Below are 57671 nucleotides of genomic sequence, written 5' to 3' on the forward strand. Positions count from 1 at the left end.
GCCAGCATCGCCACCGGTTCCAACAAGCCCTTCCCCCACCACGCTCCTGCCAGGGACAGCAGGATCAGGGCCGCCCAAGCCAGCCATTTCCCCCGCTGCTCACGGCCCAATGCCCGCCCCACGCTGCCGATCACCCGCCAGCCATCTTCCCCCATCCCTTTCCCGGCACCCAGCCGCATCATCACTTCCCGCGCCGTCAGCTCCCCCGTCGGGTCCGTCAGCGCCGGAGCCAGCAGGCGGTCGATGCCCACCATGCCCACCGTGGCCTCCAGCACCTCCTCCGACTCCTGGCACATCGCCAGCAACGTCTCCCGCTCCCGCGCCGTGAGCGTTCCCTCCAGCAATCCCGCCACCAGCCTGTTCCATTCCGTATTCATGCCGTTTCCGATGGATGATCCAGAATTCCGAGTTTCCCCTTCACACAATCCCCCAAAACCATCCGCAAGCGGTGCAACTGCATCGAAACCGCCGATGCTTTCCTTCCCAATCTGCTGGAAAGCTCATCCAGCGACTCCCCTTCCTCATAACGCGCGCGCAGCAGGTTCCGCGCGGGATTTTCCAGCCGGTCCAGACACTCCACCAAGGCCTCCAGTGCTCCCCCCTCCCTCTCATCTTCACCCAATCTGGCCTCCAGCCCGGCGTCCAACAGCGCCTGGAGTTCCTCATGTGAGCCGATCAGTTCCGGTCGGTTCTTCCGCCGGAAGTTCGCCAGCAACTTCATTGCGATACCCCGGAGCCAAGGCTTGATCGGGCGTTCCGGATCACAATCCCCGATCCGCCGGAACGCGGTCATGAACACCTCCTGTGCCAAGTCTTCCGCATCATGGGAGTTCCGCAACCTCACCGCGAGGCACGCCCGCACATCCGCATGATGCCGCTGCACCAATATGGCGAACGCCCCCAGGTCGCACTTCTGCGCGGCCCGGATCAACTGAGGTTCATCGTTCGGCTCCATCGGTTCTGTGAGGGCGGAGGGATCACCGCCCCATGGGTACTGTTTCCAACCCCGATGATCAGCACAAAAAAACACCGCTCCTCCGGAATACCGGAAATCCCCCCCTTTCTCCACATTTCATGTGCTGAAAAAGGTTCACGTAACAGTACCACCTTGAAAGGCGGTCTTCCGCTCCCCCGCCGCCATCCCCAAAACTCCCATGAAACCCGTTCCCATCCCCTTCAAAGCCCACCTGCTCCCGCTCTTCTTCACGCTGTTCGCCCTCCCGACAGCCTCCGCCGCCGTGATCTACCAGCACAACTTCAGTGGCAGCCCGGGCAACACCCTCAACGGAGTGGCTCTCGACACCGCGAACGGCACCTTGGGAGGAACCGCCGGGGCCACATGGCTCGCCAATTCCGATCGCTACTTTGCCGACGGAACGATCACCTCGACTGCCTCTTCAGCATCCACCTACGTCCCGTTTGCACCCGTCAGCGGCTACGAATACACCATCACCCTCAACGTCGATATCACCAGCGCCAGTTCCACCAACTGGGTCGCACTCAGCCTGTTCAACGGCACCCCGAACACCAACGGAGCATTCAATACCGTCTCCACCACCTACGCCTCCATCGGACGGAGACACAGCACCGGCGGCGGCAGCAGCGGCACCGACCTCCTCCGCTGGCAGGGTCCCAGCAATGGAGGAACCAACCTGCACATCGACGAACCCAAAACGGGTATCTGGAACATCTCCATCCTCCTGAACACCACGAACCCCGCCAACTGGACCTTCCAATGGCTCATGCAGGCCGATGATACCGAGCACCTCACCGGCTCCTACAATCTGGGCACCACCACCATCAGCCACATCATGATCAGCAACACCGTCAATGTCAGCGCGGATCTGTCCGGCTTCTCCGTCACCGCCGTCCCGGAACCCGGCCTCACCCTGCTGTCGTCCCTCGGCACCGGCCTGCTGGCGTTCCGCCGCGCCCGCCGGGGGTGAAATTCCCCGGAGAAAATCCCTGCCTTTCCCGATCGTCCGGATAACCTGACCAGAACCGCATGCCTTTCCGAATCCATTTGCTGGTGATCGCCTCTCTGGTGGCCGCCATGCCGGCGTCGGCGGAGAAGTTCCGCTTCGAACGCCCGCTGATGGGCACGCGTTTCATGGTGGTCTGCCATGCCAATGACCGGGACACCGCCACGAAAGCCACAGCCGCCGCTTTCCAAACCGCGGAGGAACTGAACGCCACCGCCTCCGACTACCTGCCGGAAAGCGAGCTCTCGATGCTTGCCACAAAACCCATCGGCAAACCCATTCCCCTCTCACCATTGCTCTACGGATTGCTGGAGCATTCGCACCGCATGGCCGAAGCGACCGACGGTGCCTTCGACCCGACGCTGGGACCACTCACCAGGCTCTGGCGTGAAACACGCGACGCCCGCCGCCTTCCCAATCCTGAAAAGTTGCAGTCCGCCCGCGACCGCACCGGCTGGCGGAACTTCACACTCGATCCGGAATCACGGACCATCACGCTGCACCGGGAAAACATGGCCTTCGACCTGGGCGCTGTGGCCAAAGGCTACGTCGCTGACCTGATGCTGGAGGCTCTCGTGAAAAGAGGCATCCCCCAGGCGATGATTGTCGCAGGAGGAGAGGTCCGGCTGGGTGATCCCCCTCCGGGAAAGGAGGGCTGGCGGGTGGCCGTACAAACCTTCGACCCCGCCCGTCCGGATGAAGTCGTCGTCCTCTCCAACGCCGCCGTTTCCACCTCCGGAGATCTGTATCAATCGGTGGAAATCGAAGGCATCCGTTACTCCCACATCCTGTCACCGGTCACCGGCCTGGGTCTGACGCGTCGCGTCGCGGCCATGGTGATCGCTGATGAGGCGAAACTCAGCGATCCGCTTTCCACCGCAGCCTGCGTGCTCGGCCAGGACGCATCCGGGAAGCTCCGACAGTTTCCCGGCCTCCGTGAACTGAGCGTGAAGACTCCGCAGGAAACCCTCGCCCGCATCCACGGCAACAACCCTTCCACCCACTGAACCCATTTATGAAAAACAATCGCAGAGCCTTCATCCAAAACACGCTTCTCGGTGCCACCGGCCTGGGATTCGCCATCGCCTCCACCACCGAAGTCCGCGCGGCGGAGGTCGCCAATGCCGCCGCAGCCGATGTGACCGATGAGGTCGATGTGCTGGTCGTCGGCGGCGGCACGGGCGGAGTCATCGCCGCCATCCAGGCCGCACGGGCCGGTGCCAGCGTCCTGCTGGTGGAGCGGCACAGCCAACTCGGCGGGACCATGACCACGGGCGGCGTCGCCTTTCCGGGGCTGTTCGACGCCTGGGGCAAGCAGATCATCGCCGGCATCGGCTGGGAACTGGTGAAAGAAAGCGTCGAACTCGACCAAGGCACGTTCCCTGATTTCGCCAAGGTGCCACAGCGCCATTGGCAGAACCAGATCCAGATCAACCAGTTCCTCTACGCCATCCTGGCGGAGGAGAAGTGCGAACAAGCGGGCGTGAAGATCGCCTACTACGAATCCCCGCAGACGGTGACCAAGACGGATGGCGGCTGGGAAGTCGCCTGCGCGGGATTCGGCACCCGGCGGAAGGTGACGTGCAAGCAGATCATCGACTGCACGGGCGGAGCCGAGGTGGTGGGGCTGGCCGGATTCCCCCGCCAGCGGGAGGAGGAACGCCAGCCGGGATCCTATCTCTTCATGCTGGGCGCGCCCAATGAGCCGGGGCGCAAACAGACCCACCAGCTCTACGTCCACGGCGCGGACTCGACCAACTCCCGCACCGTGACGGAAGCGAACCTGACCGGACGCAAGTCCATCCTCGCCAAAGTGCGGAAGGACAGCAGCAAGCGCCTGATGCACATGCAGCCTGAAACCGGCTTCCGCGAAAGCTACCGCATCGAGGGCGAAACGGTGATCACCGTGAACGACTACCGCTCCGGCAAGAAGTTCGACGACGCGGTCAGCAATGCCTTTTACCCGGTCGATCTCCACACGAAGAAAGGCGTGAAGCCGGAACCGCTGAAGCCCGGCACGGTACCCACCGTCCCGCTGCGCGCCCTGATCCCCAAGGGCAGCCGCAACATCATCGTCGCGGGACGTTGCGTGAGCAGCGACCGCCTCGCCAACTCCGGCCTGCGGGTGCAGGCGACGTGCATGGGCATGGCGCAGGCCGCCGGTGCCGCCGCCGCGCTGGCCTCGAAGGCGGGAACCACCCCGCTGGAAGTACCGCTCAAGGAGATCCACGACTTGCTCCGCACCCACGGTGCCATTATCCCGGGGGATGTCTGAAAGACGGCAACCAAAGCTGGGCACACTCCCGCGCCGGACGGTATCCCTGCTCACCGCGCTGACATTCCTTGTCCTTGCGGTGACGGGGATTGTCGCCTTCATCCAGCCGTTCTCGATCGGCATCATCGGCCTGCATTCGCTGATGGGCTTCGTCTTCATCGGCCTGATCGTCCTCCACATCGCGAACAACAGCCGCCCGCTCGCCAGTTACCTGCGCAGCAAGGCGCTGTGGGGAACGGTCACCGTCACCGCCATCCTCACCTTCCTTTTCTGGTGGCAACCCGCCCCCGTAAGGGCGGTGCTCGGACTCAGCGGCAATCTCGGTCCGGCCATGGAACGCTTCGAGATGGACGCCGAAGGCATGATCTTCGACTACAGCCCGTCACCCGCCTACAAGATGCGGCTCAATGTGAAACCGGGTCCCACCTACAAGGCGGACAGCCCTCCACAGGTGGCGATCTGGCTGGAGAACCAGGGAGGCTTCCACATCAAGACCCTGCTCGCTCCCGGCTCCAAGGAAGAGACACCTTATTGGTCCTTCAAGCACGCGGGATGGGAGAAGGCACGGCGCGAGGCGGAAGCACTGGGCGAAGTCGATGCCGTATCCTCTCCCACTCCGAACGGATCGTTCGATCCCGCCGACTACATCCTCCCCGACTCCACGAAGGATTCCACGCCCTACAGCCTGGTCCTCGAAATCAACCAGCCCGGTGACGACCAGGCGTCGCTGGTCTATTCCGTCGAGATCGACAACAGCCTGCCCCGCACCTTCCAACTGCTGGAACTGCGCGGCTATCCCAAGCGCGAGGAAGATGATGAAAACGGCAAAGAAAAGTGGGGGCTGTATTACGTCGATGACTCCTTCACTTCCGCCCTCGATCTCATCGACAGCGCCCTGCTGACCCTCCAGCGCGAAGCACCGCAGACCGGAACTACCAAGGACTGAAAGGTGTCACTCCGTGACCGGGATCATCAGATCCTCGATCACCGCCGCCAGCTCCACGGCGGCCATCTTTTCCACCAACCGGCTGTGGCGGCCATCCGCAGCGACTTCCCAGTGGTTGGTGCCGTCCGCGTCGATGCGCAGGACTCCCCGTTCGACCGAGAAATATTTGTCACCCGGCCGGACCGCGGCCAGCACGGTCGTCTGGTCATAACTCGCCCTACCGCCCGGTTCGTAGCGGCTGGTCTTCCCCATCTCCTCCTTGTCCTGGGGGATGGACATCGCATAGGCATCCACCACCGGATTCCCTTTGATCTCCATCCGGATCATCCGATCGCCCGTCCTCACGTGGCGGCCCACCTCATATCCGGCGATGAGGATCTCCACCGGCCATTCGTTGAAGACCTCCCGCGCGCTCTCCGGATCGACGATGATGTTCGTCTCCTTTCCGGAGGGGAATTTCCCGGCCATCGAAACGAGGCGCTTCACTTTCTTCCGCACCAGTTCCTTTCCGTCCAGGGGGCTTGCGGCATCCGCCGGTGAGCGCAGCAGGTTCCTCAGGTTCGGGAAAAATCCGACGCTGACGATCACAACGGATTCATCTTCGGCGGAAGCGAGGGCCTTGCGATAGACCGCCACGGCATCCGGTGCGTTCTCCGACAAGGGAAGATTGATCGGGTAACGCTCCGGCAGCACATCGGTCCACTTCTCGCCCTTGTGCCAGGTGTCGATCCCCGGTCCCTTCCCTTTCAACGCGCCAATGGGGATGCCCTCGCGCTTGTAGGAACGGTTGATGATGCCGATGAGCCTCACTGCGTTCGGCAGGTGGTTGGATGCTCCGGCGGCGAGGATCTCGGCCTCTCCCAGATCCGCCAGACGGTTGAGGACCGCCAGCGCCCCCACATCATCGTAGTCCGGTCCCATGTCGGTATCGAAGATCACCGGCACCTTGGCGGCACAGGGCAGCAAACCGGCACCCGCGAACGCCAACAGAAAAAGCATCATCCTCATCCCGCTTATCTACCCTCCGGATAGGGATCTTCTCTCATCATCCCCACCAAACGGAAAAACCGGCCGGGACATTCATCCCGGCCGGCCTTGTCAAAGCATGGAAGCTCTCAATAGCGGTAGTGGTCCGCCTTGTACGGGCCTTCCACCGGCACGCTGATGTAGTCGGCCTGGGCCTGGGTCAGCTTGGTCAGCTTGGCACCGACCTTCTCCAGGTGGAGACGGGCGACTTCCTCGTCGAGGTGCTTGGAAAGCACCTTCACCTCGCCGGCCTTGTAGCTGTCCTTGTTCTTCCAGAGGTCGATCTGGGCGAGCGTCTGGTTGGTGAAGCTGTTGGACATCACGAAGCTCGGGTGGCCGGTGGCGCAGCCGAGGTTCACCAGGCGGCCTTCGGCCAGCATGTAGATGCTGTTGCCCGTCGGGAAGGTGTACTTGTCCACCTGTGGCTTGATGTTGTTGCGGACCACGCCGGCGGCGTTGTTGAGCTTGTCGATCTGGATCTCGTTGTCGAAGTGACCGATGTTACAGACGATGGCCTGGTCCTTCATCTTCTCCATGTGCTCCAGGCGGATGATGTCGAAGTTGCCGGTGGTGGTGACGTAGATGTCGCCCCAGCCGAGGGTGTCCTCGACGGTCAGGACGCGGAAGCCTTCCATGGCCGCCTGCAGCGCGCAGATCGGGTCCACTTCGGTCACGACGACCTGGGCACCCTGGCCGCGGAGGGCCTGGGCGCAGCCCTTGCCGACATCGCCATAGCCGCAGACCACGCCGACCTTGCCGGAGATCATCACGTCGGTGGCACGCTTGATGCCGTCCACCAGGGACTCACGGCAGCCGTAAAGGTTGTCGAACTTGGACTTGGTGACGGAGTCGTTCACGTTGATGGCAGGAACGAGCAGGGTGCCGGCCTTCGCCATCTGATAGAGGCGGTGGACGCCGGTGGTGGTCTCTTCGGAGACACCCTTCCAGTCCTTCACGATCGTCGCGAAGATACCCGGTTGCTCGGCGTGGATCTTCTTGAGCAGGTCCTTGATGACGGACTCCTCGTGGGAGCCGGACGGGGTGTTGACCCAGTCGGAGCCGTTCTCGAGTTCGTAACCCTTGTGGATGAGGAGGGTCGCGTCACCACCGTCATCGACGATGAGTTGCGGTCCGAGTCCGCCCGGGAACTGGAGGGCTTCCCAGGTACACCACCAGTATTCCTCCAGCGTCTCGCCCTTCCAGGCGTAGACCGGGATCTCGGCGGCGGCGATGGCCGCAGCGGCGTGGTCCTGGGTGGAGAAGATGTTGCAGGAAACCCAGCGCACATCGGCACCCAGCTCCACCAGCGTCTCGATGAGGACGGCGGTCTGGATGGTCATGTGCAGGGAGCCCATGACGCGGACGCCTTGCAGCGGCTTCTCAGGGCCGTACTTGGCGCGGGTGGCCATCAGGCCCGGCATTTCGTGCTCGGCGATTTCGATTTCCTTGCGGCCGAAGGCGGCGAGGGAGATGTCGGCGACCTTGTAGTCGGTGAAACTCATATTAAAGGGGTGGTTGTCAGTGTTCAGTTTTCAGAAAGGCATGGATGCGGTCCGGGTTCCGGCTGGAAACCGGAGACCCGAACCTAGCAAGCTTCTTCAGCCGATGGCCTTCTTGAGCGCGGCGACCTTGTCGGTCTGCTCCCAGGTGAGGTCGGCGTCGTCCTTGCCGAAGTGACCATAGTTGGTGGTCTTCGAGTAGATCGGACGGAGGAGCTTGAGCTGCTTCACGATGTCGGCAGGCTTGAAGGAGAAGACTTTCAGGATGCCAGCGAGGATCTTCGCGTCATCGGTGGTGCCGGTGCCGAAGGTGTCCACGTGGACGCTCACCGGCTCATGGTGGCCGATGGCATAGGCGAACTGGACCTCGCACTTGGTGGCGTAGCCTGCGGCCACGACGTTCTTGGCGACCCAGCGGCCCATGTAGGCGGCGGAGCGGTCCACCTTGGACGGATCCTTGCCGGAGAAAGCACCACCACCGTGGCGGCCCATGCCACCGTAGGTGTCCACGATGATCTTGCGGCCGGTGAGGCCACTGTCACCCTGGGGACCACCGACGACGAACTTGCCGGTCGGGTTGATGAGGTAGCTGGTGTCCTTGGTCAGCATACCCTTTGGCAGGACCTTCTTGATGATCTGCTCGATGCAGAATTTCTCGATCTCCGCATGGGAGGTGCCTTCCGCGTGCTGGGTGGAGATGACGACGTTGACGATGCGGGTCGGCTTGCCATCGACATACTCGACGGAGACCTGGCTCTTCGCGTCCGGGCGCAGCCACTTCACCTTGCCGGTCTTGCGGATGCGGGTCAGCTCGCGGCCCAGGCGGTGGGCATACATGATGGGGGCGGGCATCAGCTCCGGGGTCTCCGCGCTGGCGTAGCCGAACATGATGCCCTGGTCACCGGCACCCTGTTCCGCGTGCTTCTTGCCTTCGGCCTTCTTCGCGTCCACGCCCTGGGCGATGTCCGGGGACTGGGTGGTCAGGTAGTTGTTGATGAAAATCTGGTCGGCGTGGAACACGTCGTCACCGTTGACGTAACCGATCCCGCGCACGGCGTCGCGGATGATCTTCTCCACGTTGATCACGGAGCCGATGGGCTTCTGGCCGATCTTGGGGATGGTGATCTCACCACCCACGACAACGACATTGCTCTTCACGAAGGTCTCGCAAGCGACGCGGCTCTTCGGGTCCACCGCGAGGCAGGCGTCGAGGATGGCGTCCGAGATGGTGTCCGCAACTTTGTCTGGATGGCCTTCGCCGACGGATTCCGAGGAAAAGATATAGGTGCTCATTCGGTTCGGTATTTCTTGGATCGATTTTCGTATCGTCAAATCGTGATTCGTTGATATATAGCTTCACCCATGCCGTCAACGCTGAAATCCCTGAAGCTCCTGGCCGATCCCACACGCCTGCGGATTCTGATGTTGCTGGAACAGGAAGCCCTCTCCGTGGCGGAACTCCAGGAGTTGCTGGGCATGGGGCAGAGCCGGATCTCCACCCAGCTTTCGCAAATGAAAACCGGCAGGCTGGTGAGCGACGAGCGCAGCGGGAAGAACAACATCTACTCCTGCACCGCCGGAGAGGATCTGATGAAAGTGGCGCGTGTCGCCGCCAGTGAGATCCCGGAGGTTTTCTCGGACCAGTCCGCCCTCCGCCACCTCCTGCGGAAGCGGAAGGACAAATCCCGCGCCTATTTCGATGAACTGGCCGGGCGCTTCGGGAAGGACTACGTGCCGGGCCGCTCATGGAAGGCGCTTGCGGAGGCATTCATCAAGATCCTCAACTACAAGGTGGTGGCCGATCTGGGGGCGGGTGAAGGCACGCTCGCCCAGCTACTCGCCCAGCGGGCGGAAAAGGTCATCGCCGTGGATCTTTCGCCGAAAATGGTGGAGTTCGGCCAGCAACTCGCCGTCCAGCACGGACTTTCCAACCTGGAGTTCCGCGTCGGGGACATCGAGAACCCACCCATTGATGACGCGTCGCTCGACCTGGCCATCCTCAGCCAGGCCCTGCACCACGCCGAGCATCCGCAGACGGCGGTGAACGCCGCGTTCCGCATCCTGAAGCCCGGCGGCAGCCTCATCATCCTCGACCTGCTGCAACACAACTTCGACGAAGCGCGGGAGCTGTATGCCGACCGCTGGCTCGGCTTCGCCGAAAGTGACCTCGCTTCCATGATGGAGAAAGCCGGCTTCACCCGGATCGAGACGGTGGTAGCTGACCGGGAAACGATGGCCCCGAAGTTCCAGACCCTGCTGGGCATCGGGGTCCGCGCCGATTGAAGCGGACGATTGCAAAACCGCGGCAAGGATGCACCTTCCCGCCATGCGTGCGGATGTCCTGGGAGTCCTTTCCTTCTGTTTGATCGCGGTTGGCTGCACGCAGGCACCACCGCTCCCTGCCACCGGACCTGCCGGGGCCGCCCGGACAGAGACAGTCCGCCCCCCTGCCAAGGCGGAGGAAGCCGCCGCCCCGACCGTTCCGGAACCCACCCGTTCTCCGGACCAGCCCACCAAGGTGACCCGTGCCACTCTCTCCGGGATCAGCTTTGAAGGCGTGGCATTCGACAGCCGTAACCACCGGCTTGTGGTGGTGGACCAGCCCTCCGGCCCGGGCAGCCGCTATCCGGACGCGCGGACGGCGGCGGCATCCCGGAATGGATTGGCGGGGTTCAACGCGGGCTTTTTCACTCCGGAGGGCACTCCCCTCGGGAAGCTGGTCGCAGCAGGAACTCCCGCGGGCGCATGGAACCGCTCCTCGCTCGGGAGCGGGGTGTTCCAGGAAGATTCATCCGGTATCATGAGCCTGACCCGGCGCAAGGGTGAGGCGACGGCTGGCCGGAGGGAACTTCTGCAGGCCGGGCCTTTGCTGGTGGAAAATGGCAGCACCGTATCCGGGCTGGATGCTTCGAAACCCGCCGTGCGCATGTTCATCGCCTGGGATGGCGGCAGCCGCTGGTGGATCGGCCGGAGTTCATCCTGCACGTTGGCCGGACTCGGCGCGGCCTTGCGTGGTGGCTCTCCTGCTTCCTGGCCGGTCCGCGTGGCGCTGAACCTCGATGGAGGCCGTTCCACCGACCTATGGGTTTCCGGCTCGGTTCCCGGAGGTCCCGCCAGCTTCCGCCCCTTGTGGAATCGGCCGGTGCGCAACTTCCTCGTCCTGGTGCCGCGCTGATGCCGGAAAATTTCTGCCAGTTCCGTTACAAAACGCAGGTATGGACAGCATGAGGCCATGTGTTATGGTCCCCTCCCTCTATGAAAGCCATGTCCCCGGCGATCCTTGTGGCGGTGATCCTGCCGATCACGCTCACTTCCTGCGGCACGATGAAAGTCGTCAATGCCGCCAAGGAAAAGACATCCAGCGGTGTCACCGCCCTCGCGGATGCTTCCTGGGGCCGCCTGACCAAGCCAAAGGTGCAGGTCGTCGAGGTCCGGGAAAAGGATCTCAAGGATCTGCCCACCGGCCAGGAACAGGCGCTGGCTTTCGACAACCGCAGGAAGCGCAGCTTCTGGGGGCTTTTCAGCGGACCAGTCGATTTCAAGGAACCAACCGGCCCGGTCAATGCCGGAGAACTGGACGGCAGCCTCCTGCCGCCCCTTGAATAACCGCCATCCGGTGGTATTCGCGGCTTGAAGGCCCGGCCCTGATGGGAATCATCCCGGCATGTCACGTTCGCTCTGCGTCCGCTTTTCCGCTCTGGCCTGCTTCGCGGCCTTCGTCACCTCCTGTGGAGGCAACCCGCCCCCGCCACTCAAACATCGGGAATTGGCTGGCGGCCCCGCCGTCCGCCAGAACGCTCCCGCCCCTGCACCCGGTCCGGTTCGGGTCGGTGCAATCCCCCTCACGCCACCACCGGCAGTCGTGGGGGAAAGTGCCATCGTCGTGGATGTCGAAAGCGGCCGCGTGCTCTACGCGAAGAACGCCGACCAGCGCCGCGCGGTGGCCAGCACCCAGAAAATCATCACCGCCCTTTGCGTCCTGGACGCGGGCAATCTCGACAAGCCGATCACCATCGTCGCCTCCGATGGTGCGTGTGAACCCACCAAGCTGGGCCTCAAGGCGGGCGAAACCTACACCCGCCGGGAATTGTTGAAGGTCCTGATGGTGAAGAGCGCCAATGACGTCGGCCGCGCCCTCGCCCGTGACGTGGCTGGAGGCCAGGAGGAATTCGCCGCGATGATGAACCGGAAGTGCGCCGCGCTGGGCATGCGGAATTCCCGTTTCAGGAATCCGCACGGCCTCACCGAGCCCGACCAGTTCTCGACTGCCCGCGACATGGCCATCGCCGCCAGTGTCGCCTACCGCAGCCCCATCATCCGCTCCTTCGCCGCGACCAAGGCCTACACCTTCCGTTTCAATGACGGCAGAACCCGCCTGCTGGAGAACACGAACAAGGTTCTCAAGACCCTGCCCTACTGCGATGGCATGAAAACAGGAACCACGAATGCTTCCGGGCGTTGCCTGATTTCATCCGGTTCGCTCAATGGACGCTCCGTCATCGCCGTGGTGCTGAAGTCGAACACGCCCAACATCTGGTCGGACTCCAGCAAGCTCCTCCGCTGGTCACTGGAACGCCCGGAGTCCTGAGGACAGGATCACCCGCGGCCCATCGACATGCGCCAGCCCGAACAAGCCCTCCGCGAGCTTGAGGCCGATGGACTTCTCCGCGGCCTGCGTCCGCTGGATTCAGCCCCGGGACCATCAGTCGTCAGGAACGGAAGGGAACTTTGGAACTTCGCGTCCAACGACTATCTGGGACTGTCCGGACATGAACGGATCAAGGATGCCTTTTGCGAGGGCATCGGCAGGTTCGGAGCGGGATCGACCGCATCCAGGCTGGTCTGCGGCACCCAGCCCCCGCACCTTTTGCTGGAGGAATCCCTGGCGGAGAAGAAGCGGACGGAGGCGGCGCTGACCTTTTCCTCCGGCTATGCGACCGCGCTCGGGACGATCCCGGTGATCGCCGGAAAGGATGACTTCATCCTCCTCGACAAGCTTTCCCACGCCTCCCTCGTCGATGCCTCACGGCTGTCCGGAGCCACCCTGCGGGTATTCCCCCACAATGACACAGGCAAGCTCTCACGGCTGCTGAACACCATCCGCGCCAAGTCCCCGGACGCCACCATCCTGGTGGTCACGGAATCCGTCTTCAGCATGGACGGGGATCTGTGTCCGCTGCGTGAAATCGTCGATCTCACGGAGGCCCACGGTGCGCTGCTTTTCCTCGATGAAGCCCATGCCATCGGCGTGCTGGGCAACCATGGGATGGGACTGGCGGAGGAACTGGATCTGCAGGAGCGGATCGCCTTCCAGATGGGCACGCTGAGCAAGGCGGTGGGTCTCTCCGGAGGATACATCGCGGCGTCGCGGGCGTGGATCGACCTGTTCATCAACCGCGCACGTGCTTTCATTTTCTCCACCGCTCCCCCACCCGCCGTGGCACATGCGGCGAGGATGTCGCTTGAACTGATCGACTCTGCGGAAGGCACCGTGCTGAGGGAACGGTTGTTCTCGAACATCCGTCTGCTGGCCGACCATCCCTCCCCGGTGATCCCGCACATTTTCGGGGGAAACCATGAGACACTGGATGCCGCCGCTTCCCTGGAATCTTCCGGCTTCCTCGTCCCGGCGATCCGCTTCCCCACCGTCCCGCGTGGCACCGCCCGGCTGCGGGTCAGCATCTCCGCCAGCCACCCCCCGGCTGCCGTGACCGCGCTGGCCGCCGCCATTTCCGCACTTGCAAATCCCTCAACCCGTTCCTAACTCCCCTCCGCCATGCTGAAGAAACTCCTGCTCCTCGCCTGTCTCGTTCTGCCGCTCACCGCGGCGGAAGAAGGCTTCACCCCGCTCACCAACGGCAAGGACCTGACCGGCTGGAAAATCGTCGGCGGAACCGGCGAATACAAGGCCGCGGGCGACGAGATCATCGGCAGCGGGGAGAACGTGAAGGCGAACACCTTCCTCATCACGGAAAAGACCTACAAGAACTTCGACCTCCGCTTTGACATGAAGTTCGACAGCATCGCGGGCAACTCCGGCGTCATGATCCGCGGACTGCAGAAAGAGGGCGAAAACGGCCGCGTCTATGGCTACCAGTGCGAGCACGACAATGGCAAGGCCCGCTCCTGGACCGCCGGCCTGTTCGACGAGGCGCGCCGCGGCTGGCTGTTCCCCTACCGCAAGGGCAACGGCAAGAACGACACCGAGGAAGCGAAGGCCGCCCAGAAGGCCTTCACCGAACAGGGTCAGAAGCTTTTCAAGTGGGATGACTGGAACAGCATCCGCGTCCTCGCGGAAGGCAACCACATCCAGATCTGGCTCAACGGCGAACTCCGCGTGGACTTCAAGGATGAGGCTCCGGAATTCACCCCGGAAGGCTTCTTCGGCCTGCAGGTCCACTCCGGCAAGGCGACCAATGTCCGCTGGCGGAATCTCCGCGTGAAGGAACTGTGAGGTTCGTTTCCTGTTTCTGATTTCCTGCTCCCCACGTCCCTCGCATGGCTGGCTTTTTCAAATCACTTCTCGGCAAGATCACCAACCGCGCCGAGATCGACTGGGATGATCTTGAGGCGGATCTCATCGCATCCGACCTCGGCATCCATCTAACGACCTTCATCATCGACGATCTCAAGGATCTCGGGCGGAAGGTTTCCGCGGAGGATGTGATCGAAGTGACCCGCCGCCATCTGGCGGACCGACTGCCACAGGATGTCGCGCCACCGGCACCACGCCCGGACGGAAAGCCCTACGTCATCCTCGTTGTCGGGGTGAACGGCACCGGCAAGACCACCTCATCCGCGAAGCTGGGCCATTGGCTGACGAAACGCGGCCACTCCGTGGTGATGGCCGCCGCGGATACCTTCCGCGCCGCCGCCGTGGAGCAGCTCCAACGCTGGGGTGACCGGCTTCACATTCCCGTCATCAAGGGCAACCCGAACGCGGACCCATCGTCCGTCTGTTTCCACGCCCACCAGAAGGCCATCGCGGACAAGTCGGACTTCCTCATCTGCGATACCGCCGGACGGCTCCACACCCGCCACAACCTGATGGAGGAGCTGACGAAAATCCGCCGCACCATCGCCAAGCAGGATGAAACCGCGCCGCACCTGACCCTGCTGGTCGTGGATGCGACCACCGGCTCGAATGCGATGCAGCAGGCCAAGGAGTTCCACAAGGCATCCCCTCTCGACGGGCTGATCGTCACGAAACTGGACGGTTCCGGCAAAGGCGGCATCGCCATCACCATCTACGACCAACTCGATATTCCGCCCTGCTTTCTGGGAACCGGCGAGGAACCGGATGCGTTCGCCATTTTCGAGAGGGAGAAATTCGTGAAGGAAGTGCTCTGATTCCCCCCGTCAATCCGGCAGGTGGTCGCCGCAATACTCGTGGCCGTCGGTTCCGACGCGGAACTCCAGCTTGGGGTCGGAGATTTCCGTCCGTCCACAGGTGGTGCAGGCATGGAAGGCCTCTTCCTTCGGGAGTTTCTTCTCATTGAACGACCGGCGGCGCTGGACGGACTGCATGACCCTCGCCTGCCCCCGCAGGGCAGGAATGCCGGTCCACAGCAGGTAGTTGAGGTGTCCCAGCAGGAAAAGCGGGAACAACCGGTAGTCCGCCAGCAGGGTCAGCACCAGGAATCCTACCTGGATCATCGCCAGGAACCGGACCTGCACCGGCAGGATGAAGAACATCAGGAACTCCACCTTCGGGAACAGGGTGGCAAATGCGAGGAACGCTGTTCCGTAAAGAAGGAAGCCGCTGCCGGAAAACGCGACCGGTGAGATGAAATTCCCCAGCAGGAGGAACAGCCAGCCTGCATACATGAACATGGAAGTCCGGAACACGCCCCATGCCCCCTCAAGCGCATCGCTCAGCATGAAGGCGATCCTGACCATGAAGAAGAAAAACAGCAGGCCGATCGGGCCGATCCCGGACATTCCGGAAGAGGAGAACAGGAAAGTCAGCACCCGCCATACCTCACCCGCCAGGATCTTTTCCCGGTCGAACTCGAGCAACATGCCGATATCCTTGCGGAAAAGCTGCAAACCGAAGACCAGGGCATGGAACAAGGCATAAAACCGGAACAACCCCGGGAAAGCCAGCCACCCCATTTTCCGCTCCATCTGATCGAGAAATCGCATCGCAGGAGATCATCCACCCTCCCGCCCGGTTGACAAGCCCTCCGGTCCTGACCATCCTTCCGCGCGTGACCGAAGAAGACCTGAAACGCACGCCGCTGGAAGCCAACCACGAAGCTCTCGGCGCCCGCATGGTCCCATTCGGCGGGTGGTATATGCCGGTGCAATACACCTCCATCCTCAGCGAACACGCCGCCGTGCGTGAAAAGGCCGGCATTTTCGACATCTCCCACATGGGCCAGTTCATCGTCGGTGGCCCGGGAGCCTCCGCCTGGCTCCAGAAGATGCTGACGAACAACATCAGCGCACTGGAGATCGGCCAGGGACAATACACCCTCATGCTGAACGAACAGGGCGGCGTGATCGACGACCTCATCGTCTATCGCACGGGTGAGAATGAATTCTTCCTGGTGGTGAACGCCTCGATGATCGACGAGGACTACGAATGGTTCATCCGCTTCCAACCGGCGGATGCCGCCATCCGCAACGAAAGCGGCTTCTGGGCCGGTCTGGCGATCCAAGGCCCGCTGTCCCAGGAGGCCTATGCGAAGGTGCTGCCGGGTGAACCGCTGCCAGGCCGGAATGGCATCCACCGCACGGACAACAATCTGGTCATCTGCCGGACCGGCTACACCGGTGAGGATGGCTTCGAGTTTTTCTGCCCTGCCGCGGAGGCGGGCGAATGGTGGGACAAGTTCATCGCCGCCGGGGTGGTGCCATGTGGCCTCGGCTCGCGTGACACGCTGCGCCTGGAGATGGGCTATCCCCTCAACGGCAACGATCTTTCCCCCACCCGCACGCCCTTAGAGGCCGGCCTGGGATTTTTCGTGGACCTGACGAAGGACTTCACCGGCCGGGACGTCCTCGCCGCGCAGAAGGAAGCCGGTCCGGCGCACAAGCTGGTGGGCATCCGTTATCTGGAAAAGGGCGCCCCGCCCCGCGCACACTACCCGGTCACCGCGCAGGATGGCATCGTCATCGGCGAACTGGCGAGCGGCGCGCTTTCCCCGAGCCTGATGACCGGGATCGGCATGGCCTACCTGCCCGTGGAACACACCAAGCCTGGCACGCTCCTCAACATCGACATCCGTGGCCGCCTCACTCCTGCGAAGGTGGTGAAGAAACCGTTCTACAAGCCCGTAAAGTCCTCTTCCTGATTTCCTGAAATTCCATCATCCATACCTAACTCCATGAGCATCCCAGCCGATCTCCGTTTCAGCACTTCCCACGAGTGGGTCCGCCTCGAAGGTGACATCGCCACCGTAGGCATCTCCGACCACGCCCAGGAGGAACTCACCGACGTCGTCTTCGTCGAACTGCCCATCATCGGCCGCAATGTGGATGGCGGGGACCCTACCGCCGTTGTGGAATCCGTGAAAGCGGCCAGCGACATCTACGCTCCCGTGGCCGGTGAGATCATCGAGGCCAACGGCGACGTCGAGTCCGACCCGTCCCTGGTGAACACCGACCCGTATGGCAAGGGCTGGATCTTCAAGCTGAAGGTGAAAAACCCGGCTGAAGTCGAGTCCATGCTGACTCCCGAGGCCTACGCCTCCCATATTTCCTGATCTCCATTCCCACCGTCTCCGCAAGGGACCGCGAGCCTCCGGGCTCGCTCTTTTCTTTTCCGCCTCATCCGCCCATCCCCATTCCATGCGCTCCGACTTCCGCTCCCGTCACCTCGGCCCCATCGGTCCCGACCGTGAGGAAATGCTCCGCGATACCGGCTTCACCACGCTCAACGCGCTGATCGATGCAGCCGTACCGGCTGGCATCCGCATGGACGATTCGCTGAACCTGCCCGCTGCGAAGTCCGAACAGGAAGCGCTGGCGTGGCTGAAGTCGATCATGGGCCGCAACAAGGTACTGAAGTCCTACATCGGCCAAGGCTACCACAACACCCACGTTCCCGGCGTCATCCAGCGGAACATTCTGGAAAACCCAGGCTGGTACACCGCCTACACCCCCTATCAGGCGGAGATCGCGCAGGGCCGCCTGGAGGCGCTGCTGAATTTCCAGACGATGATCACGGACCTGACCGGTCTGGATGTGGCGAATGCCTCGCTGCTGGATGAAGGCACTGCCGTCGCGGAGGCGATGACGCTCGCACTGGCCCACAAACCGAAGGGCACCGCGATCTGGATTTCCGACCGGGTCCATCCGCAGACGCTGGACGTCGTCATCACCCGCGCCGAGCCGCTGGGCATCAAGGTCATCACCGGCGACTGGCAGTCGGCCCAGATGGAGGAAGGGGTCTTCGCCGCCGTGGTGCAGTATCCGGACACCCGTGGCCGCATCGATGACTTCGCCACATTCTGTGAAAAGAACACCAAGGCGGGCATCTACAACATCGTCGCCGCGGATCTGCTGGCCCTCACCCTCCTCAAGGCTCCCGGCGAATTCGGCGCGGACATCTGCGTCGGCTCCTCCCAGCGCTTCGGCGTGCCGCTCGGCTTCGGCGGTCCGCACGCCGGTTTCATGGCCTGCAAGGACGCGCTGAAACGCAAGATGCCCGGCCGCCTGATCGGTGTTTCCGTGGACTCCCGCGGCAAGCCGGGCTTCCGCCTTTCCCTCCAGACACGCGAGCAACACATCCGCCGCGACAAGGCCACCTCCAACATCTGCACCGCCCAGGTGCTGCTGGCCGTGATGGCATCCATGTATGCCGTCTATCACGGTCCGGAAGGTCTGAAGCACATCGCCCGCTCCGTCCATTCCCGCACCGCAACGCTGAAAGCCACCCTCGCCGCGGCGGGCGTGGCCGTGGAGGATGGTGCCTTCTTTGACACCGTGGTCGCCAAGGTCGCCGACGCGAAAACCGTTGCTTCCGCGCTGGTGGAAAAAGGCATCAACCTGCGTGTCATCGACAGCCAGCACCTTGGCATTTCCTTCGATGAAACGACCACCGCCGAAGAGGTGACCACCATCGCCGGAGCATTCGGCGCGAAGAGTTCCGCCAGCTCCGACAGCAGTTCCGCATGGCCCGCCGCCCTCAGCCGCGGCAGCGCGTTCCTCACCCAGAAGGCGTTCAACAGCTACCACTCCGAAACGGAGATGCTGCGCTACCTGAAGCGCCTGGAGTCGAAGGACCTCGCGCTGAACGAGTCCATGATCGCGCTCGGCTCCTGCACGATGAAGCTCAACGCCACCTCCGAGATGATGCCGCTGAGCTGGCCGGAGGTTTCCTCGATCCACCCCTTCGTCCCCGCCGACCAGAGCCAAGGTTACCGCGAGATGCTTTCCCTGCTGGAGAAATGGCTGGCCGAGGTTACCGGCTTCGCCGCCGTCTCCCTCCAGCCGAACGCCGGCTCCCAGGGCGAATATGCCGGCCTGCTGGCGATCCGCAACTACCACCTCTCCCGTGGTGACACCCACCGCAACATCTGCCTGATCCCCGTCTCCGCGCACGGCACCAACCCGGCCTCCGCCGTGATGGCGGGCATGAAGGTCATCGGCGTGAAATGCGACGAGAAGGGCAACATCGACGTGGACGACCTGATCGCCCGGACCGAGGAGCACCGGGAAAACCTTTCCTGCCTGATGGTGACCTATCCATCCACCCACGGGGTGTTCGAGGAAACCATCCGCACCATCTGTGATGTGATCCATGACGCGGGCGGCCAGGTCTATATGGACGGCGCGAACATGAACGCGCAGGTGGGCCTCACCTCCCCCGGCCTGATCGGTGCGGATGTCTGCCACCTGAACCTGCACAAGACCTTCTGCATCCCCCACGGTGGCGGCGGTCCCGGCGTCGGCCCCATCGGGGTGGCGGAGCAACTCGTTCCCTTCCTGCCCGGCCACGCCGAACTGGAGAACAAGGCCGGTGCCGTGTGTTCCGCACCATGGGGCAGCGCTTCCATCAACACCATCTCCTGGATGTATGTCGCCATGATGGGACCCGCCGGTCTGCGCGAAGCCACCGAGGTCGCCATCCTCAACGCGAACTACGTTGCCAAGAAGCTGGCCCCCTTCTACCCGGTCCTCTACACCGGCAACCAGGGACTGGTCGCCCATGAATGCATCATCGACGTGCGCCAGCTCTCCGACCAGAGCGGCGTGACCGTGGAGGATGTGGCGAAGCGTCTGATGGACTACGGTTTTCACGCCCCCACGATGAGCTGGCCGGTGACCGGCACGCTGATGATCGAACCGACGGAATCCGAGGCGAAGACCGAACTGGACCGCTTCTGCGACGCGATGATCTCCATCCACGGTGAAATCAGCGCGATCATCCGCGGCGAGGCGGATGCGAACGACAACCCGCTGAAACGCGCACCGCACACCGCGGATGTGGTCTGTGGCGACGATTGGGGGCGTACCTATCCCCGTGAGCAGGCAGCCTTCCCACTGCCCTATCTGCGCCAGCACAAGTTCTGGCCGAGCGTCGGACGCATCGACAACGTCCACGGCGACCGGAACCTGGTCTGCACGTGCGACTCGGTGGAGGCCTACGCGGAATGATCCGGTCATCCGACCGGCTTTCTTGCCCCATGAGCGAATCCCCACCCATCGACTGGAGCCAATGGGTTCCGGGTATCCACGCGACCCTGATGTTCATCGTCAGGGATGGGCGGATCCTTCTGATCGAAAAGAAGCGCGGACATGGAGCCGGGAAGATCAACGGGCCGGGAGGCAAGATCGATCCCGGTGAAACGCCGCTGGAATCCGTGATCCGGGAGACGCAGGAAGAACTGCTCATCACGCCATCGGATCCGGTGGAGCTGGGTGAGCTGCATTTCCACATGTCGGACATGCCGCACATCATCTGCCACGTCTATCGTGCGGAGGATTTCACCGGCACGCCTACGGAAACGGACGAGGCGGTGCCGGTCTGGTTCCCGTTCGCGGACATCCCCTATGACCGGATGTGGGAGGATGACCGCCACTGGCTCCCGCTTCTGCTGGAGAACAAGCGCTTCGAGGGGAAATTCTCCTTCGACGGCGACCGGATGCTGTCGCGCCAGGTCGTGGCGAAGGGCTGACAGGGCTCAACCCGCGCCGGAGACGATCTTTTTCCCGCCCGAAGTCAGAATCTAACAATCTGTAAAATAAACACTTACAGTATTCTCGAAAAAATCTCCCAAAAATCGAAAGAAGAATTCCGGAGTGTGGGTATATTCCCATGTCGCAAGACAAGGCGGCCCGTGTGAGATACTTTCTGGTTAAGGGTTTTTCCAGATTGGTGATCAGGCGGGCCGCTTTCCTTTTGCCCGGAGGGGTCGTTTTACCTCCGCACGATGCGGCCGTGCATTCCGAAGGGGACTAAATTTTAGATTGCGGTCCCCGCTCCGGAATCTAACATGAATTTTGTTCATGACTCCAACGCAGTCCGCAATCAAACCCAGCAAGGCCCGTCAGGCGACGGTGCCGGTGCAAGGTTGGTGCGGTCACCGGATGGCGGCATTCCGGGGGTAACGGACAGCCTCTCTAATGGGAAACACTTCCCGAGGCTGTTCCGAAAACCCCAACTCCTGACGGAATCCAACCGCAGTTCCTTCCACGTACCGGAAGGGACCCATCCAATCTATTACCATGAACCCTACGATTGTTCTGGCCGGGCGCGACCGCTCGACCCTCTCCGCACTTTTCCACCATCAACTCCCCGGCCTCATCCCTCATCCAGAGGCGTATGACGCGCTTTCGGGATTCATCGGCTCTTCCAGGATCTGCGATGACGAACCAACCCTCGATGTCCACGTGGGTCTGGGTGATCTGGTCATCCTGAGTTCCCCGAAACGATCCCGCAGCATCCGCATCGTGCTCCCGAAGGAGGCCCGCGATGACACGGAGCGGGTATCGGTGCTCTCCCCCTGCGGACTTTCGATCCTAGGCCGCAAGGTCGGCACCAACGTCACCTGGACCTCCCCTGCCGGGCCGCAGCGCGCGGTCATCCGGGAGGTGCTCAAGGATTCCCTCGCCCAGCCCTGCCCGCAATAAGCGGCCACCAGGCCCGGCAACTCCATCTTATGTCAACTGATACCCGAAACAGCCGCTACGAATCCCTCGATTCATTCCTGACCTACATCCGCCGGAGAGATCCCCTGCAACCCGAGTTCCACCAGGCGGTGGAAGAGGTGCTGCAGAGCCTCTGGTCCTTCGTGCAGGCAAATCCAAAATATCTCCGGCACGGTCTCCTCGAGCGGATCGTCGAGCCGGAGCGGGTGATCCTTTTCCGGGTGCCGTGGGTGGATGACAGCGGAACCACCCATGTGAACCGCGGCTACCGGGTGCAGATGAACAGCGCGATCGGGCCCTACAAGGGCGGCCTCCGCTTCCATCCGTCCGTGAACCTGAGCATCCTGAAATTCCTCGCCTTCGAGCAGGTTTTCAAAAACTCCCTGACCACCCTGCCGATGGGCGGAGGCAAGGGAGGATCCGACTTTGATCCGAAAGGGCGCACCGACGGCGAGGTGATGCGCTTCTGCCAGTCCTTCATGAGCGAACTGTTCCGCCATGTGGGCGCGGACGTGGACGTGCCTGCCGGAGACATCGGCGTGGGGGCGCGGGAAATCGGTTACATGTTCGGCCAATACAAGCGCCTGACCAACGAGTTCACCTCCGTGCTGACCGGCAAGGGACTCTCTTACGGCGGCAGCCTCATCCGTCCGGAAGCGACCGGCTATGGTTGCGTCTATTTCGCCCAGGAGATGCTCCACCTCCACAAGGATGGCTTCGAGGGCAAAAAGGTGGCCATCTCCGGCTCCGGCAACGTCGCCCAGTTCGCGTCCGAAAAGTGCATTGAACTCGGCGCATCCGTCATCTCCCTCTCCGACTCCGCGGGAACGGTGCACATCCCGGATGGCCTGACTTCCGAGCAACTGGCGTGGTGCATGGAGCTGAAGAACGAGCGGCGAGGCCGCATCTCCGAGTTCGCGGATCACTTCAAGCTCCCCTATCTCGACGGCAAGCGTCCGTGGGAGATCCCCTGTGACATCGCCCTGCCCTGTGCGACGCAGAACGAGATCGACGGAGACGATGCCGCCCTCCTGATCCGCAATGGCTGCCAGTGCGTGGCGGAAGGGGCGAACATGCCTTCCGACCTGGAGGCGGTGAAGGTCTTCCTCGACGCCAGGATCGCCTACGGTCCCGGAAAGGCGGCCAACGCCGGTGGGGTTTCCACCAGCGGTCTCGAAATGTCCCAGAACGCGATCCGGATGCCATGGAGCCGGGCGGATGTGGACAACCGCCTGCACGCCATCATGCAGAACATCCACCATTCCTGCGTCGAGTATGGTACCGGCAAGGACGGATTCGTGAATTACGTGGACGGGGCCAACATCGCCGGATTCGTGAAAGTCGCGGACGCTATGCTCGCCCAAGGGGTGGTGTGACTTCCCCGCCCCTTTTGTCGGTGAACGGTTGCCTGACAAGAAGCATGCCCGGTTCCGCAACGGAGCCGGGCATGTGATTTTCCACGGTGGACATTCTCCAAAAAATTTGGATTTCAATCACTTGCAAAAACCCAACACAACCCATCAGGCGAGCGTGCGAAATTTTTCGCGATCTTTGTAAGATGGAGTCGCTCCGACAGGTATCTCTCCATGTCGCAAGACAAGGCGGCCCGCGTGAGATACTTCCTGGTTTTGGGTTTTTCCAGGATGGTGATCAGGCGGGCCGCTTTTTTTGTTTTGGTAGCGAAGCTTGTGAAAGCTTCGGTTGTGGCGATGCCGGATGAAGGAAACGGCCCGGGATCTTTACGGACATCCTCCGCCGAAGGTCTCACGACCTTCGCTACGCGAACAAAAACGCCCGGTCCCTTTCGGAAACCGGACGTTTTTGGAAAACAACTGTTCCTTGCGGAGATCAGCGGGAGTAAAGCTCGACGATGAGCTGCTCGTTGACGAGCGGATCGATGTCGGAGCGCTCCGGGACGCGGGCGATCACAGCTTCAAGCTTGTCCTTGTCAACCGTGAGCCAGTCAGCGATCGGGGCAGCTTGGGTGAGATCGACCATGCGGGTCGCGAGTTGCTGGGAGGATGGCTTGGCAGCCACCTTCACCACGTCGCCCGGCTTCACCTGATAGCTCGGGATGTCAACGCTGCGGCCGTTCACGAGGACGTGGCCGTGGTTGACGAGCTGGCGGGCTGCCTGGCGGGTGTTCGCGAAACCGGAACGGTAGATGACGTTGTCGAGACGGAGCTCGAGGAGCTGCAAGAGGATGACACCCGTAACGCCGCGGCGGCGGGCTGCTTCCTCATAGTAACCACGGAATTGCTTCTCGAGGACACCGTATTGGAAACGGAGCTTCTGCTTCTCGCCGAGTGCGACGGAGTATTCGCTCTTCTTTTTCCGGCCGGCGCGGACGCCGTGTTGACCCGGTGGGAAATTGCGGCGCTCGACTGCTTTGGACGGGCCGAAGAGGGAGACGCCGAAACGGCGGCTGATCTTCGCGCGTGGACCTGTGTAACGTGCCATGTTCTGGAATTTCTAAAGTTGGGGATTAGACGCGGCGCGCTTTCTTCGGACGGCAGCCGTTGTGCGGGATCGGGGTGACGTCGCGGATGGAGAGGATCTCAAGACCCAGACCCTGGACGGCACGGACGGCGGACTCACGGCCGGAACCCGGACCTTTGACACGCACATCCACTTCCTTGAGGCCGTGGCCCATCGCCTGGCGGCAGGCGTCCTGCGACACGACCTGCGCTGCATAAGCGGTGGATTTACGGGAACCCTTGAAGCCCATCTTGCCGGCGCTCGACCAACCGATCGAGTTGCCGTTCACGTCGGTGACGCTGACGATGGTGTTGTTGAAGGTGGCAGTCACGTGGACGATGCCGCGAAGAACGTTCTTCGAGCCCTTGGCCTTGTGAATTTTGATTTCTTCCTCACCTCCGCCGATCTCGGCGAAGATGTCGCGTTTCGCTTCCTTTTTGGGAGCGCCTTCGACCGCGGGTGCCGCAGCCTCAGGGGCGGGGGTAGGGGCGGGTGCTGGAGCTGCTGTCGGCTCAACCGCTGGCTTCACAGCGGCTTCTGGTTTCGTTTCTTCGGACATGAGTCTATGATCAAAAAATTACTTCTTAACGCCGACCGTCTTCTTCTTGCCCTTGCGGGTGCGGGCGTTGGTGCGGGTGCGCTGGCCACGGACCGGAAGGCCGCGCTTGTGGCGGATGCCGCGGTAGCAGTTGATGGAGGTCAGGCGCTTGAGCTGCGACTGGCGCTCACGGCGCAGGTCACCTTCGACGAGGACTTGCTCCGCCTGGATCACCTGGGCGATGCGGACAAGCTGGTCCTCGGTCAGTTGGCCGGTCCGGATGTTCGGATCGATGCCAGCGTGATCAAGAATCTTCGCAGCGGTCGGGCGACCAATGCCGAAAATATACGGCAACGAGGCTTCGATGCGCTTCTCGTTGGGAATTTCAATACCTAGGATACGTGCCATGTTAAGCGGGATTTCGCAGTGACCGCAGGGTACGCCGGAACGCTCCGGGTTTCCGCGGGGGCGGCTGATTTAGCAGACGAACCCGGTCTGGCAAGTGGGAAATGGAAAATTTCGGCGATTACTTCGGATTTCTTAAAGGAATCCCCCTCCCTTCCAAGGTTGCTGTCTGGGACGGTCCCTTCTGGACAATCCATTGTGCTCCCTTAGTTTGGCACGGTCAGCCTCGTTCTATTTCATGGATTCCGCCCTTCCCGCCCACCACCTGCCGCCCGACGACGTCGCGGCCATCGACGAACTCGGAAAAGTTTACCAAGCTCTCCGGGAGGAACTTGGAAAAACCATCATCGGCCAAGAGGAGGTGATCGAGCAACTCGCCATCTGCCTGTTTGCCCGCGGTCACGCCCTTCTGATGGGGGTGCCCGGTCTGGCGAAGACCCTGCTGGTCTCGTCCGTGGCGGAGACCTTCGAGCTTTCCTTCAACCGGATCCAGTTCACTCCGGATCTGATGCCTGCGGACATCACCGGCACGGACATCATCCAGGAATCCGGCGTGGGCGGAAAACGGGAGTTTGAATTCATCCGCGGCCCGCTTTTCGCCAACATCGTCCTGGCGGACGAAATCAACCGTGCCCCGGCGAAGACCCAGTCCGCGATGCTGGAAGCGATGCAGGAGCACAAGGTGACGGTGCTGGGGAAAACCTACCCCCTCTCCCCTCCCTTCTTCGTTCTCGCGACCCAGAACCCGATCGAGCAGGAGGGCACCTACCCCCTCCCCGAAGCGCAGCTCGACCGCTTCATGTTCCTCATCGAACTGGACTATCCCTCCGCCGCGGATGAAATCCGGATCGCCCGGGAGACAACCGGCTCGGCCCGCCAGGCGCTCAACCGCCTGATCGACGGCAACAAGATCCTCGCCTTCCAGCAGCTCGTCCGCCGGGTGCCGGTGCCGGAGCATCTTTATGAATATGCGGTGAACATCGTCCGCCGCACCCGCCCGAACCAGCCGGAGTCCCCACAATGGCTGAAGGACACCGTCGGCTGGGGCGCGGGACCGCGGGCCGTGCAGTATCTGATTCTCGGAGCGAAGTCCCGCGCCGCGCTACGTGGTGCCTATATGGCATCGCTGGAAGATCTGGAAGCGGTGGCCTCGCCTGTTCTCACCCACCGGGTGATCACGAATTTCTCCGCGGAGTCGCAGGGAATGACTTCGAAGAAGATCGTTCAAAGACTCATCACTGAAATGCGGGAGGAATAAAGAATCCAGATTCAAGAACCCAGAATCAAGAAAGAGGCCCTTTTTCACCATGAATCACAATTTTGAAAATCTGGAGGTTTGGAAACGTGGATGCAGGTTGGCGATCAACGTCTGTGTCGCGTCCCACAAGTCCCGTGAATTTGCCCTGCGAGATCAGATCCATCGTTCGGCCATTTCCATTCCTTCAAATATTGCCGAAGGCTCGGAGCGATCCTCAGAAGCAGACTTTTCCCGATTTCTCAGCTATAGCAAAGGTTCGTGCGGGGAACTCCGTACCCAACTCATGATCCACAGGGAAGTGCAGGGAACTGAAAATCGAACCTTTCAGCAATACCGACATGATGATCGAGGAAACACGGGAAATTTCCCGGATGCTGAGCGGACTCATAGGCCATTTGAAGCCTCCCACACCGCTGCATCTGGATTCTTGATTCTTGTCTCTTGATTCTCACGAAGTGAAATACGACTTCCTCGACAACACGCTGCTTTCCCGTCTCGGCTCACTGCCGATCGAGACGCGCGTGCCGATGATGGGCAACGTGGCGGGAAAGCACCGCTCGCCGCACCGGGGATCGTCGGTCGAGTTCGCGGAATACCGCAAGTATGTGCCGGGAGACGATACCCGGCGACTGGACTGGAAGGCCTACGCGCGTTCCGACCGGTATTACATCAAGGAGTTCGAGGCGGACACGAACTTGCGGGCCTACTTCGTGGTGGATGCCTCCGGTTCGATGAAGTTTTCCGGCGAAGCAGGGCCGAAGGTCCAGTATGCGAGGAAAATCGCGGCGTCGCTCGCCTACCTGCTGGTCAATCAAGGCGATGCTGCCGGTCTTTCCATCTGCACGGACAAGCTGCACCTGGAAGTACCGCCCAGCCGCCGCCCTGCCCATCTGGAGCGTCTTTTCCAGACGCTGTCATCTTTGGAGCCTTCCGGTGAAACGGGCCTCATCGGCGCGCTGCACACCATCGCGGAAAAGATCGGCCAACGTGCCTTCGTCGTCATCCTTTCCGACCTGTTCACGGATCCGGAGGCGTTCGGCGATGCCCTCCAGCATCTGCGCTACCGCAAGCATGACATCTCCGTGTTCCACCTGATGGATCCTCTGGAGATCGGTTTCAATTTCGACAGTCCCCGCCGCTTCGTGGACCTGGAGGATGGCACCGCCCTGGTCGCGGAACCGAATCTCATCGCCGACGAATACAAAACCGCCCTCCGCGATTTCCTCTCCGCAGTCCGGGCCAAGTGCCATGATGCGAACGCGGATTATCAATTGGTGACAACGGACACGCCATTGGAGCCGTTGTTGAGGGAGTTCCTCACCGCGCGCATCGTGCGTTCGAAGCACTAAATCTTAAGCACCAAATTCGAAACGAGGAGATGGCCGATGGAGCGGAATATGATCTGGAGGAACGCACGTTCCAGTTCGCGCTCTCCATCCGGCGTTGCATCGCAGGGAGGAAATGGAACCGGGAGCAATGGACCGATGTCGATCAATTGCTCCGGTCTTCAGGTTCGGTTGCAGCCAACTACATCGAGGCAAATAATGCCGTCTCGAAACCTGACTTTCTCCTCAGAATCCGGATCTCGAAGAAAGAGGCCAGTGAAACCCGCTTATGGCTAAGACTCTTGGGAGAAACCTCCTCCGACGACACTCTGAAACAAACGTTACGCCAGCTCTACCGGGAATCCGACGAATTGTCCCGAATCCTGGCGACCATCCTCAGAAATTCTCAAAAATAGCCGCCGTTTCTTGCACCCTTCTTCGTTTCGGATTTGGTGCTTAAGATTTAGTGCTTAATACCCGTGCTTTTCCTCTCTCCACTGCTTCTCTGGTTCCTCGCCGCGGCCGCGATTCCGATCGCGATCCACCTGCTGAACCGCCGCCGCCACAAGACGATCCAGTGGGCGGCGATGCAGTTCCTGCTGAAAGCGACGCGGGAAAGCCGGGGCAAGAAGAAGCTGCGGCACATCCTGATCCTCACCTGCCGGGCGCTGGGCATCGCGGCACTGGCCATGGCGGCGGCACGGCCGATCGCTTCCAGCCTGATGGGCTGGGGCGGCGGCACGGTGAACACGGTGGTATTGGTGCTCGACCGCTCGGCTTCGATGGAGTCCAGGCCCGGTGATGGACTCTCACCGCGCCGCCAGCTTGTGCTCGAGCAGGTGCGCGGCGCGCTGAAGGACATCGGCTCTCCGCGGCTTGTGTTGATCGACTCCGCCAGCGGCAGGCCGCAGGACGTTCCCTCGTCGGATGTGCTGCCGGAACTCTCGTCCACCGCAGCCACGGACAGCGCGGCGGATTTCCCCTCGTTGCTGGCCAGCGCGGCGGAGTTTCTCTCGGAAACACCGGGGCGTTCCGAGATCTGGCTGGCGTCCGACCTCCAGTCGTCCAACTGGAAGGCGGACGACGAACGCTGGGCGGCTGCCCGGGCGAGCATCGCCAGCCTCCCGCAAAAGCCGGCCATCCGGGTGATTTCCCTCTCCGGCTCCACTTCCTCGAACAATGCCCTCCGCCTGCTGGGTTCACGCCGCACGGGAAATGAACTCATCCTGGATCTGGAGGTCCTGCGCCCGGAGAATGCACGGGGTACTGCGAACATCCCGCTGACCACCCATCTCGATGGCAGCGGCACCACGGAGACCCTCACCATCCCCGGCCAGGCTTTCCGTTTCCAGAAACGCATCGTCCTGCCACCTGACAGCAGCACCGGCCATGGCCACCTTTCGATCCCGGGTGACGGCAACCCGCGGGACAACGTGGCGTTCTTCGCCTACGGCCCGTCGCGCCCGGTGAAGTCCCTCGTGGTGGGTACTCCCGGAGAAGCGGCGGACTATCTGCTGCTGGCCGCCGCGCCTCCCGGATTCGGCAGCCAGTCCGCCGGGTTCATCCCGCCCGCGCAAGCCGCGGCGATCTCCACGAATGATCTGGCGGCCATCCTGTGGGCGGCTCCCTTTCCCACCGGCTCCACCGCGGAGTGGCTCAACCGGTTTCTCACCTCCGGCGGGCAGGTGCTTTTCCTCCCACCCGGCGAGGCATCGTCCGCACCGTTCCTCGACCTGAAATGGTCGCAACCCACCGAGGCGGAACGCGGAAAATTCCTCATCCTCCGGGACTGGAACCATACGGATGGTCCGCTGCGCGATGGCATCGACGGAACCCCGATCCCCGCCGAGCGGCTGAAGGCCATCCGCAGGCAGATCCCGCTCGGCGACGCCGCACCGCTGGCGAAATGGGAGGATGGCGAACCATTTCTCTCCCGCCAGGTGGTGGACCGTGGCACGGCGTGGTTCCTCGGTTCGACTCCGGACTACACGTGGTCAAACCTGGGGGACGCGGATGTGCTGCTGCCAGTGGTCCAGCGCATCGTCACCGCAGGGGCGGATCGTTTTGATGCTTCCTATCTCGGGACGGTGGGCGGTGATGAATCGCGGACGCTGGCCGGGGAGGCCCGGACCCGGCTGGACCACCATGGCGAGCCGGATCCCGCGAATGCGGCGTATGAGGCAGGGGTCCACCGTCTCGGTTCGCGGCTTCTGGCCATCAACCGCCCGCTTTCCGAGGACGAGCCGGAAATGCTCACCCGCGAGCAACTCGACGCCGCCCTGGACGGGACCGGCTACACCCTGCTCGACCAGGCGGGCCAAGCGAGGGAGGCGGACCTTTCCCGGGATCTGTGGCGGCCATTCCTCATCGCCGTGATCTTTTTCCTCATTTCGGAAGCGATCCTGTCGCTGCCCAAGAAGCAACCGGTTTCCCCGCTGCCGTCCGGTGCGACGAAATCCACTCCAGTCTGATCCTTGCTCCACCTTTCTCCAACCCCTGTCACCCTCACCCTCGGGATCATCACGTTGATCGTGGTGGCGGTGCTGTGTGTCGTTTCGTTCCGGCGGAGTCCCCATCCCCGCCGCACCTTCCTTCTGGAGACGCTCCGTTTCATGATCGCGGCCGTCATCGTGGTGTTGCTGTGGCAACCGGAATGGCGGGTCACCCTCAACCCGGACGCGAAGCCCGCAATCGCCATCCTGTGGGACGATTCCAAGTCGATGACCACCATCGATGCCACCCTTCCCGCTTCGCTGTCACCGAACAACGAAGTGGTTTCCCGGGAGGAACTGGTGAAGAGGACGCTGGCGTCGGATCTGTGGAAGCCGCTCGCATCGGACGGGCGGAATGAGATCATCACACTCCCATTCGCCACTCCGCCGGAGGACACCAGTGTCCTGGCCGGCACCGACCTGGAGACGCCCCTCTCCGACCTCCTGGAGAAGCAAAACAATCTCCGGGCGGTGGTGATGCTCAGCGACGGAGACTATAATACGGGGCAACCTCCGGTCGCCGCCGCCCAGAAGATGCGCCTGCGGGGGGTGCCACTTTTCCCCATCCCCGTGGGGAGCCAGACGCGCCTGCCGGACCTGGATCTGCTGGCGGTGACAGCACCGTCCTATGGCATCGTGGGGGAGAACGTGCAGATCCCGTTCACCTTCCGGTCGTCACTGGACCGGCCCGTGCGGACGCTGGTCCGGTTGAGGGATGATTCCGGGAGGGAAAGGACCAAGGACATCCTCATCGCGCCGAATGCCGAGACCTACGAATCCATCCTTTGGCGGTTGGAGAAAGAGGGTTCTTCCACCCTGGAGCTGAGCATCCCCGTTGCGGACGGCGAGCTGGTGCCCACCAACAACAGCAGGAAGTTCACCATTTCCGGAAAGCCGGAGAAGATCCGTGTGCTGGTGATCGAGACCCTGCCCCGCTGGGAGTTCCGCTTCCTGCGCAACGCGCTTTCACGGGATCCCGGCGTGGAGCTTTCCTGCCTGCTGCTGCACCCGCAGCTCGGCCCGGCGGCGGGACTCCACTACATCGACAAGTTTCCGGAAAAGATCGAGGATCTGGCGAAGTTCGATGTGATCTTCCTCGGTGATGTCGGTGTGGCGGCGGACCAGCTCACCGCCGCGCAGTGCACCCTCATGCGCGGGCTGGTGGAGAACCAGGCCTCCGGCATCGTGTTCCTGCCCGGCCCGCAGGGGAACCAGTTCACCCTGCTCGACACGGATCTTTCCGATCTCCTCCCGGTCACGCTGGATGAGGCGGCGAAGCAGGGTGTGCCGGAGGGAATCGCATCCCCGCTGAACCTGACCACGGAGGGGCGTTCTTCCCTGCTCACCATGCTGGGCAGCACGGAGGAGGAAAACCCGGCGATCTGGAGGCAGCTTCCCGGCTTCTTCTGGCATGCGCCCGTCATCAAGGCGAAGGGCGGCACGGAGGTGCTGGCCGTGCATGGCAACCGGCGGGGGAAATTCGGCCCCATCCCGCTCATGGTCACGAAGACGGCGGGCAGCGGCAAGGTGCTGTTCATGGGCATCGATTCCGCATGGCGCTGGCGGCGCGGTGTGGAGGATCTCTATCACTACCGCTTCTGGGGCCAGGTCGCGCGGTGGATGTCCTACCAGCGCAACATGGCGGCGGGCCAGAGGGTGCGGATGTTCTTCCACCCGGAAAGGCCGGAACCCGGCGCCACGGTCACGCTCAACGCGAATGCCTTCGACCCGAACGGCGCGCCTCTCAAAGAAGGCACCGTCTCCATCGACATCACCGCGCCGGACGGACGGACGGAACGGACGGAACTGCAGAAGAATGACTCCGCATGGGGAGCCTTCAGCGGACGTTTCAAAGTCACCCTGCCCGGCGAATGGAAACTGCGGGCCACCGCTGGCGGTGCGGAGGACAAGCCGGTGGAAACGGTGATCCTCGCACAGGGCACCGAGATCGAGAAAACAGGACAGCCTGCACGACCGGAGGTACTGGAGGAGATGGCCAGGATTTCGCGTGGCCGGGTGATCCAGCCGGACCAGCTTCCGGATCTCATCAAGGAGATCACCGCCCTGCCGGAACCCCGTCCTCTGGAAAGGCGGATGCCCCTGCTGTCCCACTGGGCCACGTTGGCGGCCATCATCATCCTGCTCGGCATCTTCTGGACCGGACGCAAATTTAACGGAGCGTTCTGACCGTTTTGCGTCATCTTCCGACATTGCATCCGGAAGTGTCTTTCCTAGGATGGCGGGATGCGTCCCAATGGCATTCTCCTACCGTTGCTCCTTGCAGGGGCCGGGTTCGTGTCTCTCGCCGCTCCGGAAACGCCCGCTCCACCGGACTCTTTCGGCCGCCAGCTCGAGGCGGAGGTTCTGAAGATCGAACGGCGTGCAGCGGAGGAAATACCGGACAAGGAAGCGTGGCTGGCCGGGCAGAAGGAATCCCGCCGTCAGTTGGCGGAGATGCTGGGGCTCGACCCCATGCCACCAAAGGGCGATCTGCACGCGACGAAAACGGGTGAGTTCGAACATGAGGGCATCGTGGTGGAGAACCTCCACTACCAGTCGTCACCGGGCCTCTATGTGACGGCGAATTTCTACCGCCCGAAGGAGGTCACCGGACCACTGCCGACCGTCCTCTACCTCTGCGGCCACTCGGACAAGATCAAGGACAAGATCAGCTACGGCAACAAAACCGGCTACGAACACCATGGGGTGTGGTACGCCAAGAACGGCTTCACCTGCCTGATCATCGACACCGTCCAGCTCGGGGAGATCCGGGGTGCCCACCATGGCACCCACAGGATGGACCGCTGGGACTGGATCTCCCGTGGCTACACGCCTGCCGGGGTGGAGGCATGGGCGGGCATCCGTGGCATCGACTATTTGCTGACGCGGCCCGAGGTGGATGCGAAAAAGATCGGCGTGACCGGTCGCAGCGGCGGCGGAGCCTATTCGTGGTGGGTGGCCGCCCTCGATGAGCGGGTGGCCTGCGCCGCCCCCACCGCCGGCATCACCACGCTGCGTGACCATGTGGTGCACAAATGCGTCTATGGACACTGCGACTGCATGTTCATGGTGAACGGCTACCAATGGGACTACGACCGTGTGGCTTCCCTCTTCGCCCCCCGCCCCCTGCTGATCGCCAACACGGACAAGGATTCCATTTTTCCCGTGGATGGCGTGTTCGACATCTTCCGCAAGACACGGACGGTGTATGGGATGCTCGGTGCTGAAAAGAATCTCGGCCTGCACATAGCGGAAGGCCCCCATGCGGATCTGCAACCGCTCAACACGGGGGAGTTCCACTGGATGCTGCGACACCTGAAAGGTGAACCCGCGATGGCCACCTACGACGGAGCCGCAGTGAAATCCATTCCCATGGAAAAGCTGCGGGTGTTCGACAAGCTGCCGGAAGACCAGAAAAACACGACCATCGATGAATCGTTCGTGCCGCTGGCAAAAGCACCCGCCGCGGGGAATTGGGAGACAGCCAAGCCCGACCTGATGAAAGCGCTGCGCGGGAAGGTCTTTGCGAGTTGGCCGGAAACCGGAGCACCTTTCATGGAACCTGCGGGCATGATCCTTGCCAGCGGAGTCACCGCGGAAAAATACACGCTCCGACCCATGGGGAAGGGAACTGAACCGGCACTCGATCTCTATCTATTGGTCATGATGCTGCCGGACGGGCCAGCGGAGCGGAAACACATCGTGCTCAACGTCCTCGACGACGCGGGATGGAAGGCATTTGAAGGGGAATATGGCCCGGTGTTCCCTTCGTTGTTTCCCGGCAGGGAGAATGACACCGCCAAGCTCGCGGCGATGGAAGAGTTGATCGGCTCCGGAGTTCCTCTGGCATTCCTTTGTCCGCGTGGGGAAGGCCCCCACCGGAAGATCGGGACGGAAAAAGACCAGACCCAGCTCCGCAGGAGCTTTTATCTCACCGGAGCGACGCTGGAGTCCTGGCAGGTATGGGACATCCGCGCGGCCGTGAACCGGCTGCGTTCATTGCCGGAATTCGGAGATTCGTCGGTTCTGATCGATGCTTCCGGTGCCCAAGCGGTGAATGCGATCCATGCCTCATTGTTCGAGCCGGCTGTGAACTATCTCGATCTCCGGAACGTCCCTTCATCCCATCTGGACAAAGCGGCACCGGCCTATCTGAACGTATTGAAGCACCTGGACGTCCCGACTGCGGCCGCAATGGCCGCCGGTGATCGTGATGTGAAGATCCGCACCGCCGATCCCGACGGATGGAAGGGAGCTGCGGCGTTGATTGGAACTGGAGCGGACAGGAAGCACCGCTTCGAGATACTTCCGCTTTCGGAACAGTGATCACCCGCTTTCCGTGGACCGTTTCAGGGAGTCACAGAAGGTGCCAAGGAAACCGCAACTTTCACCACTTGCGTTCCCGCGATGAGGTCGTGCAGACAGCGGCGATCCTTCCTGAAGACCAGCAATACGTTGAACAGCGAGTACAGTCCTCCGACAACGGGCATCAGCCCGATCAGTTGGAAGGACGCATAGCGTTTGAAAACCAGATCGATGATGGTGGGCTGTTCGCCTTTCATAGTGACGATCCGTGTTTTCATCACCTTCTTGCCCCAGGTCTGCCCGTTCTGTTTCAGAGGAACATATTGGACAGCCATGATCAGCACGAATGCCACCAGACCAACGGCAATGCTTATTGCCGGCCCCACTTTTACCAAATTCCCGGCACTGCCTATGTCGCCAAGGGCGAACAGAACATTCCAAATCGGGATTGATAGAAGAAGTCCCACCCATCCTATCAATCCGTCAATCAAAGCGCCCGCAAAACGCTCACCCAAGGTGGCGAGGACGAGAGGAGATCCCTCGCCCGGCACGGTGACGGGAGTGGGATCGATGGCAGGGGTGGCGTAGGGGTTCACGAAAGTCATCTCACCCGATCCCTAACATACATCACCCCTCTCCCTCCCATCAATTTGTCCTGTTCCGCAGTCCGTGTCGCGGCCATCATTCCCCGCCTTCATGCTGATCCGCGATCTGACATTCACCGCAATCGACTTTGAATCCGCAGGGACCGCCCGCGGGCAGACGGACGCGCCGATCCAGATCGGCATCGCTTCATGGTCCTTGGCCGCGGATCACCATGACCCTTTCGTCTCGTATCTGCACACGGACCAACCGATCCACTGGTCCGCCCAAAAAGTCCACGGCATCACACCCGGGCATCTGGCGGACGCCCCCAGCCTGCTCTCGCTCTGGCCGGAGCTGAAGTCCCGGCTCGGCGGCGCGGTCGTGGTCGCGCACTCGAAAGGCACGGAAAAGAGATTCCTCCGCACCTTCCCCGGGCATGGTTTCGGGCCGTGGATCGACACCCTCCACCTCGCTCGTGCGGCCTGGCCGGAACTGGCGAAACATTCCCTCGGTGACCTCTGTGATGCACTGGGCGTCACCAGCACGATCCAGCCGTTGGTGCCGGGAAAGAACTGGCATGACGCGCTGTTCGATGCGGTGGCATCGCTGGCCGTACTTTCCCAACTCATCCGCCTCCACGATCTGGCGGAGCATCCGGTGGAGGCCCTGCTGCATCCTGACACCTCCCGCTGGCACCGATCCCGGCGTGGATGACACCTTTCGTTCCCGCCGAAACGTCTTTGCCTACCGCGCATCCGCCGTTAGAGTTGCCCGCCCATGACACAATCACCCCGGCGCACCAGCGGCTCCGTCGCAATGGACGACTACCTCGAGCAGATCCTCCATCTGATCGAGGAAAAGGGATACGCCCGCGCCGTGGATGTCTCGAAAAACCTCGGCATCTCCCAGGCCAGCGTCACCAACATGCTGCAGCGGCTGGATGCGGAGGGACTGGTCAAGCATGAGAAATACCGCGGCACCGTCCTCACGGAGGAAGGCCTCCGGATCGCCAGAGCGATCGTCGAGCGGCATGAGACGCTCACCCGCTTCCTGCGGCTGTTCGGCATCGATGAGGAGACCATCTACCACGATGTGGAGGGCATGGAGCATCACGTTTCCCGGCCCACGCTAAACGTCATCCGCGCGCTCGCGGAGACACTGGAGCAGGAACCCGAGCTCCTGAAGCGCATCTCGAAGAAATGTGGCGGCGGAAAATGAAGCGATGATCATCCGTCGCTTGATGCCTGGCGAAGGAGATCTTTACCGGGAGGTGAGGCTGCGTTCCCTGCTGGACTCACCGGAAGCGTTCGCCACCACCCACGAAGCCGCATCGCAAAGGGATGCCGCGAGCTGGGCCGCACAGGCGGATGCGTCCGCGACCGGCGGGGACCGCGCGACTTTCATCGTCATCGGAGAATCGCCTCTCGGCCTGGCCGCCATTTATCGGGACGCCGATCCTTCTCCCGAAGGCGAGCTGCTGCAGGTATGGATCTCACCGGAACTCCGGGGCAGCGACACCGCCCTACGCCTGATGGAAGTTGCCTGGAACTGGGCGATGGAAAATGGCTTCAGTCGGATCCGCGCCGAAGTGAAGTCCGACAATGTGAGGGCGCTGCGCTTTTACGAGAAGTGTGGGTTTCATCAAACGGAGGAAAGACCGTGCGCCGATGACAGCGTGATGCTGATCAAGCCGGTCCGGACATCCGCCGCTTCCTGAACTCCCTGGGGCTGCATCCCTTTTCACGGCGGAACAGCCGGTTGAAAAACGAGATCTCCCCGAAGCCGCAGTTCAGTGCGATCTCCGTGATGGATTTCTCTGTCTCCATGAGTTCCGCACAGGCCGCCTGGAGCCGCAGCTTGATCACGAACGCGCTCATGGTCCGGCCGGCGTGTTCCTTGAACTGGCGGGCGAAGGTCGGACGGCTCATACCGGTGAGTTTCAGGAGGTCCCCGATCCGGATCTCCTCTCGGAAATGGCCGACCATGTATCGGACAGCGGCCGCTATCGCCGGTTGGTGCCTTGAACCTGTTCCGGCGAAGGAGCGCGACGAAAGGATGTCCCGATCCTTCTTCGGCATGTCCGCGAGAGCTGTGAACAGTTCGATCAATCTGGAAAGACGCTCTCCGGCTTTCATGCGGCCCATATCTTCCAGCAAGGTGGCCACGCGGGCGGCGGTGCGCCCCTTCAGGCGGAACCCCCTTTCCGCCTCTCCGAACACCTTGCGGACAGCGGAGAGTTCGGCGAATTCCCAGATGGGGTGGGCCGTGGGGAAATGCCACTGGATGGAGACTCCGGCATTTCCTCCGGGTGCATGCCAGTAGTGGGGCAGATTGCTTCCCAACAGAACCAAGTCCCCGGCATCGAATTCACCAATGTGATCCCCAACGAACCGGGTTCCCTTTCCTTTTGTGAAAAGGGTGAGTTCCATCTCCACATGGTGGTGCCAGTGTACCCCCTCTCCTCCGATCCGCTTTTTCGTTCCATCCGGCTGCACGGAATCCACCTCCCGCAGATTCCTGGTCCAGCAGATGGCACGGAATGCCTGCCCGTCAGGAGGGTCGATGGTTTCACGGAGGCCTTTCACCGGCACTTTCATCGCACTCCTTTTCATAAATCCCAATCCTTTTTGAGACAATCATCCCATAAATTGAGCGAGCGCACGTAGAAGCCGCACCACTTCCGTGCATGATGGGTCCAACTATGAGCACGCAAACCCAATACCGGTTCTCCTTTGGTCCATGGAACATCAGCGAAGGTGGCGATCCCTTCGGCCCGGACTCCCGCCCCGCGTTCCCCCATGAGGAAAAGTTCGCGCTCTACCGCCCGCTGGGTTTCGAGGGCGTGCAGTTCCACGATGACGATGTGGTTCCGGGGATCGATGGCCTCAGCGCGGCGCAGATCTCCTCGAAGGCCGCCGAGGTGAAGGCGATGCTGGACAACCAGGGCCTGACCCCGGAGTTCGTCGCGCCCCGCCTGTGGTTCGCGGATGAGACGGTGGACGGTGGCTATACCTCCAACAGTGCCTCCGACCGGGCCTATGCCTGGGATCGCACGAAGAAGACCATCGACATCGCGAATGCCATCGGCTCGAAGGCGATCGTCCTGTGGCTGGCCCGGGAAGGCACCTACATCCGCGAGGCGAAGGACGCGAAGCTGGCCTACCAGCGCATCCTTGAGACGATCAACAACGTGCTGGAATACGACAAGGACATCGAGATCTGGATCGAGCCGAAGCCGAATGAACCGACCGACCAGGCGTATGTTCCGACCATCGGCCACGCCATCGCGCTTTCCTATGCCTCCACCGACCACAGGCGGGTGAAGGGCCTCATCGAGAGCGCCCACGCCATGCTCGCCGGGCTGGATGCCAGTGATGAAATGGCCTTCGCGCTCGCCCATGACAAGCTGGGCAGCGTCCACCTCAACGACCAGAACGGCCTGAAGTATGACCAGGACAAGAATTTCGGTTCCGCCAACCTCCGCGCCGCCTTCAACCAGGTGCGGGTGCTGGAGGAGTCCGGCTATGACGCGTTCATCGGTCTCGATGTGAAGGCCATCCGCACGCAGAAGGGCAACCCGGTCACCGACCATCTGAAAAACTCACGGGAAATCTTCCTTCATCTGGTCGGCAAATACCGGTCGATGGATCAGGGTCTGGTCCAGCAGTTCCGGGATGCGCGGGACTACGAGGCGCTGGAACTTTACATTATCCGCCATCTGCTGGGCATCTGATTCCCTGTTGGCCGGTGGTCCGGATGGAACGCATGTTTTCGATCCATTTCGTCCGCAAATCGATCCGGCCTGCGGTTATCCTTCCAACCTCCAGGGGGAATCCCGATATTCGGGGATATTCCCGGAACGACTCCTCTCCTCTCCATGAAATCCTACCGTCTCAACCGTCTTTTCAATCCGAAGTCGAACCGCTGTTTCGACGTCGCCGTGGACCACGGTTTCTTCAACCAACCCGGCTTCCTCCAGGGCATCGAGGACATCCGCAAGGCCATCGAAATCCTGGTCGATGCGAACCCGGACGCGATCCAGCTCACGCTGGGCCAGGCACGCCATCTCCAGTCCATCCCCGGAAAGCAGAAGCCGGCGCTGGTGCTGCGCACGGACGTGGCGAACGTCTATGGCAAGGAACTGCTCTCCACCAGCTTCAGCCTGATGATCGAGGAAACGATGCTGCAGGCGGTCCGCAATGACGCCGCCTGTGTGTGCGTGAACCTCTTCCAGATCCCCGGCGCGCCGGAAGTGCACAAGCAGTGCGTGGAAAACATCCTCCGGCTGAAGCCACAGGCGGACTACTACGGCATGCCGATGATGGTTGAGCCGTTGGTGTTCCAGCCGAACGAAATCGGCGGAGGCTATATGGTCGATGGGGATCTGACGAAGATCACCCACCTCGTCCGGCAGGCGGTGGAACTGGGAGCGGATGTCATCAAAGCGGATCCCACCTCCGACGCATCCGAATATCACAAGGTCATCGAGGCCGCGGGCGGAATCCCGGTGCTGGTCCGTGGCGGTGGCCGGGTGAGCGACCGTGAAATCCTCGAACGCACCCACGTGCTGATGCAGCAGGGAGCCAGCGGCATCGTCTATGGCCGGAACGTGATCCAGCACCCGAATCCGAAAGGCATCGTCGCGGCGCTGATGGCGCTCGTGCATGATGATGCGGATGTGGACGCGGCGGAGAAACTGATCGCCGGATGACTTCCGCGGGAACGGAGCTTTTCAACCACTGATTCAACGGATTAAACAGATTACACTGATTTCCAGAGAATGATCCGGAGGCTCTTTCCGAATCCGTAAATCCGTGTAATCCGTGGTTTCAGATAGTCCCTCCACATTCTGGATCAGCCGATCTCCCATGCACCCGCTCGCCAGACAACTCGCCGCCATCACGGGGGAAGGGAACGTCCTCACGAAAACCGAGGACCTGATCCCCTATGGCTTCGACGGCACGGCGGCGCTGAAAGGCGGCGCGGGGGTCGTGGTCTTTCCGCAGGATACGGAACAGGTCGCGGCGTGCGTGAAACTGGCGGCGGAGGCGGGCGTTCCCATCGTGACCCGTGGGTCGGGTACCGGCCTGAGCGGCGGCAGCGTCCCCTCCCCGGACGCCATCGTGCTGTGCACGGTGAACATGGACCGCATCCTGGGGGTCGATCCGAAGAACCTCACGCTCCGCGCCCAGCCCGGTGCCATCACCCAGAAGATCGATGAGGCGGCGGCGGCGCACGGGCTTTTCTATCCTCCTGATCCGGGGTCGATGAAGATCAGCACCATCGGCGGCAATGTGGCGGAGAACTCCGGCGGGCTGCGCGGCCTGAAATACGGGGTGACCCGTGACTATGTGATGGGGCTGGAAATCGTGCTGCCCTCCGGGGAGATCGTCCGGCTCGGCAACGCGTGTGTCAAAGACGTGGCGGGCTACTCCCTCAAGGATCTTTTCATCGGCTCCGAAGGCACGCTCGGCATCATCACGGAGGTCCTGCTGAAGCTGCTCCCCCGCCCCGCCGCGCGGCGGACGATGCTGGCCACCTATGAACGGATGGAGGATGCGGCTGAAACCGTGTCCGCCATCATCGCGGAGAAGATCATCCCCTGCACGCTGGAGTTCCTGGACCGGATGACGATCCGCTGTGTGGAGGACTATGCGAAGATCGGCCTTCCGCTCGATTGCGAGGCGCTCCTGCTGATGGAAACGGACGGCCATCCCGCCGCGGTGGAGGACGAGGCCGCGCAGATGGCAGCCATCGCCCGCAGCCATGGAGCGCGCGAAGTCGTCACCGCGAAGGACGAGGCGGAATCCCTGCGGCTCGCCTCGGCACGGCGCAGCGCGTTTTCCGCCCTCGCCCGCGTCCGCCCCACCACCATCCTGGAAGATGTCACCGTCCCCCGCAGCCATCTCGCGGAGATGGTCGCCTTCATTTCCCAAACCGCTACGGAACACCAGCTCATCTGCGGCACGTTCGGCCACATGGGTGATGGCAATCTCCACCCGACTTTCCTGACCGACGAGCGCGATCCGGACGAAATGCACCGCGTCCATCTGGCCCTTGATGCCATCGTCCAGAAGACCCTCTCGCTCGGCGGCACCATCACCGGCGAGCATGGCGTCGGCCTCGCCAAGAAACCTTGGCTCCGGCAGCAGGTGGGTGACAACAGCATCGACCTCATGCGGCTCATCAAGGGGGCCCTCGACCCCCGGTCCCTTCTCAATCCAGGCAAGATCTTCGACTGATGGCGGCCACGCTCAAACAGCTCGACTACGCCATCCTCCAGCAGTGCATGCACTGCGGGATGTGCCTGCCGACCTGCCCCACCTACACCACCACGAAACGCGAGCGCAACAGCCCGCGCGGGCGCATTTCGCTCATGCGGTCCGTGGCGGACGGGGAACTGGGCATCACGAAGGAATTCGCGGATGAAATGAGTTACTGCCTGGGTTGCCTGGCCTGTCAGACCGCCTGCCCCGCCGGGGTCAACTACGCGGAGCTTTTCGAAACCGCGCGGGCTGACATCGAAAGCACTGGCATCAACCGAACCCCGGCGCGGTCTTTCTGGCGAACCCTCACGCTGGAGGTGCTGTTCATGCACCCGCGGTTGCTGCGTGCCGCGGGAAAAGGCATCTCCTTCCACCAACGGAGCGGATTGGAGAAATGGACACGCCGTCTTGGCCTCACGAAGCTGCTGCCAAAGGATCTCCGCAGGCTGGAACCCCAGTCGCCGCGCATCGCGGAGAAATTTTCCGACGATCTGATCCGGGAGGTGGAGGAAGCTGACGGCACACCCCGCCACCGGGTGGCTGTGCTCACCGGCTGCATGCAGGACCTCATGCTTCCGGGCGTGAACCGGGACACGGTGGACGTCCTGCTGGCGAACGGTTGCAGCGTCCACACCCCGGCGGTCCAGCCGTGCTGCGGGTCGCTCCATGCCCACAATGGCGAGCGGGAGATGGCACAGGAACTGGCCCGGAAGATGATCCTCCTTTTCCCGCCGGAGCACTACGATGCCATCATCAGCAATGCGGGCGGCTGTGGCTCCCATCTGCGCCACTACGGCCCGCTGCTGGAGGATGATCCTGATTTCTCCGCCGCCGCGCATGCTTGGGATGCAAAGCTGCGGGACATCCACGAATGGCTGGCGGAAATCGGCGTGCGCCCGCCCACCGCTCCGCCGTTTGCGGAACCGGCGACGGTCACCTATCACGATTCCTGCCACCTCGCCCACGGGCAGAAGGTGGTCCTGCAACCACGTGCCATTCTTTCCCTCATCCCCGGCCTACGGGTGAAGGAACTGCCGGAGGCGAACTGGTGCTGCGGCAGCGCCGGCGTCTATACCATCACGCAGCCGGAGGAATCGAAGCGGCTGCTCGACCGCAAGGTGGCGAACATCCGCTCCACCGGGGCCACCGTGCTGGCGACTGCGAATCCCGGCTGCCACCTGCAGATCGTCAACGGGCTGAAAGCGGAGGGCGTGACGATGGAGGTGGTGCATCCCATCAGCCTGCTGGCCGCCGCTTACCGGGCGGAAAGCGCTACTTTCAACAAAGACATCCTTTCAACTGGACACCCCGGAGAGGCGTCCCTGCCCCACTCATCATGAAACAAATCAAGATCGGCATCATCGGCGGTGGCCTCATGGGCCGCGAGATCACCAGCGCGTTCGCCCGTTGGTGCGCGCTCACGGACGTCACCGTGCAACCTGTCCTCACCGCCGTGGCGGACCTCAATCCCGCGACGCTGGAGTGGTTCAGGAACATCCCGACGTGCAGCCAACTGGTGACGGACTACCATGAGCTGCTGGCCAATCCCGAGATCGAGGTGGTCTATGTCGCCGTGCCCCACCATCTCCATGAAACGATCTATCTGGATGTGCTGAAGGCGGGCAAGGACCTGCTGGCGGAGAAACCCTTCGGCATCGACCTGGCGGCGGCGGAGAACATCCTGGCCGCAGTGAAGGATAGCGGGCGGTTCGTCCGCTGTTCCTCGGAGATGCCTTTCTTTCCCGGAGCACAGCGCGCGCTGGAGATCGCCCGGTCCGGCGGGATCGGCAGGATCCTCGAAGCCGTCTCCGGTTTCCACCACAGCAGTGACCTGGACCCGACGAAGGCGGCGAACTGGAAGCGGATCAACGCCACCTGCGGCGAAGGAGGCGTGCTGAATGACCTGGGCATGCACGCCTGCCACCTGCCACTCCGCCTGGGGTGGAATCCCACGAAGCTTTTCGCCCAGCTCCAGAAGGGCTATCCCCAGCGACCGGATGGCAAGGGCGGCACCACCACCTGCGACACCTGGGACAACGCCCTGCTCCACTGCTGGACCCGCATCGGGGAGGATGAAGTCCCCCTGCGACTGGAGATGAAACGCCTGGCCCCCGGCGCGACGAACACCTGGTTCATCGAGATCCTCGGCACGGACGGCGGCGTCCGCTACTCCACCGCGGAGCCGAAAACCCTGTGGGTGTTCGAGCGTGGCAAGGAACAGTGGTGGAAGCGGACGGACCTCGGCTTCGGCACGCCGTTCAAGACCGTCACCGGCGGCATCTTCGAGCCGGGCTTCCCCGATGTCATCCAGCAGATGTGGGCGGCCTATCTGGAGGAGCGGGAGGGCAACCTCAACGGACGCTTCGGCTGCGCCACTCCGGAGGAAGCGGTGGCCAGCCACCGGATCTTCGCCGCCGCCCTGGAATCCCACGCCCAAGGAACCATCACCCACCCATGAAACGCCACGGCATCCTCACCGCAGGGAACTTCCTTGTCGATTTCATCAAGCTCATCGACGACTACCCGTCGGAGGACATGCTCACCATCATCCGCTCCCAGACGCGGTCGAACGGAGGCGGTCCCTACAACATGGTGAAGAACCTGGCGCGCATGAGGGCGGACTTCCCCATCCAGGCCGCCGCCCTGCTGGGGGATGATGACAACGGCCGCTGGATCCTCGACGACCTGCAGGCGGACGGCATCGACACCACCTTCGTCCACTTCACCGGTGAGCGCGGCACCTCCTTCACGGATGTCATGTGCAACCAGAAGAACGGCCGGCGGACCTTTTTCCATGATCCGGGCACCAACGCCCTGTTCGATGGCAGCCAGATCGACTTCACCTCCACCTCCGCGAAGATCCTCCATCTCGGCCTGCTGATGATCCTGGAGAAGCTGGACTCCTTCGCGGATGACGGTGAAACCTTCGCCGCGCACCTGCTTGCCCGTGCGGGGGAAGCCGGACTCGTCACCAGCATCGATCTGGTGAGTACGGAACATCCGCGTTTCCGGGACATCGCCCTAAGCGCGCTGCGCCACACGGACTACGCCATCATCAACGAACTGGAGGCATCCCGGGTGCTGGGCCGGTCGATCCCGGCGGACTCGGAGACGGAACTCGCGGATGCGACCGCCGAACTCATCTCCCTCGGGGTGCGCCGCGCGGCCGTGATCCACACCGCATGGGGCGGATTCCTCACCACCGCGGACGGCCGATTCATTTCCCGCCTCTCGCCGAAGCTGCCGGACGGCTACATCCGCGGCGCGAACGGCGCGGGCGACGCCTTCGCCACTGGCTTCCTCTATGGCATCCATGAGGACTGGACACTGGAGGAATGCCTGCGGATGGCCATCGGTGCGGCCACAGCCTGCCTTTCCGATCCGACTCCCTCCAATGGACTGAGACCGGTGGAGGAATGCCTGGTACTGGCTTGAAGAACGAATCATCCGAGTCAAAACACTCATGCTCCCATGACGAGGCTGCCGTCAGCTTAAAGGTTTCCAGATTGCGGTGGACCCGGAAATCAGTCAGAAAAACAGAATGGATCTGACGGAACTCACTCTGACAGGGAAGAAGCTCAAACCTCGATGGTGGAACGTCGGCTACCAGTTGTGCAGAGTCCTGCTCTTGACCTTGGTCGTGCTGTCAGTTGTCGGATTTCCAAGAAACCGGGTGGGTGATGTACTACAATCTTCCGCATTGTCGCGGTCTGATTTGATCGAAACTGAAATGGCAATTCGGAAGGAATTTCTGGAGAAGGATCCGACGGCCACTGATTCAACAACAGTGTCCGATGTATTTGATAGCGAGGGTTGGAGGACGCTGGAACGTGCCGTTGACGCTCACCAAAAGCACTTCCACACCATCGAAGACGAAAGGCGGTGGTGGGACCGGCTGTTTCTCATGGGGTGTTCGGTCGCAGCGATCGGCATGGTGATTTTCGGGAAATTACAGACAGACAGAATCAACCGACAGTGGGATGAAAATCTGCCTCAGGGACGCCAGCATCTGTGGGGTAAGTTCCCAGGTGGAGGTCTCTGATCCTCGCAGGGCCACTACCGGACTACCCCGGGCGACGGATACTTCACCCGGCACAAAGAGTAAGGAGGGGGCACACTCCTGTGCCCCGGCGGCATTGGCGAGCCAAGGAGGAGAAGTTTTCAGTGTTCAGTTTTCAGGAAGGAAAGAAAGCTGACCGCGAATCATGCGAATCTTGAAGAGATCCATTTTCTCCCCATTCTTGGCGACCTTGGCGTCTTCGCGGTGAATTTTTGATGATTCGCCAATGCCGCCGGTAGACAGGAATGGGAGCGTAGCGGACATGGCGGCTCCGCCGCAATGTCCACCCTCCTTACCCCTTCAAACTGCGGACACCGATCACGTAGTCCATCACCGCCTGCTCCTCGACGCTTCCCAGACCGGCGTGACCGATCATTTTCGGCAGTTTCCGCTCCCAGCGGTCCTCATCGATGACCTGCGGCAGCATGTAGTTGTGGCACTCCCCGCATTTCAGCATGTAGACTTCATGGCCGCGCTGCAGGCGGCTGAGGGATTTACCGGATTTCGAGGCCATTTCCGCGCTTGGGTTCGGAACATCGGAAATTCCCCCTTCCGCTGGCTCATCCCCTGCTAAATCCCCCATCTGACCGCGGCTGGCGCCATTTCCGCCGCCCGCACACGCCACCAATCCGAACACCGCGAATCCAGCCACCAACACGAGCCATGGGTTTCTCATGGCCCGGAGGCTTCCACACCCGGCCCGCTTGCTCAACCCCTGAAATTTTCCTCCCCGCATTTACCGGGAACATTTTTGACAAATCCCCCTTCTTCAATAACCTCCGCCCGTCTCCCGCAACGACGCAAGCCGCCGTCCATCTACCACAAGGCTCCGCTCACCGGATGCCACGGTTCCCGCAGCCGCTTGACCCAATTTCATCCCACCGCTTCAAGAACATGCACCTATATCAGGACTACCTGGCAGAGATCGAGGAACGCAAAACAGCCGGCTTGCATCCCAAACCGATTGATAGCGGCGAGCTGGCCGCGGAGATCATCTCCCAGATCAAGGATGCGTCCAACGAGCACCGCAAGGAATCCCTCAACTTCCTGATTTACAACACCCTCCCCGGCACCACCAGTGCGGCGGGTGAGAAGGCGCGTTTCCTGGAGGAGATCATCCTCGGCAAGGCCGCCGTGGAGGAAATCTCCACGCCCTTCGCCTTCGAGCTGCTCTCCCACATGAAGGGCGGCGCCTCCATCCAGACCCTGCTCAACCTGGCGCTCGGCGAGGATGCCGAGATCGCCCGGCAGGCCGCGGAGGTCCTCAAGACGCAGGTTTTCCTCTACGACGCCGACACCTCACGTCTGAAGGAAGCGTTCAAGGCCGGCAACCCGATCGCACGGGAAGTGCTCGAAAGCTACGCGGAGGCCGAGTTTTTCACCAAACTCCCGCCCGTTCCCACCGAAGTCCAGGTCGTCACCTTCATCGCGGCCGAGGGCGACATTTCGACCGACCTCCTTTCCCCCGGCAACCAGGCGCACTCCCGCTCCGACCGAGAGCTGCACGGCAAGTGCATGATCAGTGAGGAGGCCCAGGGGCAGATCAAAGCCCTGCAGAAGCTCCACCCCGACAAGAGCGTCATGCTCATCGCGGAAAAAGGCACCATGGGCGTGGGTTCCTCGCGGATGTCCGGCGTGAACAACGTCGCCCTGTGGACCGGCAAGCAGGCCAGTCCCTTCGTCCCGTTCGTCAACATCTTCCCCGTCGTCGCGGGCACCAACGGCATTTCCCCGATCTTCCTCACCACCGTCAGCGTCACCGGCGGCATCGGCCTGGACCTCAAGAACTGGGTGAAGAAAACGGACGAGGACGGGAAAGTGGTCAAGGACGCCAATGGCGATCCTGTCCTGGAGCAGGCCTACTCGGTCGAGACCGGAACCGTCCTCACCATCAACACCAAGGAGAAGAAACTCTACGGCAATGGCAAGGAACTGGCGGACGTTTCCTCCGCTTTCACCCCGCAGAAGCTGGAGTTCATCCGCGCGGGCGGCTCCTACGCCATCGTTTTCGGCAAGAAGCTCCAGACCTTCGCCGCGGAGACTCTGGGGGTCAAAGCACCGGTCGTCTTCGCCCCCGCCAAGGAAGTCTCCCACCACGGCCAGGGTCTCACCGCCGTTGAGAAGATCTTCAACCGCAACGCCGTCGGCACCACCCCGGGCCTGATCCTGCACGCGGGTTCCGACGTCCGCGTGAAGGTCAACATCGTCGGCTCCCAGGACACCACCGGCCTGATGACCTCCCAGGAGCTGGAGGCCATGGCCGCCACCGTCATTTCACCGACGGTCGATGCCGCCTACCAGTCCGGCTGCCACACCGCCTCCGTCTGGGACAAGAAGGCGCAGGCCAACATCCCGAAGCTGATGTCCTTCATGCAGCGGTTCGGCCTCATCACCGCCCGTGACCCGAAGGACGGCTACCACGCGATGACCGACGTCATCCACAAGGTCCTCAACGACCTGACCGTGGATGACTGGGACATCACCATCGGCGGTGACTCCCACACCCGCATGTCGAAGGGCATCGCCTTCGGCGCAGACTCCGGCACCGTCGCGCTCGCGCTGGCCACCGGTGAGGCGACCATGCCCATCCCGGAATCCGTCAAGGTGACCTTCAAGGGCACCATGAAGCCCTACATGGACTTCCGCGACGTGGTCCACGCCACCCAGGCGCAGATGCTGAAGAAATTCGGCGACAACGTCTTCCAGGGCCGCGTGATCGAGGTCCACATCGGCACCCTCCCCGCCGACCAGGCGTTCACCTTCACCGACTGGACCGCCGAAATGAAGGCAAAGGCCTCCATCTGCATTTCCCAGGGTGAAACCCTGATCGAGTCGCTGGAGATCGCCAAGAGCCGGATTCAGATCATGATCAACAAGGGCATGGACAATGAGGCCCAGGTTCTCCAGGGACTCATCGACAAGGCCAACAAGCGCATCTCCGAGATCCAAGTCGGCGAGAAGCCGCCGCTGGTCCCCGATGCCGATGCCAAATACAAGGCAGAGCTGGTCGTCGATCTCGACATCATCGACGAGCCGATGATCGCCGACCCGGACGTCAACAATGATGACGTTTCCAAGCGCTACACCCACGACGTCATCCGCGGACTGTCCTACTACGGTGGCACCAAGTCGGTGGACCTTGGCTTCGTCGGTTCCTGCATGGTCCACAAGGGCGACCTCAAGATCGTCTCGAAGATGCTCAGGAACCTCGAGCAGACCCAGGGCAAGGTGGAGTTCCACGCGCCGCTGGTCGTCGCCGCGCCGACCTACAACATCATCGACGAGCTGAAGGCCGAGGGCGACTGGGACATCCTCCAGAAGTATTCGGGCTTCGAGTTCAACGACAACGCGCCTAAGACGGCCGCCCGCACCGAATACCAGAACATGATGTATCTGGAGCGCCCGGGCTGCAACCTCTGCATGGGCAACCAGGAGAAGGCGGAAAAGGGTGACACCGTTATGGCCACCTCCACCCGTCTCTTTCAGGGCCGCGTCGTCGAGGACACCGACCGGAAGAAGGGCGAGTCCCTCCTTTCCTCCACCCCTGTCGTCGTCCTGTCCGCCATCCTCGGCCGCACGCCGAGCCTGGACGAATACAAGGACGCCGTCGCGGGCATCGACCTCACCACCTTCGCCCCACCGGTGAAGGAACTGGTGGCCGGGTTCTGACGGAAAGCCGCGGGGGTTCAACCCGTCTCCAAAAAGCCGCCGTTCTTCCAGAACGGCGGCTCTTTTCATTCAATGGGAGAACTCGGGAGTGAAAAATTTCGAACCGATCCGGGTTGAAAACATCCACTGGAGCTAACCGAACGTAGACAAAACAAGCCGTCATTCCCCAGGGCACCTCAAAATCCCAAAGCTCCTCTCATCGCAACACCATCCCCGACCACGATATCACTCACCAGAAGCCGCAGAAGGCATGATGCCTAAGCGCAACTAAGCGACCTCATACCCAAGAAAAATGCATTAAGCGCTAACTTTGCCATACGTGTCCAATTCTGCCTCGGCGTCCCCGGAGGCCGCCGCATGTGCCTCCAAGCCCAGTTCGATTTCCAGATAGCTCATCGCACCAAAAACGGAGAATCCGAACGGAAGTCAGATCCATCGCTTGAACTCTTATCTAAAGACGCCACTCTGACGAGATTACAAACTCCAATCCGCGATTTATCCCTCTATCTGTGAACTCGGAAAAAATTCTCAAAAAGGTGGCTGAGATCATGGATGAAAATCCCGACGCCTCCGCAGAAGACGCCATGAACATGCTCAGCTTCCTGTTCGGAGGGAGTAGCCTTTCCATTGCGGCACTCAAGGAGACACATTCGCAGCTCTGTAAAATCCTTGCCCCAATAAATCTGTCCTCCGCCGTTCCTTTGATCGCCGCACTCGAAACAATTCCAAACCTTCAAAAATATGGAGTAAGATTAAGCGTGCTTCTACATCTAGCTCTAGTGAGTTGTCGCGGCGAACAGGAGCCCACAATCTCAGACTTAGATCAATGGATCCACTTGATCCGAGAATCACCCACTTGCGTGCAAGAAGATCCGCCAGAAGATGTCTTTGTCGGCTATGTTTGTAGCCCAGCGGGAGGTTTCCGGGTATTCCCGGGACTGATTTCTAATGCGGATTTCATCGTAGAAAGACTACTCACGTTTCTGCACAAAAAGCGAGAGTTCCCAACTTTCGCGGACGGACATGATTCTGTTGTTGAACTTCTCAAGCTGAGCGAAGCTATTGCAAACTCCCTAGCGCTGCCTCGTTATTTCACCAGAGTTGATCACACCGATAATGATCTACCTTCACCAGACCAAGCTCAAATAGAGACTCACACTAAAGCAGTCACCTTCAATGATGCCACTCTGATAGATCTTGGAATCGATAAAAATAAACTCACCCCATTTATCCTTGATCCATCTAAAGTGGAACAAATAAACAACGAAAATGTTTTCGGATCATCCATTGAAGTATTCCCATTGATCAATTTTGACGACATTCTCGTGATCGCGGCCCCTTCCATACTATGTCGTGCAGCTGCAATACGAATACTTGATGTAGTCCGTAATCTCGGAGGCTGGGCAGACACATTTTTTGAAATTGAGAGTGCCGAATATTTTATTAATAAGGTAATCCCGCATCTGGGCATAAAACCGAATCGAATCACTCTCCCGAAACCGGCCTCAGATGTACCACGGCTTTATCCTTATGCTGGGCAATTTGATTTTGGAATGCCCACCCTGGTTCTCACCCAAACCTCTCCACTCAGTCAGGGAAGCAACATCGAAGACCTTGAGACTCTTTCCGATCAGCAGATTGATGGATTTACCCAATACCTCTCCGACTGCTGCGAATGCTTGGAGCAGGTAGAGGGATTCAAAGGCGGAATAATTATCTTTGCGCTGTCAGGGGTTGGTAGGCCTATGGCAACCGCTTTGAAAGAACTACGTCCCAATTGGCACTTTTACTCCGCTCCGCTGGCGGATTGGAAAACACTTGCCACCGAGCATGATTTCACTACTCGGCGATTGTGGTATCTTGCGCAGCAGGAAGAAATGGCCGAGAGCGCCAAGATTCAGTTTGTAAACATGGCGGGGCTTTTGAACTTGTACGGTTTCTGGAAGCGAAGGCGTTTTGCCCTCCTGCCGGCGGACATGGATCCAAAGCAACCGAACAAGATGCTGATGCTCAGCAGCGATTGTGCGCAGCAAGTAAACTTGGAGAATAAAAATACCAGTGACCGTCACTGCGTGTGGCATCCAATTGAGCTGAAATGGCTTGAGGTTGAACGGGACGGCGCTGGGCTTAATCCTGACGTTAGATCGAACCTGAAATATTGCGACCACGAGTCGACCGTCAACGGAGTGCTCAGAGGATGCGTAAGTATAGAGAAATTCGCATGGTGGATTGAAGTCCGTGATCGTCCAAAATCATCAAAAGCTTCGGGCCACGTTTTTAAACTATGGGAGTGTGTCCAAAGGTGGAGCGAGCGGATTCTCTTGATCATGTCGAAAGACTATGGTCATCTAATACCCCGGGAGGCCGTCATTCTTTTGCAATTTCCCGCTGCGGAAGACTGGAATCTTGACTCTATTTCTGAGCAGGAAGATCGTGATATGCAATTGATTTGTGATATCCATCCCGCGAAGAATCTAATTTCCCTGACGATCAGTGAGTATTTCCTAAGTGAATTTTTTCAACCGAAGAATAGCGCTGAACGAAAAATTGTGACTGCACTGGTGCGAGCCTTAGCCGAAAATAATGGGAAAGTATTTTTAGAAAACGAAGAGCAAGAATGTGTCCAAAGAATCGTCAAGAATCATGATACCAGATTTTTCCATATCCTGCGGTCGTCAGATCTAGAGGCCGTTATGGCGACGGGACGAGCAGAGCCAATGTTGATCCCGGAAGAGGAATTTGAGCGGGTCGGAATCGGTCTCGCATATACTGCTTCGAACGCTCCAGCTAAAATAATCACCGACCGTAAGGAGGCTCAAAAATTTCTCGAAAAAATTGTCAGAGGAATCCAAGGCCGCCTTTCGGCCAAGCTAAAAGATCTCTGGATTTTACCTGTGGTTTCTCACTGTTTTAGCCAGTTGGATGAGTTATCGCGAGATAGCTCACGATGGAATTTCTCCATCCGATCCCTCCTCGCTCTAGAAGAAAACGCTGAGTGGCTCCAAGACCATCTCCGAAACTCAGGCGGGCGTATAGCGCAAGCCGAGATCGCTAATCGCGCACTTATTGAGACAGCAGCCTACTCTTGTGACCCTTCCTCAAGGGTGGTCGTTTCTCAAACAGAGCATCTTTCCATGCTAGCTGACATCGCAGTAATGTTGCAGATCGCGGGATACCGAGATGCCATCACCAACGGATTAGTCGAACCCGAAATCAAGATTCATTTAAACGGTCAAATTGAATTCGACGATGGATTTCGTGAGAAAGTCATGAAACCATATCTGACGTCTAGGGTGGATGACAATATTCGCCGAGCTGCAGAGCTCTACGACGATCATTTTTCAAAAGAGGTTATCGATGCCCCTCCCGCAAGCGAGCAAAACTCAGAAGCGGAGCGATTTGAAAGCGCATTTTTCGCTGAGTTTGGCTTCTACAGTGACTCTCTCACTAAAGTGACCGAAGTCTTTGCCGAATTTGCGAAGAGATCTAGTCAGTCAGGAGGAACTCTCGAAGACCTGCAGCTAAGGCAACTTCTGATAAATCGTGCAACCTTGAGCAAACATCAGACCGAAGCATTTTTGGAAAGATTCGTCTTACCAATGCGCCCCGCTTGGGATAAGGAGTTTCCAACCGGATGTGAGCCTAATGATGTCTTCCCTTGGCGATTTTTTAGAGGGCTTTCTGTCTTAATTCGCCCTTTTGTGGAAGTTTCTAAATCGCCTAAGCAGTATGCAATTTCTGCTACACATCTCCAAAGGTGGCGGAGTTATTTTATCCATTCACTCTTGAATGGCGACCTTCCAGATCGTATTTTTCGGTCTGTCGAGATGAAGAGCTATTTGGGCGGGCTCACCAAGAAGCGCGGTGAGCGTTTTGAGAAGAAGGTGGCCGACGAAATGAGGAAAATTCTTCCTGAAGTTCGGCACAGCGTAAAGATGCGTGAGCTTGGAAAAGCAGATGCCAGCCCGAGTGACGATGTCGATGTGGTCGCTTGGGATCTTAACTCAGGACGTGTCTACTTACTGGAATGTAAAAGCCTGAAACGTGCCCTCACGGCATCCCAAGTCATTCAGCAGTTGGAAAGTTTTCGCGGAGACCCAGAAAATACCGACGATTATCTTGCGAAGCATGTTCGAAGAGTCGAGTGGTTGAAAGCGAATTCTGATGGAGTTACTCGTCTCACGGGGATTTCGGCAGCTAATATTCAATGGACACCTATTTTAGTAAGCGACGGCAGAGTACCGATGTCTCATTTTGAGATGTCCGCAGTTCCGCGAGATCAGATCATTGCGTATGCTGATCTACGTCCCTTAATCAGAGATCAATTGTTCCCTGCATGAGTAATTCACCGGGCCATCCTCGGCCGCACGCCGAGCCTAGAGGAATACAAGGACGCCGTCGCGGGCATCGACCTCACCACCTTCGCCCCACCGATGAAGGAACTGGTGGCCGGGTTCTGACGGAACGCCGGATCCACGCCTCATTTGGAAAGCCGCCCCTGTCATGCAGCGGGCGGCTTTTTTGACGCCCATTGCCAAAGTAAATCGCCGAAATGAAATTCAACCACAGATGAACGCAGATGGACACAGATTGAAGAGATCGGTCCAAAATCTTTTCTTATCCGCGTCCATCTGCGTTCATCTGTGGTTGAAACCCTTCTGATCTGCTTGCCGCGGATCAGCCCCCTTTCCAACGGAAATTCAGGATGCCTCTGGCAGAATCCTGACTCCTGTTGTATGGGTAGTCCCATATGGACACTCTCAGGACCTTCCATACCGGTTCCGGTGCCGAAGGGAAATTCCACTCCCTCCCGGCCCTTGAGGATCAAGGCTTTCCGAACCTTTCCCGCCTGCCCGTTTCCATCCGGATCGTGCTGGAGTCCCTGCTCCGCAACAACGACGGCCTGAAAGTCACGGAGAGGGACATCCGCAACCTGGCGTCCTATGACGCGGCGCACCCGGGAGACTATGAGATTCCGTTCGTCGTGGCGCGGATCGTCCTGCAGGACTTCACCGGCGTGCCGCTGCTGGTGGATCTGGCCGCCATGCGCTCCGCGGTGGCCCGCATGGGGCGCGATGCGAAGATGATCGAGCCGCTGGTTCCCGTGGACCTGGTGGTGGACCACTCCGTGCAGGTGGACTTCGCGGGAACGGACGCCGCTTTCGCAAGGAACCTCGATCTGGAGTTCCACCGCAACCGGGAGCGCTACGAATTCCTCAAGTGGGGAGAACAGGCGTTTGATACCTTCAAGGTCGTGCCGCCGGGCATCGGGATCGTCCATCAGGTGAATCTGGAATACCTCGCGAAGTGCGTGCTGGAGAAAGACGGCGTCTTCTATCCGGACACGCTGGTGGGCACGGACTCCCACACCACCATGATCAACGGGCTGGGCGTGGTGGGCTGGGGCGTCGGCGGCATCGAGGCGGAGGCCGGAATGCTCGGACAGCCGGTCACCTTCCTGGTTCCGGAGGTCGTGGGCGTCTATCTCACCGGCGAACTCATGACCGGAGTGACTGCCACGGACCTGGTGCTGGTGGTGACCGAGCTGCTGCGGAAGACGAAGGTGGTGGGCAAATTCGTCGAGTTCTACGGCCCCGGCGCGAAGGCGCTCAGCCTGCCGGACCGCGCCACCATCGCCAACATGGCCCCGGAATACGGAGCGACCATGGGCTTCTTCGGCATCGATGAAGTCACCACCGGCTATCTGGAGGGCACCGGCCGACCGCCGGAGTTGTGCAAGACGGTGGAGAACTACTACAAGGCGCAGGGATTGTGGGGCATCCCGACGGACCGCAACGCACTGGATTTCACCCAGGTGGTGAACCTCGACCTTTCCACGGTGGAACCGGGTGTCGCGGGGCCGAAGCGCCCGCAGGACCGCATCGATCTGGACGACCTCAAGGCGAAGTGGAGCGAACTGCTCGCCGCTCCGGTGAAGGACGGCGGCTTCGACAAAACCGGCAGCAAGACCGCTGTCGTTCACGTGGACAGCAAGGACGGCGTGCCTGACAAGATCGGCCATGGTTCCGTGCTCATCGCCGCGATCACCAGTTGCACGAACACCTCCAACCCCAGCGTGATGCTCGCCGCCGGCCTGCTGGCGAAAAAGGCGAACGCCTACGGCCTGACGGTGAAGCCATCGGTGAAGACCTCCCTCGGCCCGGGGTCCCGTGTCGTCACCGACTACCTCACCAAGACCGGCCTGCAGGAGGAACTGGACAAGCTCGGCTTCCAGACCGTCGGCTACGGCTGCACCACCTGCATCGGCAACTCAGGGCCGCTGGACAGCGGCATCGAGAGCGTGGTGAAGGCGGAGGACATCGTGGCCGCGTCCGTGCTTTCCGGAAACCGGAATTTCGAGGCCCGCGTCCATCAGTCCATCAGGGCGAATTTCCTGATGTCCCCTCCCCTTGTCGTGGCGTTCGCCATCGCGGGGACCGTTGATATCGACATGGCCACCGAACCGCTCGGCAAAACCCCGAAGGGCGAGCCGGTCTATCTGAAGGATATCTGGCCGACCGCGGAGGAAATCACAGCAGCCATGGTCTCCTCTCTGCGGCCGGAGGTTTTCCAGGCACTCTACACCGGCTTTTCCGACCAGAACCCGAAGTGGAACGAGATCCAATCGTCCACCGGAGATGTCTATGATTGGAACCGGGAATCCACCTACATCCAGGAGCCGCCGTTCTTCGATGGATTCAGCCCGGCACCGCGGGACATCGAGGAGATCCACGGCGCGCGCCCGCTCGGCATCTTCGGGGACTCCGTCACCACCGACCACATCTCCCCCGCCGCAGCCATCAAGATGGACAGCCCGGCGGGACGCTTCCTGCGTGACAGCGGTGTCGGCTTCGCCGATTTCAATTCCTATGGCTCGCGCCGCGGCAACGACCGCGTGATGACCCGCGGCACCTTTGCCAACGTCCGCATCAAGAATCTGATGGTCCCCGGCGTGGAGGGTGGTGTCACCAAGGTCGGCGACAAGGTGGAGGCCATCTACGACGCCGCGGAGATCTACAAGGAAAACGCCATCCCCACCATCATCATCGGAGCGGAGGACTACGGCATGGGATCCTCCCGCGACTGGGCGGCGAAGGGCACCAACCTGCTCGGCGTGAAGGCGGTCATCACCAAATCCTTCGAGCGCATCCATCGCTCGAACCTCGTCGGCATGGGCGTGCTGCCCTGCAATTTCGTCCACAAGGACGACTATGAGAAAGTGAAGGACCTGGCGGACGCCACCTTCGATCTCGTGGGCATCGACAACGATCTGAAGCCCATGCAGCAGGCCACGCTCCGCGTGCATCCCGCCAAGGGAAAAGCCTTCGACATCCCGGTCATCGTCCGGATCGATACCCCGGTGGAAAAGGCCTACTACCGCGCGGGCGGCATCCTGCCCTACGTGCTGTCTCAGATTCTGGACAAGTGAGCACCGGGAGCACTCATCCCCCAGACCCGCGGTTTTCCCCGGTTTTCAGGGGGAGGATCAGTCTTTCCAGATGAAGCGGACACTGTGCGGGGAGAGAACCACCGGCGACTTCAGCAAAAGGGAGGCATCGGCGGAAACACCGGAGGCTTCGATGGCGGAGGAAATCCATGGGGTGGAGGTATCCATGCCGTTCGAGGTGACGGTCACCGACTGCGGAACGGAGGTCCGGTTGACAAGAACGAATGCGGGTTTGCCATTCTTGACGGCTGCGAACGGAACGACGGATTGTTCGGAACTGGAAGCGACCTGCGCGGGGCTGCCGTCGAGCCGGGTGTTGAAGTGATGGAAGACATGAGCAGCCGGGCGCAAGGTGCCGTCCATGTTCATTTTGCCGTAGGCTCCGTCCTGGTCACTCCAGGCATTGATGGCGGTGAGATCCGGAATCCGGGAGTGAGCGATGAGGAACAGGGCATCGAAGACGGCGCCTTTATGGTTCGCCATGCGTGGATCCCTGGGCTCCCAAGTATAGTTGATGTTGAATTCGTTGAGATGGAATTCGAGGCGGCTTGAGGATACTTCGTCGCGGACGCTTTCGATGAGGGAGATTGTGTTCCTGGCCATCGAAGACGTTTTGTCGTAAACCGACCGGTCGCTTTCCTCGGCGGAACCGGTGGCATAGATATGGAAGGAAAGGAAGTCGAGGTTCCGTCGTGTGAGGCGCGCATACTCCGTTAGCTGCTGGGTGGGCAGAGGATGGCAGGCGGCCGGTCCTCCGAGTTTGATGTCAGGATCGACCTTCCGCATCGCCGCAGCCGCCGTATTATGGATTTTCGCCAGGGCCGGCACATCAGCCGGAGGCCCGGCGGGGCCGCGTTCATGCGGTCTCCAGTAGGCGACGTCCTTTTCATTGGTGATCTCCCAATAGCGGATGCCTGCCTTGAACTCCCTGTTAATGATCCGGACCAAGTCCGCGCAGAGAAGTGAGTAAGGCTCAACCATGTCGGGATCGAGACGTCCGTCCTTATCGGCGTCA

At 61.0% G+C, this 57671-nt stretch carries 51 protein-coding genes (2 of these 51 running past the window's edge); 37 read left to right on the forward strand and 14 right to left on the reverse strand.

Annotated features, from left to right (window positions below; all coding sequences use genetic code 11):
* Together KF712_17395 and KF712_17400 are read right to left on the reverse strand one after the other, a co-directional pair.
* On the reverse strand, window positions 1–377 hold the 5' end (the start) of the coding sequence (locus KF712_17395) for a FecR domain-containing protein (GenBank protein MBX3742762.1). Its footprint begins 1198 nt before the window's first position; 377 of the gene's 1575 nt are visible here — the first part of the coding sequence; the start codon lies at window positions 375–377; the stop codon falls past the left edge of the window.
* A complete protein-coding gene (locus KF712_17400; GenBank protein ID MBX3742763.1) occupies window positions 374–955 on the reverse strand; it encodes a sigma-70 family RNA polymerase sigma factor in 582 nt (193 codons plus the stop codon). Before KF712_17400 ends, KF712_17395 begins: the two co-directional genes overlap by 4 nt.
* 199 nt (window positions 956–1154) lie before the next feature.
* On the opposite strand from KF712_17400, the gene KF712_17405 reads away from it, so the two are divergent.
* Genes KF712_17405 through KF712_17420 form a run of 4 tightly spaced genes read left to right on the forward strand, consistent with a single transcriptional unit; the run spans window position 1155 to window position 5203 of the window.
* Window positions 1155–1946 (forward strand): hypothetical protein, encoded by a 792-nt coding sequence (locus KF712_17405; protein ID MBX3742764.1) that lies wholly within the window; start codon window positions 1155–1157, stop codon window positions 1944–1946.
* 59 nt (window positions 1947–2005) lie between these two features.
* Window positions 2006–2989 (forward strand): FAD:protein FMN transferase, encoded by a 984-nt coding sequence (locus KF712_17410; protein ID MBX3742765.1) that lies wholly within the window; start codon window positions 2006–2008, stop codon window positions 2987–2989.
* 8 nt (window positions 2990–2997) lie between these two features.
* Window positions 2998–4257, forward strand: a complete 1260-nt coding sequence (locus tag KF712_17415; protein ID MBX3742766.1) for an FAD-dependent oxidoreductase — start codon at window positions 2998–3000, stop codon at window positions 4255–4257.
* Window positions 4250–5203, forward strand: a complete 954-nt coding sequence (locus KF712_17420; protein MBX3742767.1) for a hypothetical protein — start codon at window positions 4250–4252, stop codon at window positions 5201–5203. Before KF712_17415 ends, KF712_17420 begins: the two co-directional genes overlap by 8 nt.
* Before the next feature lie 6 nt (window positions 5204–5209).
* On the opposite strand, the gene KF712_17425 is transcribed toward KF712_17420, so the two are convergent.
* From KF712_17425 to metK, 3 genes are all read right to left on the reverse strand, one after another.
* The gene (locus KF712_17425; GenBank protein ID MBX3742768.1) at window positions 5210–6205 is read right to left on the reverse strand and encodes a nucleoside hydrolase; all 996 of its coding nucleotides are present in this window, start codon (window positions 6203–6205) and stop codon (window positions 5210–5212) included.
* Window positions 6206–6318: 113 nt separating this feature from the next.
* Window positions 6319–7731 (reverse strand): adenosylhomocysteinase, encoded by a 1413-nt coding sequence (gene ahcY, locus KF712_17430; protein MBX3742769.1) that lies wholly within the window; start codon window positions 7729–7731, stop codon window positions 6319–6321.
* A 96-nt stretch (window positions 7732–7827) separates the two neighbouring features.
* Window positions 7828–9021, reverse strand: coding sequence for a methionine adenosyltransferase (gene metK / locus KF712_17435; GenBank protein MBX3742770.1), 1194 nt, complete (start codon window positions 9019–9021; stop codon window positions 7828–7830).
* Between the two features lie 69 nt (window positions 9022–9090).
* Here metK and KF712_17440 point away from each other — a divergent pair, with 69 nt between their 5' ends.
* The 7 genes from KF712_17440 (at window position 9091) to ftsY (ending at window position 15078) form a co-directional block, all read left to right on the forward strand.
* Complete coding sequence (locus KF712_17440) at window positions 9091–10011, forward strand: metalloregulator ArsR/SmtB family transcription factor (GenBank protein ID MBX3742771.1); 921 nt, start codon at window positions 9091–9093, stop codon at window positions 10009–10011.
* Window positions 10012–10039: 28 nt separating this feature from the next.
* Entirely contained in the window at window positions 10040–10903 is an 864-nt protein-coding gene (locus tag KF712_17445) for a phosphodiester glycosidase family protein (GenBank protein ID MBX3742772.1), read from the forward strand.
* A gap of 89 nt (window positions 10904–10992) precedes the next feature.
* Window positions 10993–11334 carry a hypothetical protein gene (locus tag KF712_17450; GenBank protein ID MBX3742773.1) on the forward strand — a complete coding sequence of 114 codons (342 nt, stop codon included), beginning with the start codon at window positions 10993–10995 and terminating at the stop codon, window positions 11332–11334.
* Window positions 11335–11392: 58 nt separating this feature from the next.
* Window positions 11393–12316 carry a D-alanyl-D-alanine carboxypeptidase gene (locus KF712_17455; protein MBX3742774.1) on the forward strand — a complete coding sequence of 308 codons (924 nt, stop codon included), beginning with the start codon at window positions 11393–11395 and terminating at the stop codon, window positions 12314–12316.
* Window positions 12317–12343: 27 nt separating this feature from the next.
* Window positions 12344–13492: an 8-amino-7-oxononanoate synthase gene (locus tag KF712_17460; protein MBX3742775.1), complete on the forward strand. Its 1149-nt coding sequence runs from the start codon at window positions 12344–12346 to the stop codon at window positions 13490–13492.
* A 12-nt stretch (window positions 13493–13504) separates the two neighbouring features.
* The gene (locus tag KF712_17465) at window positions 13505–14182 is read left to right on the forward strand and encodes a DUF1080 domain-containing protein (protein ID MBX3742776.1); all 678 of its coding nucleotides are present in this window, start codon (window positions 13505–13507) and stop codon (window positions 14180–14182) included.
* A gap of 44 nt (window positions 14183–14226) precedes the next feature.
* On the forward strand, window positions 14227–15078 hold the full coding sequence (gene ftsY / locus KF712_17470) for a signal recognition particle-docking protein FtsY (protein ID MBX3742777.1): 852 nt from the start codon (window positions 14227–14229) through the stop codon (window positions 15076–15078).
* 9 nt (window positions 15079–15087) lie between these two features.
* Here the strand turns inward: ftsY and KF712_17475 are convergent, their stop codons facing one another.
* Entirely contained in the window at window positions 15088–15873 is a 786-nt protein-coding gene (locus KF712_17475; protein MBX3742778.1) for a hypothetical protein, read from the reverse strand.
* A 65-nt stretch (window positions 15874–15938) separates the two neighbouring features.
* Here KF712_17475 and gcvT point away from each other — a divergent pair, with 65 nt between their 5' ends.
* From gcvT to gdhA, 6 genes are all read left to right on the forward strand, one after another.
* Window positions 15939–17027 carry a glycine cleavage system aminomethyltransferase GcvT gene (gene gcvT, locus KF712_17480; protein ID MBX3742779.1) on the forward strand — a complete coding sequence of 363 codons (1089 nt, stop codon included), beginning with the start codon at window positions 15939–15941 and terminating at the stop codon, window positions 17025–17027.
* Between the two features lie 33 nt (window positions 17028–17060).
* The gene (gene gcvH / locus KF712_17485; protein MBX3742780.1) at window positions 17061–17438 is read left to right on the forward strand and encodes a glycine cleavage system protein GcvH; all 378 of its coding nucleotides are present in this window, start codon (window positions 17061–17063) and stop codon (window positions 17436–17438) included.
* 85 nt (window positions 17439–17523) lie between these two features.
* Window positions 17524–20334 carry an aminomethyl-transferring glycine dehydrogenase gene (gene gcvP / locus KF712_17490; GenBank protein MBX3742781.1) on the forward strand — a complete coding sequence of 937 codons (2811 nt, stop codon included), beginning with the start codon at window positions 17524–17526 and terminating at the stop codon, window positions 20332–20334.
* A 29-nt stretch (window positions 20335–20363) separates the two neighbouring features.
* On the forward strand, window positions 20364–20855 hold the full coding sequence (locus KF712_17495; protein MBX3742782.1) for an 8-oxo-dGTP diphosphatase: 492 nt from the start codon (window positions 20364–20366) through the stop codon (window positions 20853–20855).
* A 550-nt stretch (window positions 20856–21405) separates the two neighbouring features.
* Complete coding sequence (locus KF712_17500) at window positions 21406–21810, forward strand: GreA/GreB family elongation factor (protein ID MBX3742783.1); 405 nt, start codon at window positions 21406–21408, stop codon at window positions 21808–21810.
* Window positions 21811–21839: 29 nt separating this feature from the next.
* On the forward strand, window positions 21840–23204 hold the full coding sequence (gene gdhA, locus KF712_17505) for an NADP-specific glutamate dehydrogenase (GenBank protein ID MBX3742784.1): 1365 nt from the start codon (window positions 21840–21842) through the stop codon (window positions 23202–23204).
* A gap of 472 nt (window positions 23205–23676) precedes the next feature.
* On the opposite strand, the gene rpsD is transcribed toward gdhA, so the two are convergent.
* From rpsD to rpsM, 3 genes are read right to left on the reverse strand one after another with little or no spacing between them, the layout of a single operon-like run.
* Window positions 23677–24288, reverse strand: coding sequence for a 30S ribosomal protein S4 (gene rpsD, locus KF712_17510; protein ID MBX3742785.1), 612 nt, complete (start codon window positions 24286–24288; stop codon window positions 23677–23679).
* Window positions 24289–24313: 25 nt separating this feature from the next.
* Entirely contained in the window at window positions 24314–24865 is a 552-nt protein-coding gene (rpsK, locus tag KF712_17515; GenBank protein MBX3742786.1) for a 30S ribosomal protein S11, read from the reverse strand.
* 18 nt (window positions 24866–24883) lie between these two features.
* Entirely contained in the window at window positions 24884–25252 is a 369-nt protein-coding gene (rpsM, locus tag KF712_17520) for a 30S ribosomal protein S13 (GenBank protein MBX3742787.1), read from the reverse strand.
* Between the two features lie 235 nt (window positions 25253–25487).
* On the opposite strand from rpsM, the gene KF712_17525 reads away from it, so the two are divergent.
* The 7 genes from KF712_17525 (at window position 25488) to KF712_17555 (ending at window position 34650) form a co-directional block, all read left to right on the forward strand.
* Window positions 25488–26507 (forward strand): AAA family ATPase, encoded by a 1020-nt coding sequence (locus KF712_17525; GenBank protein MBX3742788.1) that lies wholly within the window; start codon window positions 25488–25490, stop codon window positions 26505–26507.
* Window positions 26508–26556: 49 nt separating this feature from the next.
* Entirely contained in the window at window positions 26557–26952 is a 396-nt protein-coding gene (locus KF712_17530) for a four helix bundle protein (protein MBX3742789.1), read from the forward strand.
* An 82-nt stretch (window positions 26953–27034) separates the two neighbouring features.
* A complete protein-coding gene (locus tag KF712_17535; GenBank protein MBX3742790.1) occupies window positions 27035–27856 on the forward strand; it encodes a DUF58 domain-containing protein in 822 nt (273 codons plus the stop codon).
* Window positions 27857–27885: 29 nt separating this feature from the next.
* Window positions 27886–28248: a four helix bundle protein gene (locus tag KF712_17540; protein ID MBX3742791.1), complete on the forward strand. Its 363-nt coding sequence runs from the start codon at window positions 27886–27888 to the stop codon at window positions 28246–28248.
* Between the two features lie 63 nt (window positions 28249–28311).
* Window positions 28312–30303, forward strand: a complete 1992-nt coding sequence (locus tag KF712_17545; protein MBX3742792.1) for a BatA domain-containing protein — start codon at window positions 28312–28314, stop codon at window positions 30301–30303.
* A 3-nt stretch (window positions 30304–30306) separates the two neighbouring features.
* The gene (locus KF712_17550) at window positions 30307–32511 is read left to right on the forward strand and encodes a hypothetical protein (protein MBX3742793.1); all 2205 of its coding nucleotides are present in this window, start codon (window positions 30307–30309) and stop codon (window positions 32509–32511) included.
* Window positions 32512–32568: 57 nt separating this feature from the next.
* A complete protein-coding gene (locus tag KF712_17555) occupies window positions 32569–34650 on the forward strand; it encodes an acetylxylan esterase (GenBank protein ID MBX3742794.1) in 2082 nt (693 codons plus the stop codon).
* 23 nt (window positions 34651–34673) lie between these two features.
* Here the strand turns inward: KF712_17555 and KF712_17560 are convergent, their stop codons facing one another.
* On the reverse strand, window positions 34674–35225 hold the full coding sequence (locus KF712_17560; protein ID MBX3742795.1) for an RDD family protein: 552 nt from the start codon (window positions 35223–35225) through the stop codon (window positions 34674–34676).
* 100 nt (window positions 35226–35325) lie between these two features.
* On the opposite strand from KF712_17560, the gene KF712_17565 reads away from it, so the two are divergent.
* From KF712_17565 to KF712_17575, 3 genes are all read left to right on the forward strand, one after another.
* Window positions 35326–35928 carry a 3'-5' exonuclease gene (locus tag KF712_17565; protein MBX3742796.1) on the forward strand — a complete coding sequence of 201 codons (603 nt, stop codon included), beginning with the start codon at window positions 35326–35328 and terminating at the stop codon, window positions 35926–35928.
* 102 nt (window positions 35929–36030) lie between these two features.
* Complete coding sequence (mntR, locus tag KF712_17570) at window positions 36031–36432, forward strand: transcriptional regulator MntR (protein ID MBX3742797.1); 402 nt, start codon at window positions 36031–36033, stop codon at window positions 36430–36432.
* 22 nt (window positions 36433–36454) lie between these two features.
* Entirely contained in the window at window positions 36455–36931 is a 477-nt protein-coding gene (locus tag KF712_17575) for a GNAT family N-acetyltransferase (GenBank protein MBX3742798.1), read from the forward strand.
* On the opposite strand, the gene KF712_17580 is transcribed toward KF712_17575, so the two are convergent.
* Complete coding sequence (locus KF712_17580; protein ID MBX3742799.1) at window positions 36900–37826, reverse strand: helix-turn-helix domain-containing protein; 927 nt, start codon at window positions 37824–37826, stop codon at window positions 36900–36902. The two genes, KF712_17575 and KF712_17580, sit on opposite strands and share 32 nt — an antisense overlap.
* An 89-nt stretch (window positions 37827–37915) precedes the next feature.
* Between KF712_17580 and KF712_17585 the strand changes: the two genes are divergently transcribed.
* From KF712_17585 to KF712_17615, 7 genes are all read left to right on the forward strand, one after another.
* Window positions 37916–38947, forward strand: a complete 1032-nt coding sequence (locus tag KF712_17585) for a TIM barrel protein (GenBank protein ID MBX3742800.1) — start codon at window positions 37916–37918, stop codon at window positions 38945–38947.
* A gap of 144 nt (window positions 38948–39091) precedes the next feature.
* Window positions 39092–39925 (forward strand): aldolase, encoded by an 834-nt coding sequence (locus tag KF712_17590; protein MBX3742801.1) that lies wholly within the window; start codon window positions 39092–39094, stop codon window positions 39923–39925.
* A 157-nt stretch (window positions 39926–40082) separates the two neighbouring features.
* Window positions 40083–41456, forward strand: a complete 1374-nt coding sequence (locus tag KF712_17595) for an FAD-binding protein (protein MBX3742802.1) — start codon at window positions 40083–40085, stop codon at window positions 41454–41456.
* The gene (locus tag KF712_17600; GenBank protein MBX3742803.1) at window positions 41456–42820 is read left to right on the forward strand and encodes a (Fe-S)-binding protein; all 1365 of its coding nucleotides are present in this window, start codon (window positions 41456–41458) and stop codon (window positions 42818–42820) included. Before KF712_17595 ends, KF712_17600 begins: the two co-directional genes overlap by 1 nt.
* Window positions 42817–43938, forward strand: a complete 1122-nt coding sequence (locus KF712_17605) for a Gfo/Idh/MocA family oxidoreductase (protein ID MBX3742804.1) — start codon at window positions 42817–42819, stop codon at window positions 43936–43938. The genes KF712_17600 and KF712_17605 overlap by 4 nt, the downstream gene beginning before the upstream one ends.
* Window positions 43935–44915: a carbohydrate kinase family protein gene (locus tag KF712_17610; GenBank protein MBX3742805.1), complete on the forward strand. Its 981-nt coding sequence runs from the start codon at window positions 43935–43937 to the stop codon at window positions 44913–44915. Before KF712_17605 ends, KF712_17610 begins: the two co-directional genes overlap by 4 nt.
* 106 nt (window positions 44916–45021) lie before the next feature.
* Window positions 45022–45522, forward strand: a complete 501-nt coding sequence (locus KF712_17615) for a hypothetical protein (GenBank protein MBX3742806.1) — start codon at window positions 45022–45024, stop codon at window positions 45520–45522.
* Between the two features lie 126 nt (window positions 45523–45648).
* On the opposite strand, the gene KF712_17620 is transcribed toward KF712_17615, so the two are convergent.
* Window positions 45649–45804: a hypothetical protein gene (locus tag KF712_17620; GenBank protein MBX3742807.1), complete on the reverse strand. Its 156-nt coding sequence runs from the start codon at window positions 45802–45804 to the stop codon at window positions 45649–45651.
* 28 nt (window positions 45805–45832) lie between these two features.
* Window positions 45833–46054: a hypothetical protein gene (locus tag KF712_17625; protein ID MBX3742808.1), complete on the reverse strand. Its 222-nt coding sequence runs from the start codon at window positions 46052–46054 to the stop codon at window positions 45833–45835.
* Between the two features lie 380 nt (window positions 46055–46434).
* Here KF712_17625 and KF712_17630 point away from each other — a divergent pair, with 380 nt between their 5' ends.
* From KF712_17630 to acnA, 3 genes are all read left to right on the forward strand, one after another.
* Window positions 46435–49209 (forward strand): bifunctional aconitate hydratase 2/2-methylisocitrate dehydratase, encoded by a 2775-nt coding sequence (locus KF712_17630; protein MBX3742809.1) that lies wholly within the window; start codon window positions 46435–46437, stop codon window positions 49207–49209.
* A 509-nt stretch (window positions 49210–49718) separates the two neighbouring features.
* Window positions 49719–53549 (forward strand): hypothetical protein, encoded by a 3831-nt coding sequence (locus KF712_17635; protein ID MBX3742810.1) that lies wholly within the window; start codon window positions 49719–49721, stop codon window positions 53547–53549.
* Between the two features lie 410 nt (window positions 53550–53959).
* Entirely contained in the window at window positions 53960–56638 is a 2679-nt protein-coding gene (gene acnA, locus KF712_17640) for an aconitate hydratase AcnA (GenBank protein MBX3742811.1), read from the forward strand.
* 57 nt (window positions 56639–56695) lie between these two features.
* On the opposite strand, the gene KF712_17645 is transcribed toward acnA, so the two are convergent.
* Window positions 56696–57671 carry the 3' portion of a hypothetical protein gene (locus KF712_17645; GenBank protein ID MBX3742812.1) on the reverse strand. 845 nt of this gene lie beyond the right edge of the window, so only the last 976 of its 1821 coding nucleotides appear in the window; its start codon lies off the right edge, out of view; its stop codon occupies window positions 56696–56698.

Source organism: Akkermansiaceae bacterium (assembly GCA_019634595.1).
Taxonomy (GTDB): domain Bacteria; phylum Verrucomicrobiota; class Verrucomicrobiia; order Verrucomicrobiales; family Akkermansiaceae; genus Luteolibacter.

What these genes read in the sequence shown, in the direction of transcription:
- gcvH (MBX3742780.1), top strand. Translation starts at nt 17,061, where the DNA reads ATGAGCATCCCAGCCGATCTCCGTTTCAGCACTTCCCACGAGTGGGTC.
- acnA (MBX3742811.1), top strand. Translation starts at nt 53,960, where the DNA reads ATGGACACTCTCAGGACCTTCCATACCGGTTCCGGTGCCGAAGGGAAA.
- ahcY (MBX3742769.1), bottom strand. Translation starts at nt 7,731, where the DNA reads ATGAGTTTCACCGACTACAAGGTCGCCGACATCTCCCTCGCCGCCTTC.
- KF712_17590 (MBX3742801.1), top strand. Translation starts at nt 39,092, where the DNA reads ATGAAATCCTACCGTCTCAACCGTCTTTTCAATCCGAAGTCGAACCGC.
- KF712_17420 (MBX3742767.1), top strand. Translation starts at nt 4,250, where the DNA reads ATGTCTGAAAGACGGCAACCAAAGCTGGGCACACTCCCGCGCCGGACG.
- KF712_17530 (MBX3742789.1), top strand. Translation starts at nt 26,557, where the DNA reads ATGAATCACAATTTTGAAAATCTGGAGGTTTGGAAACGTGGATGCAGG.
- mntR (MBX3742797.1), top strand. Translation starts at nt 36,031, where the DNA reads ATGGACGACTACCTCGAGCAGATCCTCCATCTGATCGAGGAAAAGGGA.
- KF712_17410 (MBX3742765.1), top strand. Translation starts at nt 2,006, where the DNA reads ATGCCTTTCCGAATCCATTTGCTGGTGATCGCCTCTCTGGTGGCCGCC.
- rpsD (MBX3742785.1), bottom strand. Translation starts at nt 24,288, where the DNA reads ATGGCACGTTACACAGGTCCACGCGCGAAGATCAGCCGCCGTTTCGGC.
- rpsK (MBX3742786.1), bottom strand. Translation starts at nt 24,865, where the DNA reads ATGTCCGAAGAAACGAAACCAGAAGCCGCTGTGAAGCCAGCGGTTGAG.
- KF712_17605 (MBX3742804.1), top strand. Translation starts at nt 42,817, where the DNA reads ATGAAACAAATCAAGATCGGCATCATCGGCGGTGGCCTCATGGGCCGC.
- KF712_17440 (MBX3742771.1), top strand. Translation starts at nt 9,091, where the DNA reads ATGCCGTCAACGCTGAAATCCCTGAAGCTCCTGGCCGATCCCACACGC.
- KF712_17405 (MBX3742764.1), top strand. Translation starts at nt 1,155, where the DNA reads ATGAAACCCGTTCCCATCCCCTTCAAAGCCCACCTGCTCCCGCTCTTC.
- KF712_17600 (MBX3742803.1), top strand. Translation starts at nt 41,456, where the DNA reads ATGGCGGCCACGCTCAAACAGCTCGACTACGCCATCCTCCAGCAGTGC.
- KF712_17630 (MBX3742809.1), top strand. Translation starts at nt 46,435, where the DNA reads ATGCACCTATATCAGGACTACCTGGCAGAGATCGAGGAACGCAAAACA.
- gdhA (MBX3742784.1), top strand. Translation starts at nt 21,840, where the DNA reads ATGTCAACTGATACCCGAAACAGCCGCTACGAATCCCTCGATTCATTC.
- KF712_17535 (MBX3742790.1), top strand. Translation starts at nt 27,035, where the DNA reads ATGATGGGCAACGTGGCGGGAAAGCACCGCTCGCCGCACCGGGGATCG.
- KF712_17555 (MBX3742794.1), top strand. Translation starts at nt 32,569, where the DNA reads ATGCGTCCCAATGGCATTCTCCTACCGTTGCTCCTTGCAGGGGCCGGG.
- KF712_17610 (MBX3742805.1), top strand. Translation starts at nt 43,935, where the DNA reads ATGAAACGCCACGGCATCCTCACCGCAGGGAACTTCCTTGTCGATTTC.
- KF712_17525 (MBX3742788.1), top strand. Translation starts at nt 25,488, where the DNA reads ATGGATTCCGCCCTTCCCGCCCACCACCTGCCGCCCGACGACGTCGCG.
- KF712_17465 (MBX3742776.1), top strand. Translation starts at nt 13,505, where the DNA reads ATGCTGAAGAAACTCCTGCTCCTCGCCTGTCTCGTTCTGCCGCTCACC.
- KF712_17455 (MBX3742774.1), top strand. Translation starts at nt 11,393, where the DNA reads ATGTCACGTTCGCTCTGCGTCCGCTTTTCCGCTCTGGCCTGCTTCGCG.
- KF712_17500 (MBX3742783.1), top strand. Translation starts at nt 21,406, where the DNA reads ATGAACCCTACGATTGTTCTGGCCGGGCGCGACCGCTCGACCCTCTCC.
- KF712_17625 (MBX3742808.1), bottom strand. Translation starts at nt 46,054, where the DNA reads ATGGCCTCGAAATCCGGTAAATCCCTCAGCCGCCTGCAGCGCGGCCAT.
- KF712_17425 (MBX3742768.1), bottom strand. Translation starts at nt 6,205, where the DNA reads ATGATGCTTTTTCTGTTGGCGTTCGCGGGTGCCGGTTTGCTGCCCTGT.
- rpsM (MBX3742787.1), bottom strand. Translation starts at nt 25,252, where the DNA reads ATGGCACGTATCCTAGGTATTGAAATTCCCAACGAGAAGCGCATCGAA.
- KF712_17620 (MBX3742807.1), bottom strand. Translation starts at nt 45,804, where the DNA reads ATGTCCGCTACGCTCCCATTCCTGTCTACCGGCGGCATTGGCGAATCA.
- KF712_17475 (MBX3742778.1), bottom strand. Translation starts at nt 15,873, where the DNA reads ATGCGATTTCTCGATCAGATGGAGCGGAAAATGGGGTGGCTGGCTTTC.
- KF712_17450 (MBX3742773.1), top strand. Translation starts at nt 10,993, where the DNA reads ATGTCCCCGGCGATCCTTGTGGCGGTGATCCTGCCGATCACGCTCACT.
- ftsY (MBX3742777.1), top strand. Translation starts at nt 14,227, where the DNA reads ATGGCTGGCTTTTTCAAATCACTTCTCGGCAAGATCACCAACCGCGCC.
- KF712_17595 (MBX3742802.1), top strand. Translation starts at nt 40,083, where the DNA reads ATGCACCCGCTCGCCAGACAACTCGCCGCCATCACGGGGGAAGGGAAC.
- KF712_17585 (MBX3742800.1), top strand. Translation starts at nt 37,916, where the DNA reads ATGAGCACGCAAACCCAATACCGGTTCTCCTTTGGTCCATGGAACATC.
- KF712_17615 (MBX3742806.1), top strand. Translation starts at nt 45,022, where the DNA reads ATGGATCTGACGGAACTCACTCTGACAGGGAAGAAGCTCAAACCTCGA.
- KF712_17580 (MBX3742799.1), bottom strand. Translation starts at nt 37,826, where the DNA reads ATGAAAAGGAGTGCGATGAAAGTGCCGGTGAAAGGCCTCCGTGAAACC.
- KF712_17460 (MBX3742775.1), top strand. Translation starts at nt 12,344, where the DNA reads ATGCGCCAGCCCGAACAAGCCCTCCGCGAGCTTGAGGCCGATGGACTT.
- KF712_17565 (MBX3742796.1), top strand. Translation starts at nt 35,326, where the DNA reads ATGCTGATCCGCGATCTGACATTCACCGCAATCGACTTTGAATCCGCA.
- metK (MBX3742770.1), bottom strand. Translation starts at nt 9,021, where the DNA reads ATGAGCACCTATATCTTTTCCTCGGAATCCGTCGGCGAAGGCCATCCA.
- KF712_17495 (MBX3742782.1), top strand. Translation starts at nt 20,364, where the DNA reads ATGAGCGAATCCCCACCCATCGACTGGAGCCAATGGGTTCCGGGTATC.
- KF712_17540 (MBX3742791.1), top strand. Translation starts at nt 27,886, where the DNA reads ATGGCCGATGGAGCGGAATATGATCTGGAGGAACGCACGTTCCAGTTC.
- KF712_17415 (MBX3742766.1), top strand. Translation starts at nt 2,998, where the DNA reads ATGAAAAACAATCGCAGAGCCTTCATCCAAAACACGCTTCTCGGTGCC.
- KF712_17400 (MBX3742763.1), bottom strand. Translation starts at nt 955, where the DNA reads ATGGAGCCGAACGATGAACCTCAGTTGATCCGGGCCGCGCAGAAGTGC.
- KF712_17445 (MBX3742772.1), top strand. Translation starts at nt 10,040, where the DNA reads ATGCACCTTCCCGCCATGCGTGCGGATGTCCTGGGAGTCCTTTCCTTC.
- KF712_17575 (MBX3742798.1), top strand. Translation starts at nt 36,455, where the DNA reads ATGCCTGGCGAAGGAGATCTTTACCGGGAGGTGAGGCTGCGTTCCCTG.
- gcvP (MBX3742781.1), top strand. Translation starts at nt 17,524, where the DNA reads ATGCGCTCCGACTTCCGCTCCCGTCACCTCGGCCCCATCGGTCCCGAC.